Source organism: Streptomyces sp. NPDC001634, from assembly GCF_040298185.1.
Lineage (GTDB): Bacteria > Actinomycetota > Actinomycetes > Streptomycetales > Streptomycetaceae > Streptomyces.
In genome coordinates, this window is the sequence record NZ_JBEOZU010000020.1 from 55,397 (window position 1) to 113,067 (window position 57,671).

Annotated in this window: 51 protein-coding genes and 1 riboswitch (1 of these 52 cut by a window edge); of the genes, 17 read left to right on the plus strand and 34 right to left on the minus strand. The window is 70.1% G+C overall.

Going from position 1 to position 57,671, the window contains the following annotated elements:
* The 6 genes from ABT186_RS15635 to ABT186_RS15660 all read left to right on the plus strand — a co-directional run.
* Positions 1-767: the 3' portion of a tetrahydrofolate dehydrogenase/cyclohydrolase catalytic domain-containing protein gene (locus ABT186_RS15635; RefSeq protein ID WP_351925424.1), read on the plus strand. It extends 367 nt beyond the left edge of the window; the window shows 767 of its 1,134 coding nt (coding positions 368-1,134); its start codon lies beyond the left edge, outside the window; the stop codon is at positions 765-767.
* Between the two features lie 19 nt (positions 768-786).
* Positions 787-1,971, plus strand: a complete 1,185-nt coding sequence (locus tag ABT186_RS15640) for an amidase (protein WP_351925426.1) — start codon at positions 787-789, stop codon at positions 1,969-1,971.
* A gap of 134 nt (positions 1,972-2,105) precedes the next feature.
* On the plus strand, positions 2,106-3,236 hold the full coding sequence (locus ABT186_RS15645) for a hypothetical protein (protein WP_351223777.1): 1,131 nt from the start codon (positions 2,106-2,108) through the stop codon (positions 3,234-3,236).
* 13 nt (positions 3,237-3,249) lie between these two features.
* The gene (locus ABT186_RS15650) at positions 3,250-4,830 is read left to right on the plus strand and encodes a glycosyltransferase family 4 protein (RefSeq protein WP_351925428.1); all 1,581 of its coding nucleotides are present in this window, start codon (positions 3,250-3,252) and stop codon (positions 4,828-4,830) included.
* A gap of 10 nt (positions 4,831-4,840) precedes the next feature.
* Positions 4,841-5,377 carry an NUDIX hydrolase gene (locus tag ABT186_RS15655; protein WP_351925430.1) on the plus strand — a complete coding sequence of 179 codons (537 nt, stop codon included), beginning with the start codon at positions 4,841-4,843 and terminating at the stop codon, positions 5,375-5,377.
* 79 nt (positions 5,378-5,456) lie between these two features.
* Positions 5,457-6,788, plus strand: coding sequence for a hypothetical protein (locus ABT186_RS15660; RefSeq protein ID WP_351925432.1), 1,332 nt, complete (start codon positions 5,457-5,459; stop codon positions 6,786-6,788).
* Between the two features lie 72 nt (positions 6,789-6,860).
* Here the strand turns inward: ABT186_RS15660 and ABT186_RS15665 are convergent, their stop codons facing one another.
* The 5 genes from ABT186_RS15665 to ABT186_RS15685 all read right to left on the minus strand — a co-directional run bounded on the left by ABT186_RS15665 (position 6,861) and on the right by ABT186_RS15685 (position 12,554).
* Positions 6,861-7,751 carry an ABC transporter permease gene (locus ABT186_RS15665; protein WP_351925434.1) on the minus strand — a complete coding sequence of 297 codons (891 nt, stop codon included), beginning with the start codon at positions 7,749-7,751 and terminating at the stop codon, positions 6,861-6,863.
* On the minus strand, positions 7,738-8,793 hold the full coding sequence (locus ABT186_RS15670; RefSeq protein WP_351925435.1) for an ABC transporter ATP-binding protein: 1,056 nt from the start codon (positions 8,791-8,793) through the stop codon (positions 7,738-7,740). The genes ABT186_RS15665 and ABT186_RS15670 overlap by 14 nt, the downstream gene beginning before the upstream one ends.
* Before the next feature lie 31 nt (positions 8,794-8,824).
* Positions 8,825-10,045 (minus strand): LolA family protein, encoded by a 1,221-nt coding sequence (locus ABT186_RS15675; protein WP_351925437.1) that lies wholly within the window; start codon positions 10,043-10,045, stop codon positions 8,825-8,827.
* A gap of 281 nt (positions 10,046-10,326) precedes the next feature.
* Positions 10,327-11,352: a CHRD domain-containing protein gene (locus ABT186_RS15680; protein ID WP_351925439.1), complete on the minus strand. Its 1,026-nt coding sequence runs from the start codon at positions 11,350-11,352 to the stop codon at positions 10,327-10,329.
* Between the two features lie 191 nt (positions 11,353-11,543).
* A complete protein-coding gene (locus ABT186_RS15685; protein WP_351223790.1) occupies positions 11,544-12,554 on the minus strand; it encodes a polyprenyl synthetase family protein in 1,011 nt (336 codons plus the stop codon).
* Between the two features lie 358 nt (positions 12,555-12,912).
* Between ABT186_RS15685 and ABT186_RS15690 the strand changes: the two genes are divergently transcribed.
* Both ABT186_RS15690 and ABT186_RS15695 read left to right on the plus strand, forming a co-directional pair.
* The gene (locus ABT186_RS15690; RefSeq protein ID WP_351925441.1) at positions 12,913-14,907 is read left to right on the plus strand and encodes a CocE/NonD family hydrolase; all 1,995 of its coding nucleotides are present in this window, start codon (positions 12,913-12,915) and stop codon (positions 14,905-14,907) included.
* A 341-nt stretch (positions 14,908-15,248) separates the two neighbouring features.
* Positions 15,249-15,449: riboswitch (cyclic di-AMP (ydaO/yuaA leader) on the plus strand.
* Positions 15,450-15,453: 4 nt separating this feature from the next.
* Entirely contained in the window at positions 15,454-15,954 is a 501-nt protein-coding gene (locus ABT186_RS15695) for a transglycosylase SLT domain-containing protein (protein WP_351223794.1), read from the plus strand.
* Between the two features lie 18 nt (positions 15,955-15,972).
* Here ABT186_RS15695 and ABT186_RS15700 read toward each other — a convergent pair whose 3' ends face one another.
* From ABT186_RS15700 to ABT186_RS15710, 3 genes are all read right to left on the minus strand, one after another.
* The gene (locus ABT186_RS15700) at positions 15,973-16,785 is read right to left on the minus strand and encodes an HAD family hydrolase (protein WP_351223796.1); all 813 of its coding nucleotides are present in this window, start codon (positions 16,783-16,785) and stop codon (positions 15,973-15,975) included.
* 249 nt (positions 16,786-17,034) lie between these two features.
* A complete protein-coding gene (locus tag ABT186_RS15705; protein WP_351223798.1) occupies positions 17,035-18,237 on the minus strand; it encodes an FAD-dependent oxidoreductase in 1,203 nt (400 codons plus the stop codon).
* Between the two features lie 57 nt (positions 18,238-18,294).
* Complete coding sequence (locus ABT186_RS15710) at positions 18,295-19,542, minus strand: carboxylate--amine ligase (protein ID WP_502973217.1); 1,248 nt, start codon at positions 19,540-19,542, stop codon at positions 18,295-18,297.
* 244 nt (positions 19,543-19,786) lie between these two features.
* Here ABT186_RS15710 and fahA point away from each other — a divergent pair, with 244 nt between their 5' ends.
* Positions 19,787-21,001, plus strand: coding sequence for a fumarylacetoacetase (gene fahA, locus ABT186_RS15715; RefSeq protein ID WP_351925443.1), 1,215 nt, complete (start codon positions 19,787-19,789; stop codon positions 20,999-21,001).
* Positions 21,002-21,095: 94 nt separating this feature from the next.
* Here fahA and recQ read toward each other — a convergent pair whose 3' ends face one another.
* A complete protein-coding gene (gene recQ, locus ABT186_RS15720) occupies positions 21,096-23,075 on the minus strand; it encodes a DNA helicase RecQ (RefSeq protein ID WP_351223804.1) in 1,980 nt (659 codons plus the stop codon).
* 200 nt (positions 23,076-23,275) lie between these two features.
* On the opposite strand from recQ, the gene ABT186_RS15725 reads away from it, so the two are divergent.
* A complete protein-coding gene (locus tag ABT186_RS15725) occupies positions 23,276-23,878 on the plus strand; it encodes a Uma2 family endonuclease (RefSeq protein WP_351223806.1) in 603 nt (200 codons plus the stop codon).
* A 67-nt stretch (positions 23,879-23,945) separates the two neighbouring features.
* Here the strand turns inward: ABT186_RS15725 and nuoN are convergent, their stop codons facing one another.
* Genes nuoN through ABT186_RS15795 form a run of 14 tightly spaced genes read right to left on the minus strand, consistent with a single transcriptional unit; the run spans position 23,946 to position 39,995 of the window.
* Entirely contained in the window at positions 23,946-25,595 is a 1,650-nt protein-coding gene (gene nuoN / locus ABT186_RS15730) for an NADH-quinone oxidoreductase subunit NuoN (RefSeq protein ID WP_351223808.1), read from the minus strand.
* Entirely contained in the window at positions 25,592-27,163 is a 1,572-nt protein-coding gene (locus ABT186_RS15735; protein WP_351223810.1) for an NADH-quinone oxidoreductase subunit M, read from the minus strand. The genes nuoN and ABT186_RS15735 overlap by 4 nt, the downstream gene beginning before the upstream one ends.
* 5 nt (positions 27,164-27,168) lie before the next feature.
* Entirely contained in the window at positions 27,169-29,064 is a 1,896-nt protein-coding gene (gene nuoL / locus ABT186_RS15740) for an NADH-quinone oxidoreductase subunit L (RefSeq protein ID WP_351925445.1), read from the minus strand.
* A gap of 14 nt (positions 29,065-29,078) precedes the next feature.
* Complete coding sequence (gene nuoK / locus ABT186_RS15745; protein ID WP_351223814.1) at positions 29,079-29,378, minus strand: NADH-quinone oxidoreductase subunit NuoK; 300 nt, start codon at positions 29,376-29,378, stop codon at positions 29,079-29,081.
* Positions 29,375-30,217 (minus strand): NADH-quinone oxidoreductase subunit J, encoded by an 843-nt coding sequence (locus tag ABT186_RS15750; protein ID WP_351925447.1) that lies wholly within the window; start codon positions 30,215-30,217, stop codon positions 29,375-29,377. The genes nuoK and ABT186_RS15750 overlap by 4 nt, the downstream gene beginning before the upstream one ends.
* Complete coding sequence (nuoI, locus tag ABT186_RS15755; protein ID WP_351223818.1) at positions 30,214-30,825, minus strand: NADH-quinone oxidoreductase subunit NuoI; 612 nt, start codon at positions 30,823-30,825, stop codon at positions 30,214-30,216. Before nuoI ends, ABT186_RS15750 begins: the two co-directional genes overlap by 4 nt.
* A complete protein-coding gene (gene nuoH, locus ABT186_RS15760; RefSeq protein WP_351925449.1) occupies positions 30,818-32,182 on the minus strand; it encodes an NADH-quinone oxidoreductase subunit NuoH in 1,365 nt (454 codons plus the stop codon). The genes nuoI and nuoH overlap by 8 nt, the downstream gene beginning before the upstream one ends.
* Positions 32,179-34,683, minus strand: a complete 2,505-nt coding sequence (locus ABT186_RS15765; RefSeq protein WP_351925451.1) for an NADH-quinone oxidoreductase subunit G — start codon at positions 34,681-34,683, stop codon at positions 32,179-32,181. The genes nuoH and ABT186_RS15765 overlap by 4 nt, the downstream gene beginning before the upstream one ends.
* Positions 34,680-36,065 (minus strand): NADH-quinone oxidoreductase subunit NuoF, encoded by a 1,386-nt coding sequence (gene nuoF, locus ABT186_RS15770; protein ID WP_351223824.1) that lies wholly within the window; start codon positions 36,063-36,065, stop codon positions 34,680-34,682. The genes ABT186_RS15765 and nuoF overlap by 4 nt, the downstream gene beginning before the upstream one ends.
* Positions 36,066-36,067: 2 nt before the next feature.
* Entirely contained in the window at positions 36,068-36,946 is an 879-nt protein-coding gene (nuoE, locus tag ABT186_RS15775) for an NADH-quinone oxidoreductase subunit NuoE (RefSeq protein ID WP_351223826.1), read from the minus strand.
* On the minus strand, positions 36,943-38,274 hold the full coding sequence (locus tag ABT186_RS15780; protein WP_351223828.1) for an NADH-quinone oxidoreductase subunit D: 1,332 nt from the start codon (positions 38,272-38,274) through the stop codon (positions 36,943-36,945). Before ABT186_RS15780 ends, nuoE begins: the two co-directional genes overlap by 4 nt.
* On the minus strand, positions 38,271-39,071 hold the full coding sequence (locus tag ABT186_RS15785) for an NADH-quinone oxidoreductase subunit C (protein WP_351925453.1): 801 nt from the start codon (positions 39,069-39,071) through the stop codon (positions 38,271-38,273). Before ABT186_RS15785 ends, ABT186_RS15780 begins: the two co-directional genes overlap by 4 nt.
* Positions 39,068-39,622, minus strand: coding sequence for a NuoB/complex I 20 kDa subunit family protein (locus tag ABT186_RS15790; protein ID WP_023547484.1), 555 nt, complete (start codon positions 39,620-39,622; stop codon positions 39,068-39,070). Before ABT186_RS15790 ends, ABT186_RS15785 begins: the two co-directional genes overlap by 4 nt.
* Positions 39,623-39,635: 13 nt before the next feature.
* Entirely contained in the window at positions 39,636-39,995 is a 360-nt protein-coding gene (locus ABT186_RS15795) for an NADH-quinone oxidoreductase subunit A (RefSeq protein WP_003992243.1), read from the minus strand.
* A 742-nt stretch (positions 39,996-40,737) separates the two neighbouring features.
* Between ABT186_RS15795 and ABT186_RS15800 the strand changes: the two genes are divergently transcribed.
* A complete protein-coding gene (locus tag ABT186_RS15800; protein WP_351223832.1) occupies positions 40,738-41,538 on the plus strand; it encodes a C40 family peptidase in 801 nt (266 codons plus the stop codon).
* Positions 41,539-41,667: 129 nt separating this feature from the next.
* Here ABT186_RS15800 and ABT186_RS15805 read toward each other — a convergent pair whose 3' ends face one another.
* Together ABT186_RS15805 and ABT186_RS15810 are read right to left on the minus strand one after the other, a co-directional pair.
* Positions 41,668-43,455, minus strand: a complete 1,788-nt coding sequence (locus ABT186_RS15805) for a hydroxysqualene dehydroxylase (protein ID WP_351925455.1) — start codon at positions 43,453-43,455, stop codon at positions 41,668-41,670.
* An 85-nt stretch (positions 43,456-43,540) separates the two neighbouring features.
* On the minus strand, positions 43,541-44,830 hold the full coding sequence (locus tag ABT186_RS15810; protein ID WP_351925457.1) for a geranylgeranyl reductase family protein: 1,290 nt from the start codon (positions 44,828-44,830) through the stop codon (positions 43,541-43,543).
* Between ABT186_RS15810 and ABT186_RS15815 the strand changes: the two genes are divergently transcribed.
* The 3 genes from ABT186_RS15815 (at position 44,801) to ABT186_RS15825 (ending at position 45,946) form a co-directional block, all read left to right on the plus strand.
* Complete coding sequence (locus ABT186_RS15815) at positions 44,801-44,995, plus strand: hypothetical protein (RefSeq protein ID WP_351925459.1); 195 nt, start codon at positions 44,801-44,803, stop codon at positions 44,993-44,995. The genes ABT186_RS15810 and ABT186_RS15815 overlap by 30 nt on opposite strands.
* A 12-nt stretch (positions 44,996-45,007) precedes the next feature.
* Entirely contained in the window at positions 45,008-45,514 is a 507-nt protein-coding gene (locus tag ABT186_RS15820) for a GNAT family N-acetyltransferase (RefSeq protein WP_351223838.1), read from the plus strand.
* A 120-nt stretch (positions 45,515-45,634) separates the two neighbouring features.
* Complete coding sequence (locus tag ABT186_RS15825; protein WP_502973214.1) at positions 45,635-45,946, plus strand: PASTA domain-containing protein; 312 nt, start codon at positions 45,635-45,637, stop codon at positions 45,944-45,946.
* Positions 45,947-45,983: 37 nt separating this feature from the next.
* On the opposite strand, the gene ABT186_RS15830 is transcribed toward ABT186_RS15825, so the two are convergent.
* The 7 genes from ABT186_RS15830 to ABT186_RS15865 all read right to left on the minus strand — a co-directional run bounded on the left by ABT186_RS15830 (position 45,984) and on the right by ABT186_RS15865 (position 54,367).
* Complete coding sequence (locus ABT186_RS15830; protein WP_351925461.1) at positions 45,984-47,945, minus strand: zinc ribbon domain-containing protein; 1,962 nt, start codon at positions 47,943-47,945, stop codon at positions 45,984-45,986.
* Positions 47,946-48,078: 133 nt separating this feature from the next.
* Positions 48,079-48,774, minus strand: coding sequence for a demethylmenaquinone methyltransferase (locus ABT186_RS15835; protein WP_351223844.1), 696 nt, complete (start codon positions 48,772-48,774; stop codon positions 48,079-48,081).
* A gap of 287 nt (positions 48,775-49,061) precedes the next feature.
* A complete protein-coding gene (locus ABT186_RS15845; protein ID WP_351223846.1) occupies positions 49,062-49,661 on the minus strand; it encodes an imidazolonepropionase-like domain-containing protein in 600 nt (199 codons plus the stop codon).
* A gap of 17 nt (positions 49,662-49,678) precedes the next feature.
* Positions 49,679-50,893, minus strand: coding sequence for a cyclic dehypoxanthinyl futalosine synthase (gene mqnC, locus ABT186_RS15850; protein ID WP_351925463.1), 1,215 nt, complete (start codon positions 50,891-50,893; stop codon positions 49,679-49,681).
* Between the two features lie 72 nt (positions 50,894-50,965).
* On the minus strand, positions 50,966-51,718 hold the full coding sequence (locus tag ABT186_RS15855) for a prepilin peptidase (RefSeq protein ID WP_351925465.1): 753 nt from the start codon (positions 51,716-51,718) through the stop codon (positions 50,966-50,968).
* Between the two features lie 23 nt (positions 51,719-51,741).
* Positions 51,742-53,448, minus strand: a complete 1,707-nt coding sequence (locus tag ABT186_RS15860) for a serine/threonine-protein kinase (RefSeq protein WP_351925467.1) — start codon at positions 53,446-53,448, stop codon at positions 51,742-51,744.
* 70 nt (positions 53,449-53,518) lie between these two features.
* Positions 53,519-54,367: a menaquinone biosynthetic enzyme MqnA/MqnD family protein gene (locus ABT186_RS15865; protein WP_351223854.1), complete on the minus strand. Its 849-nt coding sequence runs from the start codon at positions 54,365-54,367 to the stop codon at positions 53,519-53,521.
* Between the two features lie 355 nt (positions 54,368-54,722).
* On the opposite strand from ABT186_RS15865, the gene ABT186_RS15870 reads away from it, so the two are divergent.
* Entirely contained in the window at positions 54,723-54,926 is a 204-nt protein-coding gene (locus tag ABT186_RS15870) for a cold-shock protein (RefSeq protein ID WP_043442843.1), read from the plus strand.
* Positions 54,927-55,107: 181 nt separating this feature from the next.
* On the opposite strand, the gene ABT186_RS15875 is transcribed toward ABT186_RS15870, so the two are convergent.
* On the minus strand, positions 55,108-55,680 hold the full coding sequence (locus ABT186_RS15875) for a helix-turn-helix domain-containing protein (RefSeq protein ID WP_351223857.1): 573 nt from the start codon (positions 55,678-55,680) through the stop codon (positions 55,108-55,110).
* A 69-nt stretch (positions 55,681-55,749) separates the two neighbouring features.
* Here ABT186_RS15875 and ABT186_RS15880 point away from each other — a divergent pair, with 69 nt between their 5' ends.
* On the plus strand, positions 55,750-56,454 hold the full coding sequence (locus tag ABT186_RS15880) for an AzlC family ABC transporter permease (RefSeq protein ID WP_351925469.1): 705 nt from the start codon (positions 55,750-55,752) through the stop codon (positions 56,452-56,454).
* On the plus strand, positions 56,451-56,765 hold the full coding sequence (locus ABT186_RS15885; protein WP_351223861.1) for an AzlD domain-containing protein: 315 nt from the start codon (positions 56,451-56,453) through the stop codon (positions 56,763-56,765). The genes ABT186_RS15880 and ABT186_RS15885 overlap by 4 nt, the downstream gene beginning before the upstream one ends.
* A 24-nt stretch (positions 56,766-56,789) precedes the next feature.
* On the opposite strand, the gene ABT186_RS15890 is transcribed toward ABT186_RS15885, so the two are convergent.
* Positions 56,790-57,560 (minus strand): hypothetical protein, encoded by a 771-nt coding sequence (locus ABT186_RS15890; protein ID WP_351925471.1) that lies wholly within the window; start codon positions 57,558-57,560, stop codon positions 56,790-56,792.
* Between the last annotated feature and the right edge of the window lie 111 nt (positions 57,561-57,671).

Consider the following 57,671-nt stretch of genomic DNA (forward strand, 5'->3'; position numbering starts at 1 on the left):
AGGACATCGACGCCCTCCTCAAGGGCCGCTCCTCCTACCAGGCGTGCGCCACCGCCGAGGGCATCTGCCGTGTGGTGGAACCGTTCGCCCAGGACAATCCGACCATCGCGGTCGTGGGCAGCAAGGGCTTCGTGGGTCAGGGCGTGGTCACCACCCTGCGGGAGCAGGGGCACCGGCTCATGGAACTCGACGTCGGCGACGACCTGAGGCAGGTACGGAACGCCGACATCGTCGTCTCGGTCACCGGTAATCCCGGCATTCTCGGTCCCGAACATCTCCGGCCCCACCACCGGCTGGTCGTCGACTCCGGATTCGTCCCACAGCCGGACGGCAGCGTCCGCGGGGATGTCCAACACGCGGCTTACCACATCCCCCAACACCTCACACCCGTTCCCGGCGGCATCGGCCCGGTCGAGATGGCGACCCTCATGGAGCGGGTGATCCGCAAGGAGGTCGACCCGAACGCACCGTCCTGGAAGGTAGAGCCTCGCCCCTACCTGACCAAGGAACAGATGGCCCAGGGGGTGACGACGCCCGTCGCCGCCTCGGTCACGGCGAATGCACCGTCCGCGCAGCAGCAGGCGCCAGCGGCGCAACAGACGACACCGGCTGCGAACAATCCGGTTGCCCGGGCCGCCAGACTCCGGGGCGCCGGATCCACCGGCACGCCACAGTCGGCGCATACTCCTGCCACGGGCCCCTCGACCCCGGCGCGTTCCCACGGCCCCAAGCCACCGACGCCTCCCGGCGCGAGTCCCGGACGCTGAGCCGCCCCGGAGAGTCCCCATGGAACCGAGCATCTTCCGTCCGTCTCTGACGGCCCAGGACCTCGCCAACGCCGTCCATACCCGCGAGGTGACTGCCGTTGACGCGGTCACGGCGACGCTGGAGCGGATCGGGCGGGTCGACCCGGTCCTGTGCGCCTTCGCCGAGGTCTGGGAGGAAGCAGCACTGCAACGGGCGCGGGAGGTGGACGCTCGAGTCACGGCGGGTGAGCGGCCGCTGCTGGCCGGAGTGCCGATCGGGGTCAAGGGGCGGCACGGGCTGCGTACGGCGGGCCCGCTGATCGCCGCCGGATGTGTGCCCGTGGGGGCCACCGCCGTGCCCGGCTCTGGAACTCCCTGGCAGACCTGGGGACTTGGCCGGTACGGCCGTACCGTCAACCCCTGGCGGGCCGACCGCAGCCCAGGTGGCTCCTCGGCCGGTTCCGCGGCGGCGGTGGCCGCCGGACTCGTCCCGCTGGCGACCGGCAGCGACGGGGCAGGCTCGGTACGGATCCCCGCGGCATGGTGCGGGATCGTCGGGCTGAAGACCACGAACGGCCGACTCCCCTCCGGCGACCGCACGGGACTGGCGGCACCCGGCGTCCTCGCCCGGTGTGCGTCGGACGCGGAGGCGTACTGGCGCGTGATGTCGGGCACGCCCGTGGAGGCAGGAGGAGCGGGCACGGGGGCAGGACGAACCGCTTCGCCGCCCACCGCCGTCTGGTCCCCCGACCTCGGATTCGCCGAGCCCGATCCTGAGCCCGTCTCCCTGGCCCATGCCGCCGCCCGCCGACTCGCGGATGCCGGAACCGTACGGCTCGTACGCCCCGCCGCACCCCTCCGCCTCGAGGACCCCGCCCCCGCCTGGCTCGCCCTCCGCTCCCCCGGAGCCGACGTCCACATGGCGGAGCGCACCCGGGCCGTGAACAACCGACGGCTGGCCCACCTCTTCCGCCATGCCGACCTGCTGCTGACCCCCACGACGCCGAACGCCCCGCACGGTCACGAGGGCCCTGGGGAGAGGTACTCGACTGCGCTGACCTGGGCGTTCAACCTGAGCGGGCATCCAGCGATCAGCATTCCGGCGGGATTCGGTGCCGACGGCTGCCCCGTGGGGCTGCAGATCGTGGCGGCGCACGGCAGGGAGGAACTACTGCTGGCCGTGGCACGCGCTGTCGCCGGGACCGTGCCGACCCTGGACAGGTAGTTGCACAGCAAGGGCATGCGCTTCGACGGCGTGCTGCTCGACCACGGCGGCGCGCCCGGGCCGGGCCGCACAGGTCGGGGTTCTGATAGGACAAGATCCAAGAGCCACGTCCATCGCCTGCCCAGGAGGGACACATGACTGACCATCAGGAGATGGCAGCCGCCTATGAGCAGCTGTACTCGGCGGCGGCCCGGATGTTGTGGTCGCAGGGTTACCCGGCCTGGCGACCGGGATATGAGGACGAGCAAGTCGGCTGGCCGCAGGAGCGCAGCACTCCCTGGCGGGCGCTGGAGGCCTTCATGCTGTCCGGCGACGCCGAAGGGCCGCGGGCCGGGGAACCCTCCGATCCCGCCCGGCACCTGGTCTCGCGCCGTGCGCCGGGCGGCGAGGATCGACCTCTTGGATTCCAGGAGGCCCTCGCGGACTGGACGACCCGCCTGGACGCCGATCCGGGGTACCTGGAGGACTACAACCTGCGGCCGGGAGCCTGCGTCATCATTCCCTCGGCCCGGCACTGGATCGCCGTCTTCGCACTGCGTGAACTCGCCTTCCGGATGGCCCCCGGCCGTCCCCCGGTTACCATCGGTGCCGACGCGGCGCGGCTGAGCGCGCTCGCCCACGAGGCGGCCGACGCCCTACGCGCACCCCTGGCCGCGCCCGCACCCGCTCCGTACCCGCCAGGCGCCGCGCCGTGGATCGCTCCGGCGTCCCGGCGCGTCAGCGACGTACCGGATTTGCGGGCACGGCTGAAAGAGCTGCGCGGGGCCGCGTGGCGGGCCGCCGAGGTCATCCCGTCCCCCGAGGAGCTGAAGGCCAGCACGGACTTCTCCCTGGTGATGGAGACCGCAGTCGCCGCGTCCGACGTCCTCGCCCTGCTGGGCGGCCGCCCGGCGCCGGTCTGGCGCGACGACCCAGAGGGGATCGATCCGTCCCGCCATCTCGCGTGGGGTTCGTCCGTGACCGACGGTCAGGGCCAGCCCAAGTCCTTCGCCGAGGAGGCCGACTACTGGGCCCGGACGTTCACTGAGACGCCGCCGCCCTGGACACCCGCGGAGTACCAGCGTCCGCCCGACCGCGACCGCGGCGAGACCGACGTCGTGCTGTCGACCACCCGGGCGGTGGTCCTCGCCGAACTGCTCGACGAGTTGGCGGCCCGCCTCCGACCTGGGCTGTACAGCGACGTGATCCACTACAGCGCCTATGACCTGGTCCACTTCATTGACCAGCGGTTCCGGCGTGAGCTCGGCGCTCACGTCGGCCTCTGAGCGGGAGCGGCGCGTGCCGGACGAACAGCGTCAGAGAATCCTCGTGCTCTGCGACGAGAGCGGCATGGGGCTGGGCGGCGTTCCCGTGTTCAACGAGCAGATCAGCATGGCCCTCGCGGCCCGCGGGCACGATGTCACCCTCCTGACCGTCAAGCAGGTGCAGGGCGGCCACGAGGGGGTGACACTGCGCACCGTGCAACCGGCACCGGAGAACATCGAGGGGCGCCACTGGTTAGAGCAACAGGTCACTACGCAGCACCCCACGGCCTTCGGACTGCCGGACCCCCGGGAGCAGTCCTTCGACCTGATAATCGGCCACTCCCGGTTCTCGGGCCCGGCGGCGGTGGCCATCCGGGACACCTGGTACACCGAGGCGCGGGTCACCCACTTCCTGCACACCAGCCCGGAACGACTGCCCGGTTTCAAGTACCCCAACAACCCTGCCAGGGCGGCCGAGAAAGCCGCCCGGGACTCCAGCATCGAGCAGGTCATCATGAACCGCGCCGACGTCGTCGTCGGCGTCGGCCCGCTGCTGACGGAGGAGGCCCGGAAACTGGCCTCCACGAACCCGCAGGTACCGACCTCGCACGAACTCGTCCCCGGCACCGCCATCGAGCCCCTCGTCCAGCGCGCGCAGCAACAGAACGGTCCCCTCCAACTGCTGGCCCTGGGGCGCGCGGACGACGCCCTCAAGGGATTCGAGGACGCGGCCCAGGCCGTGAAACTGCTGAACGACCGGGGTGTCGCCGTGCACCTCACAATCCGCGGCGTACCTGACGCCAAGGTGCCGGATCTCCAGCAGAGGTTCAGCCAACTCGGCGGCGGCAACGTAACCGTGCTGTCCTTCTCCACGGAACGCGACGCGATCAGGAACGACATCAGGCGAGCTGACGCCGTCATCATGCCCTCCAAGCACGAGGGCTTCGGACTCGTCGCCACCGAGGCCCTGGGCCACGGCGTGCCCGTGCTCGTCAACGAGGACAGCGGTGCCGCCCGCTTCCTGCAGGACGCAAACCGGATCGCCCCCGAGCTGGGTATCCCCTGCGTCGTCCCCGAGCCCGCCGACCCCAGCCTCCGCGTCGCGAAGTGGGCCACCGCCGTCCACCAAATGAAGGAGCAGCTGCCGGAGCGCATCGCCCAGGCCAGCCAACTGCGGGAGATCCTGAAGTCGTACTCCTGGGAACACGCGGCGACCTCCCTCGTCCAGGCCTCGGTCACCGCCCCAGCGCCCGCCACCGGCGCCTCGGCCGCACAGCAGGCACATGCCACGGTGCAAGGCCCTGAAGGGACGGTCTTACTCTCGGGCAGTCCTCCTGGAATCCCGCCCACGCAGCGGGGCACGGCCACCACTGTCACCCTGACGGTCAATCAGACGATCCAGGTCACCCAACAGATGACCCAGAGCACCCAGGCCTCACAGCCCACCGGCCCCCACCCCCAGCCGCCGATCGCCAAAGCGGCCGCCCTCACCTCACGCGGCCGGAGGGGCACCGCCACCACTGCCCAGGGCACAGGGAGCAACCACCAGGGGTCCGCCTCCCAGGCCCGGCCGCAGATACCACAGCCGCCCAAGCCACAGGGCCCGTCGCACTGAGGAGTTCGCGATGCACTGGACGGTCCACGGGGAACGCACGATCCACGACACCCCCTGGGCGCGGTTGCGTTCGCTTGACGTCGAACAACCCGACGGCACCCGGGTCGACTACCACGTGGTCAGACTGCGGGACGTCGCTGTGACGGCCGCCGTCGACGAGCAGCAGCGTGTCCTGATGATGTGGCGCCACCGCTTCGTCACCGACACCTGGGCCTGGGAGCTGCCCATGGGTCTCGTCGAGGACGGCGAGGAGCCCGCGCAGGCGGCAGCACGGGAACTGGAGGAGGAGACGGGGTGGCGTCCGGGCTCGCTGCGGGAGCTGGTGTACGCGGAGCCCGCGGCCGGCATCACCGACGCCCGCCACTTCGTGTTCCGCACGGACGACGCCCGGCGGATCGGCGCACCGACCGAACGCAACGAGTCGGACCGCCTGGAGTGGATCCCACTCTCCCGGCTCGCCGGAATGATCGCCCGGCGGGAGATCGTCAGCAGTGCCACGCTCGTCGGCGTCATGGCGCTGCTGCTGGACATCAGCCCTACGACCTGACATGCGGAAATCAAACGACCCAGCAGTTACCGGCAAAACGCGGAAAAGCACCGCACGACACTCAGTTGGAGAACATCACATGCGCAGGACGCGGATGACCGTTGCGGCGACGGCCCTGGCCGGGGCGCTGCTCACCGGATGCGGATCCGGCGACGGCGGCGGCACGGGAACCGGCCCGGACCACAAGGGCGGCTCCGGGGCGAGCCGGGGCGCCGCGCCGGTCAAGCTCGCCGTACCTCCCGAATACGACGGCGGCAAGGGCTGGGACCAGGAGATCGACTGGGTCCCGCAGGATGCCGACGTCGACCCGGTGACGACGGACGGCGAAACGGTCGCCTACATCATCCGGTCCGGCAACGGGTACGCGGTCCAGGCGCGTGACGGTGCGACGGGCAAGGTGCGGTGGACCAGTGCGTCGTACCGGACACCGGCGGTGGACTCGCAGGATCGCATTGCCGTCGACACTCCCCGGCTGACCACCGTCCGACAGGGCGGCCGCTCCTACTTCGCTGCCTGGGCAGTTGGAGAGCAGCCCGGGGATGCCCTGACCAAGAACCAGGAGCTAACCCAGATCAACATCTACCCGGCGGATTCCTCCGGCAGTTCGGTCGCGCCGCTGCACCACGTCTCTGTGCCCGTCAGCACACTGCGGTCGGGTCCCGTCAAAGTCCGGGACAGCGGGGCCGGGCTGCTGGTCATGTGGAATTCCACCCCTCCCGGGAGCGCAACGGTCGACGCGGCAACCGGCAAAGTGACAGGCTATGACGAGGAACACCCATTCAACTGCGGCTCTGATTGCTCGTTCGATGGCGTCGTGGCCGTCACCAGGAAGGGGCCCGTAGTGAACGCCACGAGCCAGGGTTTTCTCGTACCGGGCGGCTGGACCAGCAGCGACATCGCTCCGAAGAACGTGAACGACGGCACTTTCTTCGGCGTCGACCACGGAATGTTCGTCGTCCACTGGAGGTCGGCCGACGTCTGGTCTGTGCATGACCTGCAAAGCGGCCGACTGCTGGCGAGTACGGCCTGTGACAACGGTCTCGAGTACAATGAGTACTCCCCCATTACCTCCCCGAACGGCACTTACCTCGCCTTCGGTTCAGTCGTCTTCGACGTCAAGACGGGTAAGGGTCTCTGCCAGGCAGGCGACAAGACCCGCCGCAGCTTCAAGATCGCCGCTCTCGCCGACGACGGGACCGCCTATGGCGTGCCCGACGACGAAACCCGCTATGGCGTCGCCAAGGACACCCCCGGCCCCACACCTGTCGTCGAACTGAACGTGAGCACGGGCTCACCGAAGGCCCTGCCCCAGGGCACCCTGGCTCCCGTCGCGACGCTGAACGGCGGAGCCGTGTTCACCCAGCGCGAGAACGGCGCCGGGCTGCGCCTTTCGGTGCGGCAGAAGCGCTGAGGCGTGCGCAACACGACATCCCGGATCCCTGCGCATGCAGATGATGCATGCGCAGGCCTCCTGGACCGAGCCCTACGCCGTGATGTCCTTCGTAGTGAACCGCGCCCACGCCGCCGAGCCGAAGACCGCCGCGTACAGGGCCTGCAGGCCGAGGTTGTGGAGCAGGTCGTCCCAGTAGACCGGGTCGCGCATGAGGTCCGCGAAGGACAGCCAGTAGTGCGAGAAGAAGTACGGCTGGAGCGCGTGCAACTGGGGGATCTGGTCGAGGATCTGGACCGTGATGACCAGGCCGACCGTCGTCGCCATCGCCGCGATGCCGCTGTTGATCAGGGTGGAGATGAACAGGCCGAGGGCCGCCACGCCGATCAGTGACGCGGCGACGACCAGGGCGATCAGCAGGGCGCGGCCCAGGCCGTCGGCGAAGCTGATGCGGGTGCCCGAGATCGTCGTCAGGTCCCCCAGGGGGAAGAGCAGGGCGCCCACCGCGAGTGCCGAGACGGCGACGACGAGGGTGGCGACGAGGCAGAAGGCCATCGTGGTCGCGTACTTGGTGAGCAGCAGACGCGTACGGCCGGCGGGGGCCACCAGGAGGTAGCGGAGCGTGCCGGAGTTCGCCTCGCCCGCGATCGCGTCGCCGGCGATGACGCCGATCGCCATCGGCAGGAAGAACGGGAGCGTCGCGGCGAGCGCCGTGAAGACCAGGAACAGCCCGTTGTTGGTGATCTGCGTGATGAACGCCGGGCCGCCGTCGCCCCCGCGTCCGTCGCGTCCGGACCCGCCGCCCGTCTGGATCCTGACCGCGATCCCGACCAGGATCGGCACCCCCGCCAGCACGGCGAGCAGCGCAAGCGTCCGCCAGCGCCGGAAGGTCGTCACGAGCTCGCTGCGCAGCAGGCCGAAGGTCCACAGCGGGCTCGGCGCCCGTACGGCATCCGGCGTGCCGATGGTGTCAACCCGCGACATCGAAGCCCTCTCCCGTCAGCGCCACGAACGCGTCCTCCAGGGAGGCGCGTTCGACGCCGAAGCCACGGACGCGGACTCCGGCGGTCACCAGTGCGGCGTTCACATCGGCCGGTTCGCGGTCCGGGGGCTCGCCCGTCACCCGGTCCTCGGCCACGACCACGTCGGCCACGCCCTGTTCCTTCAGGACGCGGGCCGCGTCGGTCACGTCCGGGGTGGTCACGACGAGGCGTCCGCGTGCCCCGGCCGCCAGGTCCGCCACCGCGCCCTGGGTGATCAGCCGGCCCTGGGCCATCACCGCGGCGTGCGTGCAGACCTGTTCGATCTCGTCGAGCAGATGGGAGGAGAGGAAGACGGTCGTGCCGTCGGACGCCAGCTCCCGTACCAGGGTGCGGATCTCGCGCATGCCCTGCGGGTCGAGGCCGTTGGTCGGCTCGTCCAGGACGAGGAGCCGTCGGGGCTGGAGCAGGGCGGCCGCGAGCCCGAGGCGCTGTTTCATGCCCAGGGAGTACGCCTTGGCCTTCTTGCCGGCCGCTGCCGTGAGGCCGACCCGGTCCAGCGCGGCCGCGACGCGTGTGCGCCGGGTGCGCGGGTCGGCGGTGGGGTCGGCGGCGTCGTAGCGCAGAAGGTTGTCGCGGCCGGAGAGGAAGCCGTACAGCGCCGGGCCCTCGATGAGGGCGCCGACGTGCGGGAGCACGGCGCGCGAGGCGCGGGGCATGGGCTGCCCCAGCACGCGCGCCGTGCCCGAGGTGGGCTCGATCAGGCCCATCAGCATGCGGATGGTGGTGGTCTTGCCGGAGCCGTTCGGCCCGAGGAAGCCGAAGACGCTGCCCGCCGGGACGGTCAGATCGAGCCCGTCCACGGCGAGCTGCCCGCCGCGATAGCGCTTGGTGAGGGCGCGGGTGGCGATGACCGGGGCGTCCGGTTCGCTCACCGCCGCCTCCGAGTCCTTCGCCCCGGAGTCCTTCGCCCCGGAGTCCTTCGGCTCCAGGTCCTCGGACTCCGAGGCCTGCGGCTCCGCTTCCGCGGCGGACAGTTCCTCCATGGGCTCTCCTGCTCGTGCCGTCCGTACGGGACTACTTGCCCGCGTTGGCCGCCTTCACCAGCGCGTCCTTGGTGACCGCGCCCGCGTACACCTTGCCGTCGTCCGTCATCAGGGCGTTGACCAGGCGGGTCGAGAAGACCGTGCCCGAGCCGAACTTGCCGCTGACGTGGTCACCGAGGGAGTCCAGGAAGCCGGAGACCGCGCTGTTGTCGGACGACGAGCCCTTGGGCATCCCGCCCTTGCTGCCGGTGTCGATCACGTAGATCGCGTTCCAGCCCTCGCCGATGGTCTTCGGCTCGGTGCCCCTGGCCGACTTCTCCATGCCCTTGGGCTCCGCCTTCGGCTCGCCCTTCACGTGGTCGCCCTGGGTGACCTTGGTGCCCTTGGGCGGCGTGAAGTCGAACGTCGAAGCGGCGGGCTTCGCGAACGAGACCTCGGTGAAGCCCACGTCCACGACGGCCGCGCCGCCCGACGCCGGGGTCAGCGTGAACTTCAGCGGCAGCCCGGTCTTCGAGTCCACCGCGATGCTGATCGCACCGACCGTGGTGCCCGACTGCTTCGGCCGGATGAGCAGCTTGTACGCGTCCCGGCCCGCGACCTGGACCGTGCCGTCGACCGTCACGGAGGTCGTCTTGTCGGCGGCCTTCAGGGCCTCCTGCGCGAAGTCCTTCGGCGTGGCCGGTACGTCCTTGGGCGCAGCCTTCTCGCCCCGGTGGTCGCCCGCGCCGGTCGAGTGGTACGCCTCGTTCGAGGAGCTGTCGTACGCCCACACGTCGTTGCCGTTGCGGATGACGCTGTACTCGGCGGCCTTCTCGAGGAGCGACAGCTTCTGCTTGTCCTGGCCGTCGGCGGCGATCCGCAGGGTGTGCGTACCGGAAGCCAGTTCGAGCAGCTTGGAGCTCGGGTCTGCGGCCGAGCCGTCCTTGCCCTTGGCGCCCTGGGAGAGCGCGCCCGAGGCGAGGCTGTTCTGCAGACCGCCGAGGTTCGGCAGGCCCAGGTCGGTGCTGATCTTCACCGTGCCGGACATCTGCTGGACGTCCGACTTGGCGATCTTCTCGATGAGCTGCTGCGCGCTGATCTTCGGCAGATCGGGGTCGCCGGAACCGGCGAACGCCGGGACGAGCCCGATGGTCGCCGCCGCGACGCCCACCACTGCGACCGGGACGACGTACCGCGCGGCGGTGCGCCGCCCGTCACGTACGTCCTCGACCTCCCCGGCGGGTGCGTTGTCGTCGGATTCGTACGGTGCCATGTGTGCCTTACCTCCGTCGTCGGCGGCGGCCCTACCGTCAGTGCACTTTCCCCCTGGCTCTCGACTTCGCTCGAGCAGGGAGGTGTCCCCACCCCTACGCCGCCATTGTCACCCGAACTCCTATGAGGTGGTGTTGTCCATCTGACCAAATCAGCTCAAGAGAAGCGTCAGACCCCGGGCTCAACTCCACGTAATCCTCGGGTATGACATCGCGGGGGTGACGCCTGCCCCGACCCGTAGGGGTTGTACGGGGAAGGCGCCACCCGGGGTGAACTCCTCGCTCAGCGCTGCACGAAGACGTAGTCGGCCCGGTAGGGCACGCCCACGATCGCGCCGGGCGTGCAGGAGCCGGCGGGTGCGACGCCTCCGACCGTGTTGAGGCGCAGGATCTCGGCGGTGTCCGCGAGCAGGCCGTGGTGCCTGCCGGACTGAGTGGCCTTCAGATCGAGCTCGGGGATGTTCGTGTCGCCGTTCGGGGTCCTGGTCAGGACCGTGCCGGTGACCGCGCTGCGGTCGAGCGCGACCCACTGCGGTGTACCGGAGTTGGGCTTCACGAAGGAGTGCAGAATGCCGCCGCCGAGCAGCGCGGCGACATCGCGCTGGGCGAAGGCGTAGCCGCCGCCGGCGGCCGGCTTGCACTCGTAGATCTGCTTGCCCTTGACCACGGAGGCCTGGAAGTTGTCCAGGGCGTGGCGGAAGTCGATGGCGGTGGTGACGTTGTGGAGCTGGCCGCGGACGGCTCCGCCGGGGAACTCGGCGGTGTGCAGGTTGGCGTAGAAGGCGCCGGGGTCGGTCTTGAGCTGCGAGAGCAGGGCGGCATCCGTGACCTTCACGCTGCCGGAGACGGTGTGGCCCTTGCTGCCCTTCGCCAGCAGCTTGCTGAAGTCGATCTTGACTCCGCCGTTGACGCCCTTGGCGCCCTGGTGGATGTGGAGCATCGTGGGCCGGCCGGTGCCGCGCCAGGTGACGGCGACGGAGACCGTGTCGCCCTTGACCCTGACGAACTCCAGGGCGGCGCCGTCCTTGTCCCCGACGGCGGGGCCGCCGGCGACGGGCACCTCGTTGGCGCCACGGAGGCCGGCGACGAGCGTGGTGCCGCCGGTACCGGCGGGCGTGCCGCTCCGGGTGACACCTCCGACGGCGGCCCGGTCCGCGTTCCCGGCGTGGTCCATGCCGTGGTGCGCGTTCCCGTTGCCGGCGGCGAAGGCCGGGATGACCGCGGCGGCGACTGTGGCGGCGGCGGCCACGGCGACGCCGGTGACGATCAGGCTCTTGCGGCGCTTCGTGGAAGTGACGTCAGTACTCATGATCGGAAATCTCCCCGTATCCGAGCTGACGCCCCCTGCGTCAGCTTCTGGGCATGGGTACGGACCCGATCCGAGCCTGGACTCAATCCAACATTGTGGCCTGCATCACACTTCACCGAAAAGCATGACGAAAAAGTTACGGATGTGGCAGGTGTGTCACGGCAGCGTCCCCGAGCGGTGACACGCCGGGGCTAACCCGCCCGGTGCACCACAGCGTCGCACAGCTGCATCAGGGCCGCCTTCGCGTCGCACTCCCGCAGCGGGGCCAGGGCCGTACGGGCGTCCTCCGCATAGCGGACCGTGTCGCGACGGGCCTGCTCCAGGGACGGGTGGACCCGCAGCCGGGCGAGGGCTTCGGCGTGGCGGGCGTCGTCCGTCAGGTCCGAGTCCAGGAGCTCGCACAGGGCGATGTCCTCGGGCAGCCCCAGTCGTTCCGCGCGCTCACGCAGCCGCAGGACCGGCAGGGTGGGGATGCCCTCGCGCAGGTCCGTCCCGGGGGTCTTCCCGGACTCGTGCGAGTCCGACGCGATGTCCAGCACGTCGTCGGCCAGCTGGAACGCCACGCCCAGCCGCTCGCCGTACTGCGTGAGCACGTCCACGACCGTCTCGTCGGCGCCCGACATCATCGCCCCGAAGCGACACGCCACCGCCACCAGCGAGCCGGTCTTGCCGCCGAGCACGTCCAGATAGTGCTCCACCGGATCGCGGCCGTCCCGCGGGCCGGCGGTCTCCAGGATCTGGCCCGTGACCAGCCGCTCGAACGCCTCCGCCTGAATGCGGACGGCCTCGGGGCCGAGGTCGGCCAGGATGTGCGACGCCCTCGCGAACAGGAAGTCACCGGTGAGGACGGCGACCGAGTTGCCCCAGCGGGTGTTCGCGCTGTCCACCCCGCGCCGCACGTCGGCCTCGTCCATCACGTCGTCGTGGTACAGCGTGGCGAGGTGGGTCAGCTCCACGACCACGGCCGAGGGCACGACCCCGGGCGCGTACGGGTCGCCGAACTGCGCGGCGAGCATCACGAGCAGCGGCCTGAACCGCTTCCCGCCCGCCCGTACGAGATGCTGCGCGGCCTCCGTGATGAAGGGCACCTCGCTCTTGGTGGCGTCGAGCAACCCTTCCTCGACAGCGGCCAATCCGGCCTGGACATCGGCTTCCAGAGCCTGGTCCCGCACGCTCAGCCCGAACGGCCCGACGACGGTCACGTGGGGTCTCCTGTCTGCTGACGTCTGCTGACGATCACACGGTCGGTCTCAAAGACGGTCACTTGGTCGATGACGTCGTCTGTCGACGCGGCTCACACGTTTGTCGATCTGTCGCCGCCATCACTCAAGTCAGCGTATCCGGTCAGGTTTCGATCACCACGAGCGCCCACTGTTCCAGGCCGGGCGGTATCGGATCACGAACGGTATGTTCTTGATCAGGTGATACGAACAGATATCCATCGACATAACCGAAAGAGGCCCCTCGTAGTCGGTGGGCCATCACCGCCGCGCGCCACCGTCACCCGCCCGGACGCACACCCGGCCCGCTGAGGACGCCCAGGAGTCCGAGGTCACGCGCATGCACATCCGTACCTCCTTCCCCTATGAAACGGCTCATGCCGACTTCTGGATCCCGCTCCAGGACGGCACTCGTCTGTACGCACGCGCGTGGCGCCCGCTGACCGGGGAGCCCGTCCCCGTCCTCCTCGAATACCTTCCGTACCGGCTCACCGACTACACCGCGCCCCGCGACCGGCAGCGGCACCCCTGGTACGCGGGCCACGGCTACGCCTCCGTCCGGGTGGACGTGCGCGGGCACGGCAACTCCGACGGCCTGCCCGCCAACGAGGACTCGGCGATCGCGCTGTCCGACGGCGTCGAGGTCGTCGAGTGGCTGGCCGCGCAGCCCTGGTGCGACGGCCGGGTGGGTATGTTCGGCATCTCCTGGGGCGGCTTCGTCTCCCTCCGGATCGCGGCCCTCGCGCCCGAGCCGCTCAAGGCGGTCGTCACGGTCTGCGCCCCGGACGACCGCTATGACAACGACGTGCACTACCTGGGCGGCTCCGTCCTCGCCTGCGGTATGCACACCCGCACGGCGACGCTGCTCGCCTTCGCGGCCCGTCCGCCGGACCCCCGGTATGTGGGCGCGGTGTGGCGGGACGCCTGGCTCGGACGCCTGGCGGCACTGGACCCTCCCGTCCACACCTGGCTGGCCCACCAGACACGGGACGATCACTGGCGGCACGGCAGCGTCCGCGAGGACTACGGCGCGGTCCGGGCCGCCGTCCTGGCGGTGGGCGGCTGGCACGACCCGTACCGGGACTCCGTGCTGCGTCTCGTGGAACATCTTCCGGCCGATCGCGTACGTGGCCTGATCGGGCCGTGGGCGCACCAGTACCCGGACCGCGGCCGGCCGCCCGGGCCGGCGATCGGCTTCCTCCAGGAGACGCTCCGCTGGTGGGATCACTGGCTCAAGGGCAAGGACACGGGGGTCATGGCGGAGCCGTTGCTGCGCGCGTACATCAGCGACTCGCACCCTCCGGCGAGGGTCCACGACGTACTCCCGGGCCGCTGGGTCGGCGAGCCGTCCTGGCCGTCACCGCACGTCACCCCGGTCTCGTACGCGCTCCGGGGCGCCCCCGTGCTCGTACGCTCCCCTCTGCACACCGGCCTCGACGCGGGCGGTGTCGTCCCCCGCGGCGACGACGCCGACCTGCCGCCCGACCAGCGTGAGGAGGACGCGAGGTCGGCCTGCTTCGAGTTCGAGGCGGCCGAGGAGACCTGGGTGCTGGGGCGGCCCCGGGTGCGGCTGCGGCTGACGTCCTCCGTGCCGCGCGGGCAGGTGGTCGCCCGCCTCTGCGACGTGGCACCCGACGGGACGTCGACGCTCGTCACCCGGGGCGCCCTGAACCTGTCGGCGCGCCACGGCCCGGACCGGGCGGTCCCCTGGGCCCCGGGGGCCACCGAGGACGTGGCGTTCGAGCTGAACGGCATCGGCCACGCCTTCCCGCCGGGCCACCGCATCCGGCTCGCCGTCTCCTCCGCGTACTGGCCGTGGCTGTGGCCGCAGCCGGGTTCGGAGACCGGCCTCACACTGGACCCTGCGGGCAGTGCACTCGAACTGCCCGTACGGACAAGGGAGTCGGGCGCGGACATCGCGTTCGGTGAGCCGGAGCACTCCGAGCCGCTGGGCGTCAGCCGGCCGGCCACGCTCGACGAACCGCGCCCGGAGCGCCTGGTGGTGCGGGACGTGGCGAAGGGTGAGTGGCTCCTGGTGGTCGACCCACGCCGCAACGGCACCCGTGTGTATCCCGACGGTCTCGAAGTGACCGAGGACACATTGGAGGCGTACACCATCGAGGACGCGGATCCGCTGACCGCCCGCACCCGCTCCGACCGGTCGATCCGGCTGCACCGCCCGGAGGCGGGGTGGGACGCGAGGGTGGAGACGCACTCCGGGATCACCTGCACCGCAACGGACTTCGTCGTCTCGAACGAGCTCGTCTGCAAGGACGGCGACGAGGTGGTGTTCCACCGCACATGGGAGAAGCGGGTTCCGCGCACGGCGGGTTAGGGCGGCGCGCCCACTGGGCCCAGCTCCGGGCCACCACCACACTCGTGAACTATTTGTCCGAATTTGCCGGAATCAGGGTGAGTGACCCATGTCCACTTCACCCAAGTTGATTCCGGCCCCCGCCCATTGGGCATTGCGGTCGGAGCACGTGAAATAGGTCACGCCCGAATGAGACGGGGCGTTTCGGGCACGTCGCCAACTCCCCCTTTGCTGGTGGCAACTTGAACCCGATTCAACGCTGGGGGTCACCCTCCCTATTCCCCCATTTCAACGCCAATCCGGAAGGACTGTGACTTCCGAGCTTGTTCCCGACATGTGCTCTCGCATACCTTCCATTCGACCCGAGCGGAACGCCGAATCCTGCCGCCGCTCGAGAACCCTTCGACCCACTGAGGCAGGAGCGGGGGAACCAGGTAAGCCGCCGGGCCGGACATCACACCGGAACGGCTTGGGGTGAAGTCGTGCCCTCGACACCGAGGACACGGCCGGGCACCTCCCCGCCCGAACCCGACAGCTCACCTCGCAGGCGCCGGAGAGGAATGCGACATGTCCGTTTTCGCCCTGCCCGCACGCCGTCGGGACCGCGGCTCCAAGGCCGCCCGCCTCACCCGTGCCGTCGCTGTCGCGACGACGGGTGCCGCCCTTCTCGCCGCCCCGGTCATCGGGGCTACCAGCGCTTCCGCCGCCACGCCGGCCACGACGTCCGCCGTGAGCACCGTGGCACGCAAGGGCAACCTCGACACCTGGATCCGTCAGTCGCTGGCCGTCATGGCGCAGCACCGGATACCCGGGACGTACAACGGCATCTACCGCAACGTGATGCGCGAGTCGTCGGGCAACCCCAGGGCCATCAACCTCTGGGACTCGAACGCCGCTAAAGGCATCCCGTCCAAGGGGCTTCTGCAGATCATCGACCCCACGTTCCGGGCGTACCACGTGGCGGGCACGTCCTTCAACCCGTACGACCCGGTCGCGAACATCACGGCCGCGTGCAACTACGCCGCGCACCGGTACGGCTCGATCGACAACGTCCACAGCGCGTACTGATCCGCACGGGCCGGGAAGCTACCGGCCCGTGAGCAGTCTTTCGAGGACGACGGCGATGCCGTCGTCCTCGTTCGACGTGGTGATCTCGTCGGCGACGGCCTTGAGTTCCGGGTGGGCGTTGGCCATGGCGACCCCGTGCGCGGCCCAGTCGAACATCGGGATGTCGTTGGGCATGTCGCCGAAGGCGATGGTCTGCGACCGGCTCAGGCCGAGGTACTCGGCGGCCAGCGCGAGCCCCGTCGCCTTGGTGATGCCGCATGGCTGGAGTTCGACGGTGCCGGGCCCGGACATGGTGACCGTCGCGAGGGAACCGACCGCTCCGCGGGCCGCCTCCGCCAACTCGTCGTCGGACAGGGCGTGATGGCGCAGCAGCACCTTGCTGATGGGCTCGCACCACAGATCGTCGCGCCGCTCGACCTGTACGGCGGGCAGAGTGGGGTGCGGCATCAGATAGCCGGGCTCGATGAGGGTGAGCCCGTCCACCCCGTCCTGGTCGACCGCCGCGTACACCTGCCCCACCTCGGCCTCGATCTTGCCGAGCGCGGTCTCGGCCAACTCCCGGTCCAGGGTGACCGAGAACAGCAGCCGGTCCGCGCCGGCGTCGTACACCTGCGCGCCCTGTCCGCACACCGCGAGCCCCCTGCTGCCGAGGTCGTCGAGCAACGGCCGCACTCTCGGCGCCGGGCGCCCTGTCACCACGAGGTGCTGTGCGCCGGCGACTGCGGCCCGCGTCAGCGCGGCCCTGGACCGGTCGGAGAGCGTGTCGTCACCACGCAGCAGCGTTCCGTCCAGGTCAGTGGCGATGAGTGAATATGCGAGGGGTGCGGCCATGATCAGAGAATACGGATGGAACGCCCCGGCGACTCGGCGCGAACCGGACGTCGTCCGATATCCCGTGCGCCCCAGGACTTACGCGGTAGGGTTCCCCGGAGACCGCCCCATCGCGCCCCAACAACCGTTTGCAGGCGTGCTGTTGAGCATGTTCTCTGCCACGTCGGCCGGCTCCCTTCCCCACGGCGCCGAACGCGTCACGCACCACACTCCGGCCCAAGGGCGCCCTGTCGTAAGGGCGCCCGGTTCTCAGCCGTGCACCGCCGCCAGGTGCTTCGCCAGACGCGGCGACGCGAACTCGGTGCCGCACACGAAGCGCATCACCGGGCCGTACGAGGCCGCGGCCGGAAGGCCCGTGAAGTAAAGGCCCGGGACGGACGACACATACCCCGCGCCGAGCTTCGGTGTGCCGCGGCTCACTCCCAGTTCCGTACGCAGCTCATGGCCCAGGAAGTCCATCGCTGCGATGTTCACGCGGTAGCCGGTCGCGGCGATGACGTGGTCGGCGCTCAGTTCCTCCGTGCGGCCCGCGTGCGTCCGGACCGTCAGCACCGGGCTGCCGTCGGGCGCGGCCGCGCTGACCACACGGTCGACCTCACGCACCCCCACCTTGCCCTCGAAACGGTCACGCAGCCACCACGCACCGAGCGGGCCGAGGACGCGGCGGACCAGATAGTGGCGGGTCTGGGCGGGCAGGAAGCGGTACGGATGCGGGTAGTAGCTCAGCGCCCACAGCGACCAGGCACGCCCGAAGGGCGATTCGGGGCGCAGCTTCGGCTGGTCCCACGGGGCCGCGCCGAAGGCGACACTGCCCCGGCCGCGCGAGACCACGCGCACCCGCGCGCCCGCCTCCGCCGCCAGCACCGCCGTCTCCAGCGCGGACTGGCCCGCGCCGACGACCATCAGCTCCTTGCCGGAGAACCTGGTCAGGTCGTGGTGCTGAGAACTGTGGGAGACCGGGCCCGTTGGAGTGGGTCCGTCCGGCGACGCCCCGGCCAGCTCGGGCGGGAGGTGGGCGAGGCCCGACAGGCCGGTCGCGACCACGACCGCGCGGGCCGTGAACGTCTCGCCCGAGTCCAGCTTCAGCTCGAATCCGCCGCCCTGGCGGCGGTCCACCGAAACGACCCGGACCCGCTCCAGTTCGGGCACCAGCTTCTGCTGGAACCACTCGCCGTATCCGATGAAGGTCTCGACCGGGATGATGTCCTCGTCCGTCACCAGCCTGGGGATACTCGCCGCGTCGCAGTAGTCGACCAGGGTGTGGCCGCGCTGGGGCGCGTCGATGTTGGAGGCCGCCGGGGTGGACTTCAGGAGCATGCCCGCGGGCATGTGGTCGCGCCAGCTCACCATCGGCTCGCCGAAGACGCGTACCGGGATACCGCGCGCCCGTAGATGGGCGGCGGTGGACAGGCCGAATGGCCCGGCACCGATGACTGCTACCGGTTGAATCACGAAGTCCCTCCCCAGGACGCGACGTGCGTACTTCGTGGTGGAGCCGAACGAGCCGGGCTACCTGCCCGGACTCGTGGTGCTGCCGCGGCGATTGGTCCGCCACAGCTGAAACAGGTGCTTCGCGCCCGGCCGCACGAAGCGCGCGAGCATCGTGAAGAACGGCCGCAGGTCGTCACCCGCGAGCCAGGCCAGCTCCGTACCGCTCGCGCGGGCCGGTGCGTGTGGCGTCGTATACCCGCTGCGGCGGTAGGCGAGCAGAGCGGGAAGGTCGATGTTCTCCACGATGTACCGGTGGCCGGCGCGCTGTTCCCCCTCCGGGACGGTGCGGCCGGTCAGGTCCAGATGCATGGCGCGGACGACGTCCACCCCCGACTCGTTCTCGAAGAGCCGGAACTGGGCGCCCATGCGGGGGTTGAAGTCGAGCAGTTTGTACTGACCGTCGCGGCGGTCGAAGCGCAGGTCGAGATCGATGATGCCGGTGAAGCCGATCTGCTTGATGAAACGCGCGGCGAGGTCCGCGAGTTCCGGGTTGTCCACGACGTACGCGTTCGCCGTCATGCCCGCGTGCGGCGGCCAGGAGCGGACCTTGACGCCGGTGAACAGGGCCTGCGGTGTCGAGTCCTGGTCGAAGTACGCGTGCACGATCCAGTCCTCGGCCTCCTCCCGGGGCAAGTACTCCTGGAGGATCACGCCGGGGTGCTCGCCCCAGTCACGGGCGAGCGTGAGGAGCCCCTCGCGGGTGGCGATCTTGGTCGTGCCGCCCACCGCGGGCTGGGCACGGCGCACGAACGCCTCACGGTTCTTGGCGACGAGCGGGAAGCGGGCCTTCTCGGCGAAGCGCACGATGTCGTCGTACGACTGCGGGAAGGCGGCCGCCGGGCTCGGGATGCCGTGTTCCACGCACAGTTCGTGCAGGCCCTGCTTGCTGGCGAGGCGGCGCGGGAGCTTGGCGTCCACCTTCGGGAACAGGAAGGGGCCACCCAGCACGTCCTGGTGCTCCGCGATCAGGACCGCGGCCTCCTCGTCGGTGGGAATGAGGACCGTCGGACGGCCGATGCGCCGCCCGATCCCCAGCAGGCCCTCCACGAGTTGCTCCGGTTCCTCCGTCCCGGTGGTCGGCCACACGAAGGCGCGCCGCAGATAGCGGGAAACCGCCGCCGGTGTGTAACGGTCCTCGGTGATCGCATACATCGGAATGCCGAGCCGGCCCAGGCTTCGGATGGCGCCCACCCCGCCGTGATGCAGCGGGTAGTCGCCGAACTTCACAATGAGCCCCGGTACGTCGCGGTCCGCATCGAACGGCACGCCGACGGTGCTCCTGGCCACGGGTCCCCCCACGTGTCCCCCCTACGGACCGGACCCACCCCGTCCGTGTCCCCCAAAGGACGCTAAGCCGGAATTGACCCCTCCGACAAGGCTTATTCGGACATTGCGAACTCTTTAGACCCTGCCCAAGACAGCCAACTCACCCGTAACGTGTGCGACGACCACATGGAACGCACCCCCATGTACGGCACACCTGAAGTGCACGAAAGCGAGGCAGCATCCCATGCCCCCCTTCGACGTCCCCGAGGGCGATCCCTTCGGCCCGCACAACCTCCCCTATGGCGTTTTCTCGCCCGTCGGCTCCGGCGAACGGACCGTCGGCGTCCGCCTGGGGGACCACGTGCTCGACGCGGGCGCCGCGGCGACGGCCCTCGGCTCCCCCTACGCCTCCCTGCTGGCGCGGCCGTCCCTGGGCCCGCTGCTGGCCGCCGGACGCACCGCCTGGTCGGACGTGCGCCGGGCGCTGACGGCGTGGGTGACGGTGCCCGCGCACCGCGAGACCGTCGAGCCCTTCCTGCACCCGCTCTCCGAGGTGACCCTGCACCTGCCCTTCGAGGTCGCGGACTACGTCGACTTCTACGCCTCCGAGAATCACGCCCGCAATGTCGGGCAGATCTTCCGCCCGGACGCGGCGGACTCCCTGACCCCCAACTGGAAGCACCTGCCGATCGGCTACCACGGCCGGTCGGGGACGGTGGTGGTGTCGGGCACGGACGTCGTACGCCCGAGCGGCCAGCGCAAGGCCCCTGCCGACCCCGCTCCGGTCTTCGGTCCCTCCGTCCGCCTGGACATCGAGGCCGAGGTCGGGTTCGTGGTCGGTGTTCCATCCCAGATGGGCACTCCGGTGGGCCTGTCCGGCTTCCGCGACCATGTCTTCGGCCTCTGCCTGCTCAACGACTGGTCGGCGCGGGACATCCAGGCCTGGGAGTACGTGCCGCTCGGGCCGTTCCTCGGCAAGTCGTTCGCCACGTCCGTCTCGGCGTGGATCACCCCGCTCGACGCGCTGGAGGACGCCCGGGTGGCGCCGCCGGAGCGCACGCATGCGCTGCTGCCGTATCTGGACGACACGGAGGAGGAGCCGACGGGCTACGACCTGCACATCTCCGTCGCGATCAACGGCCATGTGGTCTCCGAGCCGCCGTTCTCGACCATGTACTGGACGGCGGCCCAGCAGCTGGCGCACATGACAGTGAACGGGGCGTCGCTGCGGACGGGCGACCTGTACGGCTCGGGCACGGTGAGCGGCCCTGCGGAGCACGAGCGCGGCTCGCTCCTCGAACTGACCTGGAACGGACGGGACCCGCTCGAACTCCCGGACGGGAAACGGACGTTTCTCGAGGACGGCGACGTGGTGACGCTCACGGCCTGGGCACCGGGGCCGGGCGGCACGCGGGTGGGGCTCGGGGAGGTGACGGGCCGGGTGGTGTCCGGCAGCTGATACGCATCAGCTGCCAGACCTCTCGGTGGTTCGTGACGGGACGCCGGGCCGGGGCGGATGAGAAGCGCTGTGGGGGGTGCCGCCCCGGGCGCACCTATATCCAGTCCTCCGGCTCCGGCGCCTCCTCCGGCTCCGGCTCGGGCTCCGGCTCCGGCCACTCCGGGGCCGGGCCCTCGTCCTGTGCCGAACCGCCGTCCAGGGAAGACAGCACTCCGAGCACCCCCTCCCCGTACGTCGCGAGTTTCTTCTCCCCCACTCCGCTGATCGTGCCGAGCTCCGTCACCGACTTCGGGCGGACCGCCGCGATCTCGCGGAGCGTCGCATCGTGGAAGATCACGTATGCCGGGACGCCCTGTTCCTTCGCCTGGGTCGCTCTCCAGGAGCGCAGGGCCTCGAAGACGGGCTGGAGCTCCGGCGAAAGCTCGGCGGCGGCCTTCGGCGTACGCTCGCCCTTCGGGGCCGCGGACCGCGCGACCGTGGGCTTCGGCGGCTCCTTGCGCAGCGGCACCTCGTGCTCCCGCCGCAGCACCGCCCCGCTCGCCTCGGTCAGCACCAGCGTCCCGTACTCGCCCTCGACCGCGAGCAGGCCCTGTGCCAGCAACTGGCGGATGACACCCCGCCATTCGCCCTCGGTCAGCTCCTCGCCGATGCCGAACACGGACAGCTGGTCGTGGTCGAACTGGATCACCTTGGCCGTGCGCCGCCCCAGCAGGATGTCGACGATCTGCACCGCGCCGAACTTCTGCCGCCGCTCCCGGTCCAGCCGCCACACGGTGGACAGCACCTTCTGCGCGGCGATCGTGCCGTCCCAGGTGTCGGGCGGCACCAGGCACGTGTCGCAGTTGCCGCAACCGGCCGGTTCGGGGTCCTGTCCGAAGTAGGCGAGCAGCCGGCCACGGCGGCACTGCGCCGTCTCGCACAGCGCCAGCATGGCGTCCAGGTGCGCCTGGGCCCGGCGGCGGAACGACTCGTCGCCCTCCCCGGACTGGATCAGCTTGCGCTGCTGTATGACGTCGTTCAGCCCGTAGGCCATCCAGGCCGTGGACGGCAGTCCGTCGCGGCCCGCCCGGCCCGTCTCCTGGTAGTAACCCTCGACCGACTTCGGCAGGTCCAGGTGCGCGACGAACCGTACGTCCGGCTTGTCGATGCCCATTCCGAACGCGATGGTCGCCACCACGACCAGGCCGTCCTCGCGCAGGAAGCGGGACTGGTGCGCAGCGCGCGTGCCCGCGTCCAGGCCCGCGTGGTAGGGCACCGCCTCGATGCCGTTGCGGGTCAGGAACTCCGCCGTCTTCTCCACCGAGTTCCGCGAGAGGCAGTACACGATGCCCGCGTCGCCCGCGTGCTCCTCGCGCAGGAACGACAGCAGCTGCTTCTTGGGGTCGGCCTTCGGCACGATCCGGTACTGGATGTTGGGGCGGTCGAAGTTCGCCACGAAGTGGCGGGCCCGTGGCATGTTCAGCCGCTGGGTGATCTCCTGGTGCGTCGCGTGCGTCGCCGTCGCCGTGAGCGCGATCCGGGGCACGTCCGGCCAGCGCTCGCCGAGCAGCGACAGCGCGAGATAGTCGGGCCGGAAGTCGTGGCCCCACTGCGACACACAGTGCGCCTCGTCGATCGCGAACACCGAGATCTTGCCGCGCGAGAGCAGGTCGAGAGTGGACTCCAGCCGCAGCCGCTCCGGGGCCAGATAGAGCAGGTCCAGCTCACCGGCCAGGAACTCCGCCTCCACCACTCGCCGTTCGTCGAAGTCCTGCGTGGAGTTGACGAACCCGGCGCGGACGCCGAGCGCCCGCAGCGCGTCCACCTGGTCCTGCATCAGTGCGATGAGGGGCGAGACCACCACGCCCGTACCCGGTCTGACGAGGGCCGGAATCTGGTAGCAGAGCGACTTGCCGCCACCGGTCGGCATCAGGACGACGGCGTCACCGCCGGCCACCACATGCTCGACGATCGCCTCCTGGTCGCCGCGGAAGGTCTCGTAGCCGAAGATCCGGTGCAGCGCGGCCTGTGCCTCGCTCCCGCCGCCCGGCGCCGGCATCACGCCCGCCTCGGTCATCACACCCGTCCCGTCCATCGCCCGTCCCCCGTGCGTAGTCCCTCGACCACTGCGTCCACGATAGGGGGCGGCGCCGACAGCGCCGGAGTTATCCACAGGCTGCTCCTGTGCACCCCGGGTCAAGGACACGACAGTCGTTCACACGTACGCGGGAGACCTGCACGTTTGCGCCCGATAGTCTGAATGGACCGGCGAGACTCCGTCCCATGGGAGCACTGATGAGCGTCGCACCGAAGGCGTCCACGCCCACTTGGCCGACTCCGCCGGAGGGCGGCTGGACCGCCGACGACCTGGACCGGCTTCCGAATCTGCCTCCGCACACGGAATTGATCGACGGGAGCCTGGTCTTCGTGAGTCCGCAGACCATCTTTCACGAGCGTGCCATCGATTTCTTCAAATGGCAGCTCCAGTCTCTGGCACCTGCGGACCTTGAGGTCTTCCGCGAGTTCACCATTGATCTCGACAGCCAGAACAGGCCCGAACCTGACGTGGTCGTGGTACAGGGGGACGTAGCGGAGGACCCGGAGCAGACCCGGTTCCCTGCGAACGCCGTCGTCCTGGCCATCGAGGTCGTTTCGGAGGACTCCGTCTCACGAGACCGCGAGACCAAGCCCATGAAGTACGCACGGGCCAAGATCCCCCACTACTGGCGGGTCGAGAACGAGAAGGGCCGCGCCGCGGTGCACGCCTTCGAGTTGGAGCCCACCACCGGCACGTACACCAGCGTAGGGATCTACCGCGAGCGGATGAAGGTGGACGTCCCGTTCCCCGTGGATCTGGATCTCACCCAGATCAAGACGCGCCGCACGCCGAACCCGTAAGCCCGCGCACACGGCGGCCCGGCACCCCCCGAGCGGGCACCGGGCCGTCGTGTGCGGCGGGGAATCGTCAGCGCACGAACACGCCCGCCTGGCTCGCCAGGTCCAGGAAGTACTGCGGCGCCACGCCCAGCACCAGCGTGACCGCCACGCCCACCCCGATCGCCGTCATCGTCAGCGGGGAGGGGACCGCCACCGTCGGGCCCTCCGGGCGCGGTTCGCTGAAGAACATCAGGACGATCACGCGGATGTAGAAGAACGCCGCGATCGCCGACGAGATCACACCGATCACGACCAGCGGGATCGCCCCGCCCTCGGCCGCCGCCTTGAACACCGCGAACTTCCCGGCGAAGCCGGAGGTCAGCGGGATGCCCGCGAAGGCCAGCAGGAACACCGCGAACACGGCCGCCACCAGCGGCGACCTGCGGCCGAGCCCGGCCCACTTGGACAGGTGCGTCGCCTCGCCGCCCGCGTCGCGGACGAGCGTCACCACCGCGAACGCGCCGATCGTCACGAACGAGTACGCGGCCAGGTAGAAGAGGACGGAGGACACGCCGTTGCGTGTCGTCGCGATGACACCCGCGAGGATGAATCCCGCGTGCGCGATCGACGAGTACGCCAGCAGCCGCTTGATGTCGGTCTGCGTGATCGCGACGATCGCACCGCCCAGCATGGTGACGATCGCGACCGCCCACATCACCGGCCGCCAGTCCCAGCGCATGCCCGGCAGAACGACGTACAGCAGTCGCAGCAGCGCGCCGAACGCCGCCACCTTCGTCGCCGCCGCCATGAAGCCGGTCACCGGGGTCGGCGCGCCCTGGTAGACGTCCGGGGTCCACATGTGGAACGGCACCGCGGCCACCTTGAACAGCAGGCCCATCACGATCATCGCGGCGCCGACGAGCAGCAGTGCATCGTTGCCCATGGTGCCCGCGAGCGCCGGGTCGACGTTCGTGACCGTGCCGTCGACGACCTGGGCGATCGTCGCATAAGAGACCGAGCCCGCGTACCCGTACAGCAGCGCGATGCCGAACAGCGTGAACGCCGAGGCGAACGCGCCGAGCAGGAAGTACTTGACCGCGGCCTCCTGCGACATGAGCCGCTTGCGGCGGGCAAGCGCGCACAGCAGGTACAGCGGCAGCGAGAAGACCTCCAGGGCGACGAACAGGGTCAGCAGGTCGTTCGCCGAGGGGAAGACGAGCATGCCGCCTACCGCGAACAGCAGCAGCGGGAACGCCTCCGTCGTCGTAAACCCGGCCTTGACGGCGGCCTTCTCGCTCTCACTGCCCGGCACGGATGCGGCCTGCGCGGCGAACGAGTCCACCCGGTTGCCGTGTGCCGCCGGGTCCAGGCGCCGCTCGGCGAAGGTGAACACGCCGAGCAGACCGGCCAGCAGGATCGTCCCCTGCAGGAACAGGGACGGTCCGTCGACCGCGATCGCGCCCATCGCCGCGATATGCGCCTTCGTGGTGCCGTATCCGTCGGCGGCGAGCGCCACGACCGCGGCGAACGCGGCGGCGAGCGCGACGACCGACACGAACACCTGCGCGTAGTAGCGGGACCTGCGCGGGATGAGCGCCTCGATCAGCACTCCGACGAGCGCCGCACCGATGACGATCAGCGTCGGCGACAACTGCCCGTATTCGATCTTCGGCGCCTCGATCTTCGAGATCGGGTCGGCCGCGGTTGTCCACAGGCTGTGGACGGCTGCTGCGCTCACTTGGCCGCCTCCACCTTGGGCTTGGGATCGGTCTGGTGTACGTCGGACATGGTCTGCTTGACCGCCGGATTGACGATGTCGGTGACCGGCTTCGGGTAGACACCCAGGAAGATCAGCAGAACGATCAGCGGGGCGACGACCAGGAGCTCGCGCAAGCGCAGGTCCGGCATCTGGGCGACCTCCGCCTTCACCGGGCCCGTCATCGTCCGCTGGTAGAGGACGAGGGTGTAGAGCGCGGCGAGGACGATGCCGAAGGTGGCGATGATGCCGATCGCCGGGTGGCGGGCGAATGTGCCGACCAGGACCAGGAATTCACTGATGAAGGGCGCCAGTCCCGGAAGGGAGAGGGTCGCCAGGCCACCGATCAGGAACGTGCCGGCGAGCACGGGCGCGACCTTCTGCACGCCTCCGTAGTCCGCGATCAGGCGCGAGCCGCGGCGCGAGATCAGGAAGCCCGCCACCAGCATCAGGGCGGCGGTCGAGATCCCGTGGTTGACCATGTAGAGCGTCGCACCGGACTGGCCCTGGCTGGTCATCGCGAAGATGCCCATGATGATGAAGCCGAAGTGCGAGATCGACGCGTACGCCACCAGTCGCTTGATGTCCCGCTGGCCGACCGCGAGCAGCGCCCCGTAGATGATGCTGATCAGCGCGAGCACAAGGATGGCGGGCGTCGCCCACTTGCTCGCCTCCGGGAACAGCTGGAGGCAGAAGCGCAGCATCGCAAAGGTGCCCACCTTGTCGACGACCGCCGTGATCAGCACGGCGACCGGGGCGGTGGCCTCCCCCATGGCGTTGGGCAGCCAGGTGTGCAGCGGCCACAGCGGCGCCTTCACCGCGAAGGCGAAGAAGAAGCCGAGGAACAGCCAGCGCTCGGTGCTGGTCGCCATGTGGAGCGAGCCGCTCGCCCGCGCCTGCACGATCTCCGGGAGCGAGAAGTTCCCCGCCTGCACATAGAGACCGATCACCGCGGCAAGCATGATCAGTCCGCCGACCAGGTTGTAGAGGAGGAACTTCACGGCGGCATACGAGCGTTGCGTGGACGCCGCCTTCTCGCCGTGCTCGTGGGCGCGGTCCCCGAAGCCACCGATGAGGAAGTACATCGGGATGAGCATGGCTTCGAAGAAGATGTAGAAGAGGAAGACGTCGGTGGCCTCGAAGGAGAGGATCACCATCGCCTCGACGGCCAGGATCAGGGCGAAGAAGCCCTGTGTCGGCCGCCAGCGCCTGCTTCCGGTCTCCAGCGGATCGGCGTCGTGCCAGCCCGCCAGGATCACGAACGGGATCAGCAGCGCGGTCAGCGCGATGAGCGCCACCGCGATGCCGTCCACCCCCAGCTCGTACCGCACCCCGAAGTCCTTGATCCAGGCATGCGATTCGGTGAGCTGGTAGCGGGCGCCGCCCGGTTCGAAGCGGACCGCGATCACCGCGGCGAGCACGAGCGTGGCGAGCGAGACGAGCAGCGCCAGCCACTTGGCGGCGGTGCGCTGCGCGGCCGGGACCGCTGCAGTGGCGATCGCCCCCACGGCCGGGAGCACCGCCGTCGCTGTCAGCAGAGGAAAGGACATCGCTATCAGACCGCCCTCATCAGCAGGGTCAGGGCGACGAGCACCGCCGCACCGCCGAACATCGAGACCGCGTACGACCGCGCGTAGCCGTTCTGCAGCCTGCGGAGCCGTCCGGAGAGGCCGCCGACCGAGGCCGCCGTGCCGTTGACGACGCCATCGACCAGGGTGTGGTCCACGTACACCAGGGAGCGCGTGAGGTGCTCTCCGCCGCGGACGAGGACGACGTGGTTGAAGTCGTCCTGGAGCAGGTCGCGCCGGGCGGCCCGGGTGAGCAGAGACCCGCGCGGGGCGACGACCGGGACCGGGCGGCGTCCGTACTGGGCGTAGGCGAGGCCGGCACCGACGACGAGGAGCACCATGGTCGCGGCCGTGACCGTCCCGGCGCTGAGGGGCGAGTGGCCCTCCTCGTGTCCGGTGACGGGCTCCAGCCAGTGCAGGAAACGGTCACCGACCGAGAAGAGTCCGCCCGCGAAAACCGACCCGAAGGCCAGCACGATCATCGGGATGGTCATCACCTTGGGCGACTCGTGCGGGTGCGGTTCATGGCCGTGCTCATCGGGCTGCCAGCGCTTCTCGCCGAAGAACGTCATGATCATCACTCGTGTCATGTAGAACGCGGTGATGGCCGCACCGAGCAGGGCCGCACTGCCGAGGATCCAGCCCTCGGTGCCGCCCTTGGCGAAGGCCGCCTCGATGATCTTGTCCTTGGAGAAGAAGCCGGACAGGAACGGGAAGCCGATGATGGCGAGGTAGCCGAGGCCGAAGGTCACGAAAGTGATCGGCATGTACTTCCTCAGGCCGCCGTACTTGCGCATGTCGACCTCGTCGTTCATACCGTGCATGACCGAGCCGGCGCCGAGGAACAGCCCGGCCTTGAAGAAGCCGTGCGTCACCAGGTGCATGATCGCGAAGACATAGCCGATGGGGCCGAGGCCCGCGGCGAGCACCATGTAGCCGATCTGCGACATGGTCGACCCGGCCAGCGCCTTCTTGATGTCGTCCTTGGCGCAACCGACGATCGCACCGAAGAGGAGCGTGACGGCACCGACCACGGTGACGGCCACCTGTGCGTCGGGCGCGGCGTTGAAGATCGCGCCGGAGCGGACGATCAGGTACACGCCCGCGGTCACCATGGTGGCGGCGTGGATGAGGGCCGAGACCGGGGTCGGGCCCTCCATCGCGTCCCCGAGCCAGGACTGCAGCGGAACCTGGGCCGACTTGCCGCATGCGGCGAGCAGCAGCATCAGGGCGATGGCGGTGAGCTTGCCCTCACTGGCCTTGCTCACGTCCGCGAAGACCGGCCCGAAGGTGAAGGTCCCGAACGTCGTGAACATCAGCATGATCGCGATCGACAGGCCCATGTCGCCGACGCGGTTGACCAGGAACGCCTTCTTCGCCGCGGTCGCCGCGCTGGGCTTGTGCTGCCAGAAGCCGATCAGCAGGTACGAGGCGAGACCGACGCCCTCCCAGCCGACGTACAGCAGCAGGTAGTTGTCGGCGAGGACGAGCAGCAGCATCGCCGCGAGGAACAGGTTCAGATAGCCGAAGAAGCGGCGCCGGCGCTCGTCGTGCTCCATGTACCCGACCGAGTACAGATGGATGAGCGAGCCGACGCCGGTGATCAGCAGGACGAACGTCATCGACAGCTGGTCGAGCCGGAAGGTGACGTCGGCCTGGAAGCCGCCCACGGGGACCCAGCTGAACAGGTGCTGCGTGATGGTCCGGTGATCGGCGCTCTTCCCCAGCATGTCGGCGAAGAGGACGGCGCCGAACGCGAAGGAGACGCCGGACAGCAGGGTGCCGACCCATTGGCCGACCGCGTCGAGCCTTCTGCCGCCGCACAGCAGGACGGCCGCTCCGAGCAGGGGCGCCGCGATCAGCAGCGCAATCAGGTTCTCCACGATTCAGCGACCCCTCACAGCTTCATCAGGCTGGCGTCGTCGACCGAGGCCGAATGGCGCGTACGGAACAGCGACACGATGATCGCGAGCCCGACCACGACCTCCGCGGCGGCGACGACCATCGTGAAGAAGGCGAAGATCTGGCCGTCGAGATTGCCGTGCATCCGGGAGAAGGTCACGAACGCGAGGTTGCAGGCGTTGAGCATCAGCTCGATGCACATGAACACCACGATCGCGTTCCGCCGGATCAGCACGCCGGTGGCGCCGATCGTGAACAACAGGGCGGCGAGATACAGGTAGTTGACCGGGTTCACTTCGACGCCTCCTCGGTCCTCTTGAGGGCCGGCCGCTTGTCCTCGGCCCGCTCCAGGCGCTCCGCGGCGCGCTGTTCCAGAGCCTTCAGATCGCTGATCGCCTCTTCGGACACGTCACGGATCTGGCCACGGTCACGCAGCGTCTTGCTGACGGTCAGCTCGGACGGGGTGCCGTCCGGCAGGAGGCCCGCGATGTCCACCGCGTTGTGCCGGGCGTAGACGCCGGGCGCCGGCAGCGGCGGAACGTGCTTGCCCTCCCGTACACGCTGCTCGGACAGCTCGCGCTGGGTCCTGGCCCGCTCGGTGCGCTCGCGGTGGGTGAGCACCATGGCGCCGACCGCGGCCGTGATGAGCAGGGCGCCGGTGATTTCGAAGGCGAACACGTACTTGGTGAAGATGAGGGCCGCCAGGCCTTCCACGTTGCCGTTCGCGTTCGCCTTGGCCAGGCCGTCGAACTCCTTGAGGGACGCGTTGCCGATGCCCCCGAGAAGCAGGATGCCGAAGCCGAGCCCGCAGACAAGGGCCAGCCAGCGCTGGCCCTTGATGGTCTCTTTCAGGGAGTCCGCCGCGGTGACGCCGACCAGCATCACCACGAACAGGAACAGCATCATGATCGCGCCGGTGTAGACGACGATCTGCACGATCCCGAGGAAGTAGGCGCCGTTGGCGAGGTAGAAGACCGCCAGGACGATCATGGTGCCGGCCAGGCAGAGCGCGCTGTGCACGGCCTTCTTCATGAAAACGGTGCACAGGGCGCCGATCACCGCGACGGTGCCCAGAACCCAGAACTGGAAGGCCTCACCCGTGGAAGTGGTGTAGGCGGCGAGTTGGGCGCTCATGCGTCCGCCCCCTGTTCTTCCGGCTTCTCGCCCTTGGAGACGGCGACCTGGCGCACCGTGCCGGGCGCGGCCTCCGTCACCAGGCCCCGGTAGTAGTCCTGCTCGTCCGTCCCCGGGTAGATGGCGTGCGGTGTGTCGACCATGCCCTCTTCGAGGCCGGCGAGCAGCTGCTCCTTGGTGTAGATGAGGTTGGCGCGGCTGGAGTCCGCCAGCTCGAACTGGTTGGTCATCGTCAGCGCGCGCGTGGGGCACGCCTCGATGCACAGGCCGCACAGGATGCAGCGGGCGTAGTTGATCTGGTACACCCGCCCGTACCGCTCGCCCGGGGAGTAGCGCTCCTCGTCCGTGTTGTCCGCGCCCTCCACGTAGATCGCGTCGGCGGGGCAGGCCCAAGCGCACAGCTCGCAGCCGACGCACTTCTCCAGGCCGTCCGGATGGCGGTTGAGCTGGTGCCGGCCGTGGAACCGCGGAGCCGTTGTCTTCTTCTGCTCCGGGTACTGCTCGGTCAGCCGCTTCTTGAACATGGCCTTGAAGGTCACGCCGAAGCCGGCCACGGGGTTCTGGAAGCCAGGCTTCGACTGCCCGGCCTCCTTGGGCTCCTCAGCCATCGGACGCCTCCTTTCCATCCGAAGATCCGTCACTGACAGTGTCCGACCCACCACTGACAATCAGCTCCCGCTCCCGGTGCGAGCGGCGCCGGGGCACCGGCGGCAGCGTCTGTCCCGGCAGCGGCGGTACGGGGAACCCGCCCGCCATCGCGTCGAAGGCGGCGGGCTGCCCGGCGGGCGGCGCGGCCTCCTTCGCCTTGTCGCGGAACATGTCGACGACGAACGACAGCAGCAGCAGCGTGAGGACGCCGCCGGCGACGTACAGGGCGATGTCGCCGAAGCCGTAGTTCTCGTTGCGCAGCGCCCGGACGGTCGCGACGAGCATCAGCCAGACCACGGAGACCGGGATGAGAACCTTCCAGCCGAGCTTCATCAGCTGGTCGTAGCGGACCCGCGGGAGCGTGCCGCGAAGCCAGATGAAGAAGAACAGCAGCAGCTGGACCTTGATGACGAACCAGAGCAGCGGCCACCAGCCGTGGTTCGCACCCTCCCAGGCGGTACTGATCGGCCACGGGGCCCGCCAGCCGCCCAGGAAGAGCGTGGTCGACACAGCCGAGACCGTCACCATGTTCACGTACTCCGCGAGCATGAACATCGCGAACTTGATCGACGAGTACTCGGTGTTGAAGCCGCCGACCAGGTCGCCCTCGGACTCCGGCATGTCGAAGGGGGCGCGGTTGGTCTCGCCGACCATCGTGACGATGTAGATGATGAACGAGACCGGCAGCAGCAGGATGTACCAGCGGTCGTGCTGCTGCTCGACGATCCTCGACGTCGACATCGACCCCGAGTAGAGGAACACGGAGGCGAAGGCGGCGCCCATGGCGATCTCGTACGAGATCATCTGTGCGCAGGAGCGCAGACCGCCGAGCAGCGGGTAGGTCGATCCGGAACTCCAGCCCGCCAGCACGATCCCGTAGATACCGACCGAGGCGATCGCCAGGATGTACAGCATCGCGATCGGCAGGTCGGTGAGCTGCATCGTCGTGCGGTGGCCGAAGATCGAGACCTCGTTGTCGGCCGGACCGAACGGGATCACCGCGATCGCCATGAAGGCCGGGATGGCCGCGACGATCGGCGCGAGGATGTAGACCACCTTGTCCGCGCGCTTGACGATGACGTCTTCCTTGAGCATCAGCTTCACGCCGTCGGCGAGCGACTGGAGCATGCCCCAGGGGCCGTGCCGGTTGGGGCCGATGCGCAGCTGCATCCAGGCGACGACCTTGCGCTCCCAGACGATGGAGAACAGGACGGTCACCATCAGGAAGGCGAAGCAGAAGACCGCCTTGATGACGACCAGCCACCACGGGTCGCGGCCGAACATCGAGAGGTCCTCAACGGCGAGGTACGGGGTCACGCCTCCACCTCCTTGGGGGCTTCGGCGGCGGGCGTCGCCGGGCCGATGCGGACGAGGGTGCCGGGCTGCGCCCCGGTGTCGGAGGGGACGCCGCCGCCGGTGGAGTTCATCGGCAGCCAGACCACGCGGTCGGGCATCTCGGTGATCTGCAGCGGCAGTTCGACGGTTCCGGCCGGGCCGCTGACGGCCAGGATGTCGCCGTCGTCGACGCCCGCCTCGGCGGCGGTCGCGGCCGACACACGCGCGCGTGCCGCGTGCCGCGTGCCGGCGAGCGCGTCGTCGCCGTCCTGCAGGCGCCCCTGGTCGAGCAGCAGCCGGTGACCGGCGAGCACGGCCTCCCCGGCGGCCGGGCGGGGCAGCACTCCCCCGATCTCCAGGGGGTTGCCCGCCCTCGGTCCGTCCCAGGCGCCGAGCCGGTCGAGCTCCACGCGCGCGGTGCGCAGATCCGGCAGCCCCAGGTGGACGTCCATGGCGTCGGCGAGCATCTGGAGCACGCGCGCGTCGGTGGGCGCCAGGGAGCGGGTCATCTGGTCGGGCTTGAGCGCCGCCTCGAAGAAGCGGGCCCGGCCCTCCCAGTTGAGGAATGTGCCGGCCTTCTCCGCGACCGCGGCGACCGGGAGCACCACGTCTGCGTGTTCGGTGACCTCGCTGGGACGCTGTTCCAGCGAGACCAGGAAGCCCACCGCGGAGAGTGCTTCACGCGCGCTTGCCGGGTCGGGCAGGTCGGCGACCTCGACGCCGGCGACCACGAGGGCCCGCAGTTCGCCGGTGGCCGCGGCCTCGACGATCCCGCCCGTGTCGCGGCCGTAGCGGTGCGGGAGTTCGGCGACGCCCCAGACGGTGGCGACCTCCTCTCGTGCGCGCGGGTCGGTGGCCGGACGTCCGCCCGGCAGCAGCGAGGGCATCGCACCCACCTCGATCGCGCCGCGCTCCCCGGCCCGGCGCGGGATCCACACCAGGTCGGCGCCGGTCGCGGCCGCGGTCCGTACGGCGGCGGTGAGCCCGCCCGCGACACCGGCCAGACGCTCGCCGACGACGATCACCGCGCCCTCGGTGCGCAGCGCCTCGGCGGCCCGTACGCCGTCCCCCTCCAGGCCGATCCTGCCTGCCAGCGCGTCCAGCCACTCGGTCTCGGTGCCGGGCGCGGCGGGCAGCAGCGTGCCGCCGGCCTTCGTGAGGCCGCGCGTGGCGTGCGTGGCGACCGAGAAGACCTGCTGGCCGTGCCCCCGCCAGGCCTTGCGCAGCCGCAGGAAGACGCCGGGCGCCTCCTCCTCGGACTCGAACCCGACCAGCAGGACGGCGGGCGCCTTCTCCAGTGAGGTGTAGGTGACGCCGCTGCCGTCGAGGTCGCGGCCGCGTCCGGCGACCCGGGCGGCCAGGAAGTCGGCCTCCTCTGCGCTGTGCACGCGTGCGCGGAAGTCGATGTCGTTGGTGGCGAGCGCCACGCGCGCGAACTTGCTGTAGGCGTAGGCGTCCTCGACGGTCAGCCGGCCGCCGGTCAGCACCCCTGCCAGGCCCCGTGCGGCGAGCAGGCCCTGAGCGGCTGCCTCCAGCGCCTGGGGCCAGGACGCGGGCTCCAATTCACCGGACTCGCCCCGCACCAGCGGAGTGTCGAGCCGGTCCTTGAGCTGCGCGTACCGGAACGCGAACCGCCCCTTGTCGCAGATCCACTCCTCGTTGACCTCGGGGTCGTTGGCCGCAAGACGTCGCATGATCTTGCCGCGCCGGTGGTCCGAGCGGGTCGCGCAGCCGCCGGAGCAGTGCTCGCACACGGACGGCGACGAGACGAGGTCGAAGGGACGGGAGCGGAAGCGGTATGCCGCCGACGTGAGCGCGCCGACCGGGCAGATCTGGATGGTGTTCCCGGAGAAGTACGACTCGAAGGGGTCGCCCTCACCGGTGCCGACCTGCTGGAGCGCGCCCCGTTCCAGCAGCTCGATCATCGGGTCGCCCGCGATCTGGTTGGAGAACCGGGTGCAGCGGGCACACAGCACGCACCGCTCGCGGTCGAGCAGCACCTGGGTGGAGATCGGGACCGGCTTCTCGTACGTGCGCTTGCGGCCCTCGAAGCGGGACTCGGCATTGCCGTGCGACATGGCCTGGTTCTGCAGCGGGCACTCGCCGCCCTTGTCGCAGACCGGGCAGTCCAGCGGGTGGTTGATGAGCAGGAGCTCCATCACACCCTTCTGGGCCTTTTCGGCGACGGGCGAGGTGAGATGAGTCTTCACCACCATCCCGTCCGTGCACGTGATCGTGCAGGATGCCATGGGCTTGCGCTGGCCCTCGACCTCGACGATGCACTGGCGGCAGGCGCCGGCCGGGTCGAGGAGGGGGTGGTCGCAGAAGCGGGGGATCTCGATGCCGAGCTGCTCGGCGGCACGGATGACCAGGGTGCCCTTGGGCACGCTGATCTCCACGCCGTCGATTGTCAGCGTGACGAGATCCTCCGGCGGGACCGCCGCCTGACCGCCCCCGGCGGGAGCGTTGGTCGTCACGGTCATGCGTTCACCTCCGCGGGCTTGTCCGCCCAGGCCGTGGACTTGGCCGGGTCGAAGGGGCAGCCCCGGCCCGTGATGTGATCCTCGTACTCGTCGCGGAAGTACTTGAGGGAGGAGAAGATCGGCGAGGCGGCGCCGTCGCCGAGGGCGCAGAAGGACTTGCCGTTGATGTTGTCGGCGATGTCGTTCAGCTTGTCGAGGTCGGACATCGTGCCCTTGCCCGCCTCGATGTCCCGCAGCAACTGCACGAGCCAGTACGTCCCTTCGCGGCAGGGCGTGCACTTGCCGCAGGACTCATGGGCGTAGAACTCGGTCCAGCGGGTGACGGCGCGGACCACGCAGGTCGTCTCGTCGAAGCACTGCAGGGCCTTGGTGCCGAGCATGGAGCCGGCCGCGCCCACGCCCTCGTAGTCGAGGGGGACGTCGAGGTGTTCGTCGGTGAACATCGGTGTCGAGGAGCCGCCCGGCGTCCAGAACTTCAGCCGGTGACCGGGCCGCATGCCGCCGCTCATGTCGAGCAGCTGGCGGAGCGTGACGCCGAGCGGGGCCTCGTACTGGCCCGGGCTCGCGACATGGCCGCTGAGCGAGTAGAGCGTGAAGCCGGGCGACTTCTCGCTGCCCATCGACCGGAACCATTCCTTGCCCCGGTTCACAATCGCGGGAACCGACGCGATCGACTCGACGTTGTTCACAACAGTCGGGCACGCGTAGAGGCCCGCGACCGCAGGAAAGGGGGGACGGAGCCGCGGTTGACCACGGCGGCCTTCGAGCGAGTCGAGCAGTGCGGTCTCCTCACCGCAGATGTACGCGCCCGCGCCCGCGTGCACGGTGAGTTCGAGGTCGAGTCCACTGCCCAGGATGTTCTCGCCGAGGTAGCCCGCCGCGTAGGCCTCGCGCACGGCCGAGTGCAACCGCCGCAGCACAGGGACGACTTCACCACGCAGATAGATGAAGGCATGCGACGACCTGATGGCATAACACGCGATGACGATGCCCTCGATGAGGCTGTGCGGGTTCGCGAAGAGGAGCGGGATGTCCTTGCAGGTTCCGGGCTCCGATTCGTCGGCGTTGACAACTAGATAGTGAGGCTTGCCATCACCCTGGGGAATGAACTGCCACTTCATTCCCGTCGGGAACCCCGCGCCGCCGCGCCCGCGCAGTCCGGAGTCCTTGACGTACGCGATCACGTCGTCCGGCGACATGGCGAGCGCCTTGCGCAGCCCCTGGTACCCCTCGTGCCTTTGGTAGACGTCCAGCGTCCAGGACTTCTCCTCGTCCCAGAAGGCCGACAGCACGGGTACGAGCAGCTTCTCGGGGCTGGTCTCTCCCCCATCCTCGAATCCGCTCGGGCGGGAGGTGCCCCCGTTCTCGGGTGCCAAGGTCATCACTACCCCTCCTCGGCGGCAGGCCCGGCCGAGTGGTCGGGGTCGGAGGCCGATGTGTCCTGGGTGTCCTGCGGCGTGTCGTGCGAGCTGAGGTGCTCGGCCCGTGTCGGCTCGTGCACCGCTCCGTCCCGTGGCTCGTCGTGCGGCCCGCCGTCCCGCGGGTGCACCACGCGTGCGGCGGGGGGTTCGCCCTTGGCCAGCCGGAGCCCGACCAGTGAGGCCGGACCCGCGCTGCCGGTCGCCTCGACGGCTCCGTCCCGTTCGTCGGGGAAGCCGGCCAGCATCCGGGCCGTGTCCTTGAAGGTGCACAAGGGGGCGCCGCGGGTGGGTGCGACCTGCCGTCCCGCTCGCAGGTCGTCCACGAGGCGCTTGGCGCTTTCGGGGGTCTGGTTGTCGAAGAACTCCCAGTTGACCATCATGACCGGCGCGTAGTCGCAGGCCGCGTTGCACTCGATGTGCTCCAGGGTGACCTTGCCGTCGTCGGTGGTCTCACCGTTGCCCACACCGAGGTGTTCCTGGAGGGCGGAGAAGATCGCGTCGCCGCCCATCACGGCGCACAGGGTGTTGGTGCAGACGCCCACCTGGTAGTCACCGGAGGGCCGCCGCCGGTACATGGTGTAGAAGGTGGCGACCGCGGTGACCTCGGCCGTGGTCAGGTCCAGCATGTCCGCGCAGAACTGCATCCCGGTGCGCGTGACATGCCCCTCCTCCGACTGCACCAGGTGCAGCAACGGCAGAAGGGCGGACCGCGAGTCCGGGTAGCGGCCGATGATCTCGCGTGCGTCCCGCTCGAGCCGGGCTCGAACGTCGTCCGGGTAGTCGGGCGCGGGCAGCTGCGGCATGCCCAGGCCGACGCTCCGCTCCGAGGAACTGGTGGTCACCGGTCGACGCCTCCCATCACGGGGTCGATGGACGCGACGGCGACGATCACGTCGGCGACCTGGCCGCCCTCGCACATCGCCGCCATGGCCTGCAGGTTGGTGAAGGACGGGTCCCGGAAGTGGACCCGGTAGGGGCGGGTGCCGCCGTCGGACACGACGTGCACCCCGAGTTCGCCCTTGGGTGACTCGACCGCCGCGTACGCCTGTCCCGGCGGGACGCGGAAGCCCTCGGTCACCAGCTTGAAGTGGTGGATCAGGGCCTCCATGGAGGTGCCCATGATCTTCTTGATGTGGTCGAGGGAGTTGCCGAGCCCGTCCGGTCCCAGGGCGAGCTGGGCGGGCCAGGCGATCTTCTTGTCGGCGACCATGACCGGTCCGGGCCCCAGCCGGTCCAGGCACTGCTCGATGATCCTGAGCGACTGGCGCATCTCCTCGAGACGGATGAGGAAGCGGCCGTAGGCGTCACAGGTGTCGGCGGTCGGCACGTCGAAGTCGTACGTCTCGTAGCCGCAGTAGGGCTGCGTCTTGCGCAGGTCGTGCGGCAGGCCCGCAGCACGCAGGATCGGGCCGGTGGCGCCGAGGGCCATACAGCCGGCCAGATCCAGATAGCCGATGTCCTGCATACGGGCCTTGAAGATGGGGTTCCCGGTGGCGAGCTTGTCGTACTCCGGAAGGTTCTTCTTCATCTTCTTCACGAACTCGCGGATCTGGTCCACCGCTCCCGGCGGCAGGTCCTGGGCGAGTCCGCCGGGGCGGATGTAGGCGTGGTTCATCCGCAGACCGGTGATCAGCTCGTAGATGTCGAGGATCATCTCCCGGTCGCGGAAGCCGTAGATCATGATTGTGGTGGCGCCGAGTTCCATGCCTCCGGTGGCGATGCACACCAGATGGGAGGACATGCGGTTCAGCTCCATCAGGAGCACGCGGATGATCGTGGCGCGGTCCGGGACCTGGTCCTCGATGCCGAGGAGCTTCTCGACGGCGAGGCAGTACGCCGTCTCGTTGAAGAACGGCGTCAGGTAGTCCATGCGCGTCACGAACGTGGTGCCCTGCGTCCACGTGCGGTACTCGAGGTTCTTCTCGATGCCGGTGTGGAGATAGCCGATGCCGCAGCGGGCCTCGGTGACCGTCTCGCCCTCGATCTCCAGGATGAGCCGGAGCACACCATGGGTGGAGGGGTGCTGGGGCCCCATGTTGACGATGAGGCGCTCGTCGTCGGCCCTGGCCGCGGACTGGACGACCTCGTCCCAGTCGCCGCCGGTGACGGTGTAGACGGTGCCCTCGGTGGTCTCGCGCGGCGAGGCGGAGGACGGAGTCTGTGTGCTCATGAGTACGACCTCCGCTGGTCCGGAGCCGGGATCTGGGCGCCCTTGTACTCGACGGGGATGCCGCCGAGGGGGTAGTCCTTGCGCTGCGGGAAGCCCTGCCAGTCGTCGGGCATCATGATCCGCGTCAGCGCCGGGTGGCCGTCGAAGATCAGGCCGAAGAAGTCGTACGTCTCGCGCTCGTGCCAGTCGTTCGTGGGATAGACCGAGACGAGCGACGGGATGTGCGGGTCGGCGTCGGGCGCGCTGACCTCCAGGCGGATCAGCCGGTTGTGGGTGATCGAGCGCAGGTGGTAGACGGCGTGCAGCTCGCGGCCCTTGTCACCGGGGTAGTGCACTCCGCTCACGCCCGTGCACAGTTCGAAGCGGAGCGCGGGGTCGTCGCGCAGGGTCCGGGCGACGGCGAGGAGGTACTCGCGTTCGATGTGGAAGGTCAGCTCGCCGCGGTCGACGACGGTCTTGTCGATGGCGTTCTCGGGGACGAGGCCCTGTTCCTCCAGGGCGCCCTCGAGTTCGTCGGCGACCTCGTCGAACCAGCCGCCGTAGGGGCGGGTGGCCGGACCCGGGAGCCGGATGGAGCGGACCAGGCCGCCGTAGCCGGAGGTGTCGCCGCCGTTGTTGGCGCCGAACATGCCGCGCTGGACGCGGATCTGCTCGCCGTGGTCGCCGCGCATGCCGGGCAGGTTGGCGGCACCGAGGTCCTTCTCGGGGTTGACGCCGTTGCCTGCAGCGCCGTTCGCAGCGGCACCGTTCGCGCCGTCGCCCGGCGTGTTCACGCCGTTGCTCTTCGCGTCGCTCATCGCAGCAGCCCCTTCATCTCGATCGTCGGGAGGGCCTTGAGCGCCGCTTCCTCCGCCTCGCGGGCCGCCTCCTCGGCGTTCACGCCGAGCTTCGAGGTCTGGATCTTGTGGTGGAGCTTGAGGATCGCGTCCATCAGCATCTCGGGCCGCGGCGGACAGCCGGGCAGATAGATATCGACGGGAACGATGTGATCGACGCCCTGGACGATCGCGTAGTTGTTGAACATGCCGCCCGAGGAGGCGCAGACCCCCATGGAGATCACCCACTTGGGGTTCGGCATCTGGTCGTAGACCTGCCTGAGGACCGGTGCCATCTTCTGGCTGACCCGGCCGGCCACGATCATCAGGTCCGCCTGGCGGGGCGATCCGCGGAAGACCTCCATGCCGAAGCGCGCCAGGTCGTAGCGTCCGGCGCCGGTGGTCATCATCTCGATGGCACAGCAGGCGAGGCCGAAGGTGGCGGGGAAGACGGACGCCTTGCGCACCCAGCCCGCGGCCTGCTCGACGGTGGTCAGAAGGAAACCGCTCGGCAGCTTTTCTTCGAGTCCCATGACGTAAGGCCCCTCAGTCCCATTCCAGGCCGCCGCGCCGCCATACGTACGCGTACGCGACGAAGACGGTGAGCACGAAGAGCAACATCTCCACGAGCCCGAAAATCCCGAGGGCGTCGAAGGTGACGGCCCAGGGGTAGAGGAAGACGATCTCGATGTCGAAGACGATGAAGAGCATCGCCGTCAGGTAGTACTTGATCGGGAAGCGCCCGCCGCCCGCCGGCGTGGGGGTCGGCTCGATACCGCACTCGTAGGCCTCGAGCTTGGCGCGGTTGTACCGCTTCGGACCGATCAGCGTGGCCATGACCACGGAGAAGATCGCAAAGCCTGCCCCGAGGGCTCCCAGTACGAGGATGGGCGCATACGCGTTCACCGCTCCTCGCTCCTCTCAGTCGGCACTGACTGCTGGCGGTTGCGCTGGGCTCACAGCCGTCCCACCTGTCCCACGAGCCCCGCTCGTCCCGGCGAAGATCGCGTACATGTGAAGCAGGTCACAAGCCCAACTGCCCCGCATCTTATGCCCGGCGGTATGTGATCTGCGACACGGGGGTCACCACGTACTTTGTGATCTCCACCACCCGGCGAAGGATCATGAAGTCGGATGAGCGGTGATCTACACACCCGAAGCAGCCAAGTGATCACCAAGAGGTGACATTTTCGCTCGTTGTCGCAGGTAGAGGCCATCTTGCAGTATCAAAGCAAGACCGCTCAACGCAAATTGGCGCTGGACTGGATCTCTTGATAGTGGACCTCGTTCACACATCAGGGGGAGGAGCGGGGACGGAAGTGGACGCGTGCACGCGTTCACGAGCCCCGGGGGCCCGATCCGCGCGCGAGACGCCGTCGTGTCGGTGACCGTTCCGTGACCTGTGCCACACCTGGGTGAGACCAAATCAAGCGGGCTTGGCCATCCGACCTATTCGGTGGTAGGCGCGGAGCAATTGGTGCGTAACGACGAAACCCCATGATCACAGGCTTGATCACCACTGTCCGCAATGTCCGTTACGGCGTCAATAAAGAGTGACGCGCGTGGGATTCGGGGTCTCGATTGAACAACTGTGGCGCAGCACACGTTTCTTGAAGGTATGGAGGAGCCCCTGATACCGGTTGTACCCATGTCCCACACCGCTCACATACGCAGCCACCGGAAGCCCCGGAACCGCACCGCGTCGACGATCGCGATGCGGGCCGGAGTTGCCGGCGGTGTCCTCAGCCTGGCCGCAGCCGGCGCCTCGGCTTCGGCCGACGCCGCCGAGCCGGTGACGCAGACGCTCGAACTGCCCACCCTGACGGCCGATCTGGCTCAGCAGGTTGCGCAGTCCGCCGAGGCCACCCAGCAGGCTGCGGCCAACTACCAGCTGCAGGCCGAGCGTGACGCGGCCGCCGCAAAGGCCGCGAAGCAGGCCAAGGCGGACCTCGCGGAGGCCAAGAAGAAGGAAGCGGAGGCCCAGCGGAAGGCCGAGGCCGCCCGCAAGACCGCTGAGACCGCCTCGCGCAGCACGGAGCGGACCGTCCTCTCCGCCGCGGCGACCAGCACCTCGACGAGCACGTCCACGGCCACCGGTTCGGCCGCGGCGGTCATCGCCTTCGCCAAGGCGCAGATCGGTAAGTCCTACGTCCTGGGCGCTTCCGGCCCCAGCGCCTACGACTGCTCCGGTCTCATGCAGGCGGCCTTCAAGCAGGTCGGCGTCAGCCTGCCGCGTGTGTCGCAGGACCAGTCGACGTTCGGCACCCAGGTGTCGCTGAGCAACCTGCAGCCGGGCGACATCCTGTACTGGGGCAGTGCGGGCAGCGCGTACCACGTGGCTCTGTACGTCGGTGACGGCATGTTCGTCGGCGCGCAGAACCCCTCCACCGGCATCGTCGAGAAGCCGCTGTCGTACGACCCGCCGACCGGCGCGGTGCGGGTGCTCTGAGCCGCACCCACAAATCGGGTTTCACGGATCGAGGGCCGCCGCTGCCAAAGCACGGCGGCCCCTCCGGCCATCCCGGGGCCCGTCTCACCCCGCCCCGTCTCACACCACCCCGTCTCACCCCACCCCGTCTCACCCCACGTCGAAGGTGTTCGGCAGCCCGAGCCGGTAGCGCACCTCGTCGACCCGTTTCAGGGGTTCCAGCTCCGGCGGGCGGTACAGCTCCCAGATCCGGCATCGCTCGGCGCCCGAATCGTCCGCATCCAGCAGCGCGTTGACGGCCCGTCGCGCCGATTCGTTGGCGCCCTCCATCGTCGCCAGGTCCACATCCGTGCGGACGTAGTCGCCCGCGAGGAAGAAGTTCGGGACCGCGGTCCTCGCCGACGGCCGGTTGTAGAGCGTGCCCGTGGGATGGATCAGGAGCGGCTCGCGGTTCTGCGGATCGGGGCCGCCGAGCCCCGTCACCGCCGGGTCCATGAACCAGCCGAGCCGGTCCTCGTCCCTGAGCGTGGTCTTGCCCGCGTCGTTCAGCCCGTCCTTCAGCTGGGCCCAGAGCTCGGCGACGATCTCGTCCTTGGTGCACTCTCGGGCCGTCTTGCCGTACAGGATGCCGGGCTTGTTCCACTCGGAGATGATCGCGGACAGGCAGTCGCGGGCCCGGCCGTCCCCGTAGTCGCGCGAGAAATCCCGTACGTCCCAGAACTGCGCCTGCCCGATCCCCGTCACCGACCACGGTGAGTCGAGGCAGTTGATGTGCCCGTGGACGACGGGCGTGGGCGTGCGCAGATAGAACTGCACGCCGGTCATCCAGTCCGTCTGCAGCGCGTCGCACCTGGCGAGCTGCGGATCGGCGGCGCGCAGGGCCGCGCCCCAGGTGCGGCGGGCGTGCTCGACCGGCATGGCCGAGACATAGTGGTCGGCGGTGACGGTGCCTTCCCGGCTCCCGTCGCGTGCCGAGACCCGAACGCCGGTGACGCGCCCGCCCTCGTACAGCACCTCGCGCACCTCGGTGCCGAGCACGAACTCCACCCCGAGGGAGCGCAGGTGTGCGGTCCAGGGGTCGATCCAGGCCTCGTTCGTCGGGGCGTTGAGCACCCGGTCGATGTCCGCGTCACCGTCCATGCCGCGGCCGAGCAGCCCCCACAGCAGCAGCGCCTCGATGATGACGCGGCCGACCGTACGGGTGGAGGCGACCTCCGCGCGGGTGGCCACGAGATTGCGGGTCTGTCCGATGCCGAGGAGCGTGCGGTACTCCTCGCTCATCTGCTCGGCACGGATGAAGTCCCACCAGGAGGTCTTCTCCCACTGGTCCTCGCGGCGGGCGTCGCAGCTCGTGAGGTGGACGAGAAGACGGTCGGCGAAGTACGCGGCCTCGTACGCGGGCAGCCGGGTACCCAGATCGAGGACGGACAGGATCTGGTCGCGGATCCAGGACGCGGTGATGTCGCCGGGCGCGGGCGGGGTGGTGAGGCGGCGCAGCGGGAAGTGGAGGTCCGGACGGCCGCCGGCCCGGGCGAAGAGGGCCTCGGTGCCGCTGCGGAGGTTGTCGTGGACGCCGCCCGGATTGCCGGGGAAGGGGATACGGCGCATGGTGTCCGGCAGGTTCCGGTAGAAGCCGGGGAAGAAGCGGAAGCCGTGCTCGCCGGGCAGGGGCCCCCGGCCGCCGGTGCCGGTCCCCGGGACGTCCATCGAGCGGGCCTTGCCGCCGAGGACGTCGTAGTACTCGTAGACGGTGACGGCGTAGCCGCGTTCGACGAGTTCGTGGGCGGCGCTGAGCCCGGAGACACCGCCGCCGAGGACGGCGACGCGCTTGCCGGCCGCGGCGGCGGCCATGGCGGGCCATAAGGCGAGGGCGCCGACCGCACCCCCCGCACCGGCGAGGAAGCGTCTGCGCGTGGGGCCCTGAAGGTCGATTGTCATGGGCACGAGAGGGTACGGAGGGTCACGCCACGACGGAAGGTCGCAGACCGGTCACCCACAGTACCCTCACGCGCCGGTCACCGGATCACGCCTTCGGCGCCACCTTCGACAGACCGTTGATCACCCGGTCCATCGCGTCGCCGCCCGTCGGGTCCGTCAGATTGGCCAGGAGCTTCAGCGTGAACTTCATCAGCAGCGGGTGCGTCAGGCCCCGCTGCGTCGCGATCTTCATCACCTTCGGGTTGCCGATCAGCTTCACGAAGGCGCGGCCCAGCGTGTAGTAGCCGCCGTAGGTGTCCTTGAGGATCTTCGGGTAGTTGTGCAGGGCCATCTCCCGCTGGGCGGGGGTCGCGCGGGCCAGGGCCTGGACGATGACGTCCGCCGCGATCTGGCCCGACTCCATGGCGTACGCGATGCCCTCGCCGTTGAAGGGGTTGACCAGGCCGCCCGCGTCACCGACGAGCAGCAGGCCCTTCGTGTAGTGCGGCTGACGGTTGAAGGCCATGGGGAGGGCGGCGCCGCGGATCGGGCCGGTCATGTTCTCGGGGGTGTAGCCCCAGTCCTCCGGCATGGAGGCGCACCAGGCCTTCAGCACCTCGCGCCAGTCCAGCTCCTTGAAGGAGGCCGAGGTGTTCAGGACGCCCAGGCCGACGTTCGATGTGCCGTCACCCATGCCGAAGATCCAGCCGTAGCCCGGCAGCAGCCGCTCCTGGCCGTCGCGCCGGTCCCACAGTTCCAGCCAGGACTCCAGGTAGTCGTCCTCATGGCGCGGGGAGGTGAAGTACGTACGGACCGCGACGCCCATCGGGCGGTCCTCGCGGCGGTGCAGTCCCATCGCCAGCGACAGCCGCGAGGAGTTGCCGTCCGCGGCCACCACCAGCGGCGCGTGGAAGCTGACTTCGCGCTTCTCGTCGCCGAGCCTGGCGTGCACGCCGGTGATGCGGCCGGTGCGGTCGTCGATGATGGGCGCGCCCACGTTGCAGCGCTCGTACAGGCGGGCGCCCGCCTTCTGTGCCTGCCGCGCCAACTGCTCGTCGAAGTCGTCGCGCTTGCGGACGAGGCCGTAGTCCGGGTACGAGGCGAGATCCGGCCAGTCCAGCTGGAGCCGCACCCCGCCGCCGATGATGCGCAGGCCCTTGTTGCGCAGCCAGCCGGCCTCCTCTGAGATGTCGATGCCCATCGCCACGAGCTGCTTGGTGGCGCGGGGCGTCAGACCGTCGCCGCAGACCTTCTCGCGCGGAAAGGCGGTCTTCTCCAGGAGCAGGACGTCGAGCCCGGACTTCGCCAGGTAGTACGCGGTGGTGGAACCGGCTGGCCCGGCCCCGACGACGATCACATCGGCGGTGTGTTCGGTAAGGGGCTGGGGCTCGGTCACGGCGGGTTCTCCCCAAGACTCGGCGACGACAACGACGGCAACGACTACAACGACGACACCAGTGCCGGCGGCGGCAGCGGCACCGACGAAAACATCGGCGAAAACGGCGTGCTGACGGGCACTGGACATGGGCAGTCTATTCAGCGGTACCGATCTCCCGGCTGAAGGGCTGCCCCCGTGAACCGAGCTCTCCCCGACGTACGACTGCGCGTTCCCACCGACGAGGACGCCGTCGCCTGGCACCGGGTCTTCGACGACCCCGAGGTCATGGAGTTCTTCGGAGGCAAGGCCGCCGAGCTGTCGGCATACGAGGAGCTCACCGCACGCCAGCGCAGGCACGACGCCGAGCACGGCTTCTGCCTGTGGAGCATGCTCGACGCGTCGGACGGGGTCATGGGCTTCACGGGCGCGCAGCCGTGGCCGCGCGAGTGGGGCCCGGTGGGCGAGATCGAGATCGGCTGGCGGCTCGGACGGGCGTACTGGGGCAAGGGGTACGTCACCGCGGCCGCGCTCACCACGCTGGAGCGGCTGCGGGCGGCGGGCGTGTCCCGGGTCGTGGCCATGGTCATGCCCGCCAATGAGCGGTCGGTCGCCGTGACGCGGCGCCTCGGCATGGAACTGGCCGAGGTCTTCACCCACCCCACCCTGGGAGCGCCGGCGCACTGCTACCGGCTCGATCTATGACACTGAGTAACCGACTGCTACAGAAAGACACTTGACGCTTCCGGGTGACACCCTCGGCCGGTTACCCTTCCTGTACCGCTGGGGGTGACATCTGTGCCTATAACACCCAAAACACCCGAAGTGCGCGTGCCACGGCTGATCGGTCTGATGGCGGTGGACGCCCGCGAGGCCGCCGCGAGGCAGGGCGTGCTGCTCGCCGCGCCCGACCGGCCGGACTTCCACCGCACCGTCGTCGACTACGTCGTACGCCAATATCCTCTGCCCGGCACCGAGGTGCCGCGCGGTGCCGTGATCACCGTGTGGTTCGACCTCAGTGAGGGCGAGGGCGGCGGCGGGGCCGGAGTCCGCGAGCCACGGCTGCCCATCCCGCCACCGGGCGGGCTGCGCCGCGAACTCGACGAACCGGGGGACGCCTTCGAGGTGATCAGGTGAGCCCTGGCCGGACAGCCGCTGCCCGGTCGTGACCTGCCTAGTGGTGGCCCTGCCAGAACAGCAGACCGGCCGCCGCACCACCGCCGATCACGCATGCGCCGACAACCGTGACCACCCAGACGAGGACGCGACTGCGACGCTTCGGTACGGGGACGCCGGGCGCAGGAGCGCCACTCCCGACGGCCTGGATTTGGTGGTACGACGCGGTCGGCGCCGGCAACTCGGCAGGGGCCGGCGGCGGCTGGACGAGGGCCGGTGGCACGGCGGTCGCGTCGCCGTGCGCCGGAGGCGTCCCGGTGCCGTACCCCGCCGGAGCGCTCGGCGTGGGCGGGATCGGCGGAATCGGCGGGCCGACGACCGTCGTACGGCGGCCGCCGGTCATCCGCGCCAGATGGGGCGCCACGAACACCGCCCCGAAGACCCACAGCGCGCCGAAGAGCAGCCCCTCCGGCAGACTCACGCCCGCCTCCACCGTGCCGCCGAACGTGCCTGCCGAGCCGGAGCCTGAACCGAAGCCGTAGCCGTAGCCGTAGCCGGAGTCGTACCCCGACGATGAGCCGGCCGACAGCTGCCAGCCGAAGCTGCCGATCCAGGCCAGCAGAAGGAACAGGGCGACGAAGATGCCTGCGGACAGCAGTTGCTCGCGCCGGTCCGCCGAGCGGCGCGCGGCGATCACGCCCAGTGTGAGGGCGCACACCAGGCCGAGGGCCAGCGCCCCCACCACCGCCCAGCCGCTCACCTGGTCCCCGAGTTCGGAAAGGCCGAAGCCCTGGTGCCGGTACCCCCCGCCGTAGGGCGAACTCCCGCTCGCCTCCACATCGACCGAGGCGCCCCAGGACAGGCCGAGCGCCAGGACCGCGAGGTTGGGCAGCAGAAGCAGAGCGAAGAGAACCGAGGACCCGGCGGAGCTGCCCGAGCTGTCGTCGAACTGCGTGACGCAGACGACGAACGCGACGACACAGCACAGGACGAGCACGACGGCGAAGGCGCGCAGCGCGGTGCCGGTCGCCCGCAGAACCGTCCGCGCGCCCGGTCGCACCGCGAGCCACTGTGTGAGGTCGTCACGGTGCAGGACGCCGCCCGCGACGGCGAGCCCGAGCAACAGGGCGCCGAGCGCGGCGAGCCAGGGCGAGGTGGAGATCTCCACGGCGTCCGCGAGGGTCGGCCGCGCGCAGAGACCGAGGACGAGGGTGGCAGCGGCCACGAGCAGCGCGACGCGTACGGCGGCTTCGAGCCCCGCGGTGGCGCCGCGGGGGCCACGGGGGCTGGGGGTCCCCCCGCTCGAGCGAAGCCGAGAGTGGGGGCGGGTGCGCAGGATGCGCACGCCGATGCAGAGCGCGCCGATCCACAGGGCGGTCGCGGTGAGCGGGATCAGCGAGAGCGAGCCGCCGCCCTCGATGCCGGAGAGGAGACCACCGGACGCGTCGCCGAGCAGGGACCCGGACGCGTCCTTCACCTCCAACCCCCCACCGAGCGCCTGGAGCAGCACGGCGAGCGCGATCTGCAGCCGGTCCCCGAACCCGACGACCACGACGTCTCGCTGCCCGTACGAGGGGATCGCCAGCGCCAGGGCGGCGAGGAGCACCAGTCCGACGGGCCATGCGGCGGCCCGGGCGGCCCCACCCCAGTCCCCGCGCAATGCCCGCCCGAAGAAGGCGCCGAGGGGGGACGGGGGCGCGGAGGCGGGGGCGTACGGCGGGGGCGGCGGGCCCAAGGGCGGCGCGGCGGGCGGCGCGGCGGGCGTGGCGGGCGCGGGCGTGGCGGGCGCGGTGGGCGCGGCGGAGGGCCCCGGCGGCACGGTCGCGGGCCCCGGCGGTACGGCCGTCGGCCGCGGGGGCGCACCCGACGGTCTCGGCGGCGCACCCGGCTGTTCAGGCGCCACCGGGACAGCTTGCTCCCCCGCGCCCCGGTGGCCTTGCACCCTCTCCCGCCCGCACCTCATGCAGTAGCGGGCCTCTTCCGGGACCTGGGCCCCGCAGTGCGGGCAGTACGACGTCATGGGAACGCTCCGTCATCCGAAGAACTCGTGCCGTGATGAGACGTCATCAACGGACGTGGTTTTTCATTGACCGGTTCCCGTCAATCCCCCGATCGTGCGGACCAGTTGACGGTCCGCACGCGCCAAAAGGGCGTCAGTCCGTCTTGAACCCGCGATGCAGCGCCACGATCCCGCCCGTGAGGTTCCGCCACGCCACCCTCGACCAGCCCGCCTTGCGCAGCCGCTCGGCGAGGGCCGGCTGGTCGGGCCAGGCGCGGATGGACTCGGCGAGGTAGACGTACGCCTCGGGGTTGGACGACACCGCGCGGGCCACCGGCGGCAGCGCGCGCATCAGGTACTCGGTGTAGACCGTCCGGAAGGGCGCCCAGGTCGGATGTGAGAACTCGCAGATCACGACCCGCCCGCCGCGCTTCGTCACCCGGTACAGCTCGCGCAGGGCCGCGTCCGTGTCCTGCACGTTCCGCAGCCCGAAGGAGATCGTCACCGCGTCGAAGCTGTCGTCCTTGAAGGGCAGCTTCGTCGCGTCGCCCGCCGTGAACGGCATCCAGGGGTGGCGCTTCTTGCCGACCTGGAGCATCCCGATCGAGAAGTCGCAGGGGACGACGTACGCACCGGAGCGTGTGAAGGGGAGCGACGAGGTCGCCGTACCCGCCGCGAGGTCCAGGATCTTCTGCGCGGGGCGCGCGTCGACGGCCTTGGCGACCTCCTTGCGCCACACCCGGTCCTGGCCGAGTGACAGCAGGTCGTTCGTCAGGTCGTACCGTTCCGCCACGTCGTCGAACATCGAGGCGACTTCGTGCGGCTGCTTGTCCAGGGATGCGCGGGTCACGTGCCCATTGTGGCAGTACGGGCCGGGCGGGACTCAGCCGCCCGGCCTGATGGGTGAAGGCGTACCAGCCGCCGTACGCGATCGCCGAGAGGGAGAGGAGCACGACGGGGGCCCGTTTCGGCCGCCGCAGGACGCCCTCGCGGCGGGCGAAGCCGAGCAGCCGGCAGAAGAGGAAGTACGTGTGGTCGCCCCCACGATGACACCGCCTCCGACGACGCCGCCACCGACTGCAGCGGTGTGAAACAGAGTTCGGGGGCCTTCGGGGAGAGGTTCTCCGGCTGAACCGGTCAGCGGCCGCGGTACACCAGCCGTCCGCCGATCACGGTCGCCACGCAGGTCCCCGCGCCGCGCCGGACCAGTTCGGCGCGGTCCGCGACATCGAACACGGCGAATCGGGCGGGACCGCCCGGCACCAGCCTCGGCAGCAGGATCAGCGGGGCCGGGGAGAGCGCCGCCGGGCCTGGGAGACGGTCCGGCCGCTGTCCCATCGCGAGCCCGGCCCTGCGCACCGCGTCGACCACGGCCCGCGACCGCAGCTCCCCGGCCACCGCCACCGTGCCGTGCGCCAGCATCCGCTGCACCCCGCGCCGCGCGCTCGCGCCGAGGCGGGCGGGGTCGGTGCGGAGGATCTCCCGCGCCCGTTCCCCGCCGATGGGCTCGGTACCGAGGGCATCGGCCTCGCGCGGGTCGGGATGGTACGTGGCCTCCAGCAGCTCCGGGCCGTACGGGTTCAGCAGTCCCGGCGTCAGGATGCCGGGCCAGCGCCGCACCCTTGCCCGCGGGTGGGCGGCGGCCAGTTCCTGGTACGGGCCGACGGCGGCGACGGACGCCCCGTCGACCAGAACCGCCGCCTCGGGCGACTGCTCGGCGACGTGAAGTGTCAGCACGGATCCCCTGGTCGGCTCTAGTTGGACGTGAGCAGCTTCAGCTCGGGGTGGGCCGTGCCGCCCTCGATCGCCGTCGACGAGATGTGGGACATGACCCGCTCGTCGACGGGGTCGTTCGCCGGGTCGTCGTGGACGACGAGGTGCTCGTACGTCGTGGACCGCTGGGCCGGGACCCGCCCCGCCTTGCGGATCAGGTCGATGATCTCCAGGCGGTTGGAGCGGTGCTTGGCGCCGGCGGACGAGACCACGTTCTCCTCGAGCATGATCGAGCCGAGGTCGTCCGCGCCGTAGTGCAGCGACAGCTGGCCGACCTCCTTGCCCGTGGTCAGCCAGGAGCCCTGGATGTGCTGCACGTTGTCGAGGAAGATGCGGGCGATCGCGATCATCCGCAGATACTCGAAGATGGTCGCCTGGGTGCGGCCCTTCAGGTGGTTGTTCTCGGGCTGGTAGGTGTACGGGATGAACGCCCGGAAACCGCCCGTGCGGTCCTGGACGTCACGGATCATCCGCAGGTGCTCGATGCGCTCGGCGTTGGTCTCACCCGTGCCCATGAGCATCGTGGACGTCGACTCGACGCCGAGGTTGTGCGCGGCCTCCATGATCTCCAGCCAGCGCTCGCCGCTCTCCTTCAGCGGCGCGATCGCCTTGCGCGGCCGCTCGGGCAGCAGCTCGGCACCGGCACCGGCGAAGGAGTCGAGCCCGGCGGCGTGGATGCGCGTGATGGCCTCTTCCACCGTGACGCCCGAGATCCGCGCCATGTGCTCGACCTCGGACGCCCCCAGGCTGTGGATGACCAGCTGCGGGAAGGCCTCCTTGATGGCGCGGAAGTGCTTCTCGTAGTACTCGACACCGTAATCGGGGTGGTGGCCGCCCTGGAACATGATCTGGGTGCCGCCCAGTTCGACGGTCTCCGCGCACCGGCGCAGGATGTCGTCGAGGTCGCGCGTCCAGCCCTTCGCGGTGTCCTTGGGGGCCGCGTAGAACGCGCAGAACTTGCACGCCGTGACGCACACGTTCGTGTAGTTGATGTTGCGCTCGATGATGTACGTCGCGATGTGCTCGGTACCGGCGTACTTGCGTCGGCGTACGGCGTCGGCGGCGGCGCCCAGCGCGTGCAGCGAGGCGTCGCGGTAGAGGACGAGCGCTTCTTCGGGGGTGATCCGCCCACCGGCGGCGGCACGGTCGAGGACGGCTGTGACATCAATCGACGTGAGGTCGGCCTTCTCGGTCACCGGGGCGTCCCTTTCATCAAGGGTTGTGGACGGACCGAACCAGCCTACGCCAGCGGTTTTGCCGGGCCGACGTCAGGCGGCGTACGCGCCGATCAGCAGCCCGACGAAGGCACCCGCGATGAGGAACGGCCCGAACGGGATCGCGGTCCGGCGCCCGGCGCGGCGCGCGAGGACGAGCCCGAGGCCGTACAGCCCGCCGAAGAGGAACCCGGCGAAGGTCCCGAGCACCACGGTCGGCCAGCCGTACCAGCCGAGGACCGCCCCGAGCCCCAGCGCGAGCTTGACGTCGCCGAAGCCCATGCCGTTCGGGTTGATGAGGAAGAGGAGGAAGTACGCGCCGCCGAGCACGAGTGCCCCGAGCAGCGCGGTGAGCCACTCCCCGGCGTGATCCGGCAGGGCCGCGACGACGGCGAGCAGGACCAGGGCGAGGGCGGCGAGCGGCAGGGTGAGCACATCCGGCAGCCGTTGCACCCGGAAGTCCACGATGGTCAGCAGAACGCCGACAGGGGCGAGCAGCAGCCAGACACCCAACTCGGGGCGGGTGCCGGTGGCGAGGGCGAGGGCGGCGCAGACCAGGGCGGTGACAGCGCATACGAGCACCGTCCCGGGACCGTACGACCGCCCCTCGGCGCACCGCGCCCACCCGACCCATCCGCCGATGGGATGCCCGTCCGGACACCGGTCCCGCCACGGCTGCCCGGGTTCGACGGAGAGCCGGTGGGCGGCCCGGGGCACCAGCGCGCCGGCCACCGCACCCCACATCGCGGCAGCCACGGCCGACCAGAGGTCCAGATCCACCCGGACAGAGTAAGTGCCGGTGTCCATGACCGACTCGGCCGAGCCGTCCGCTACTTGACTTTCCCCATCCGCGAAGTCGGGTTCCCGGCGTCGGGATTGTCCGTCTCGAACTTGAGGTCGGCACCGACGGGTGTCAGCCGTACCTCGTGTCTCCCGGTCGTGCAGGTCGACGGGTTGGACTTCCTGGCCACGCTGGTGGCGACGAGCTGCTTTGCCGAGGCCCGCTTCAGAAGCAGTACGTCCTCGCAGATGCCGCCGAGCGGGTCGGTGGACCGGAAGGTGCCGATCTGCTCGCCGACCCCCGCCTGCCGGATGGTGACGCGGAACGTGCCCGCGGGCAGCGTGCCGCCGAGCGCGAGCGCGTCGCCCTCCCAGGTGCCCAGGTAGGCGGCGGGCACGGCGGCCTCCCCCGCTCCCGGATTGTCCGAACTCTGCGCGGATGCCGGGGTGGAAGGAGGGCCGGCGGACGCACTGTTCTTGTCCGAATCGCCCTTGTCGAACAGGCCGAACACGAACGCCGATCCGACCGTCACCGCGGCCAGCGCACCCGCGACCGCCAGCGAGACCGTGCAGCTCAGGCGCCGGCCACGACCGCCCGTCCCCGGTACGGAGGTCGCGGCGACGCTCACGGAGAGCTTCCCGGGGCCACCGGCAGCGGGGGGTACGGTGTCCTGCGGTGCGGAGGCGAGAGGTGCCGGAGCGGCTGTCATGTCGGGCGGCGGGCCGAATACCCCGGCGGGCGCGGTGGACGGCGGCCCGAACTGCGGGAGGCTCGTGGCCACTTGCGGTCCCCCACCGGCCGCCGGCGACTCGCCCACCGACGCCTTGCTGAAGCCCACCGGACCCGACGGTGCCTCCTCCCCCGCCTCCAGGTTCAGCAGCTGTACGGCCTTGCGGCTGACCTGTTCCACCAGCGGGCCCGGCAGCCAGCCGCCCGTCACCAGGCGGGCGGCGCCCTGCGGGGCGAGCCGTCGGGCCACCTCCTCGGGCGCGGGGCGCCGCTCCGGGTCCTTGGCCAGGCACTCGGCCACCAGTTCCCGCAACTCGCCCGACAGCGAGCCGAGTTCCGGCTCCTCGTGGACGACCTTGTACAGAAGTGCCGCGGAGGAGTCACCGGGGAAGGGGGACCGCCCTGTCGCCGCGTACGCCAGTACGGCGCCCAGCGAGAAGACGTCCGCCGCGCCGGTGACGCCCTTGCCGAGGATCTGCTCGGGGGACATGTAGCCGGGGGAGCCGACGGAGACGCCCGTGGAGGTCAGCGACGCCGTGCCGTCGGTGGCGCGCGCGATGCCGAAGTCGATGAGGATCGGGCCGTCGAGGGTCAGCAGGACGTTGGACGGTTTCACGTCCCGGTGGACCAGGCCCAGTCCGTGTACCGCCGCCAGCGCCTCCGCGAGGCCGGCTCCCAGCGCCCGTACCGAATGCGGGGGCAGCGGGCCCCCGTCCGTCACCGCCGCGGCCAGGGACGGCCCGGCCGCGTAACCGGTCGCGACCCATGGCACCGACGCCTCCGGGTCCGCGTCCAGGACGGGCGCGGTCCAGGCGCCCCCCACGCGGCGCGCGGCCTCGACCTCGCGGCGGAAGCGGGCGCGGAACTCCTCGTCCAGCGCGAAGTGCGGATGCACGACCTTGACCGCGACGGTGCGCCCGCCCGCGCTGCGCCCCAGGTAGACGCGGCCCATTCCGCCGGAGCCGAGCCTGCCGAGCACCCGGTAGGGCCCCACGACGGTGGGTTCACCGGCGTCCAGCGGCTGCATGGCTTCCACCCCCTCCCCCGTACCCCTCAAGTCCCCAGCAGGGTAGTGCCCGCCGCCCGCCGGAACTCCCCTACGGCTCCAGGAGCTTCACCTTCACATCCGCCGGGAAGCCGGTCGTCGGGCCGACCCGCCGGGCGAACTCGGCGACCGCCGCCAACTGCGGGCCCCCGAAGCGGAAGTCGAGCGTCGTGAAGTACTGCTCCAGGATCTGCTCGTCGAAGGCCTCCCAGCGCGCCGCCTGCTCGGCGACCTTGCCGACCTCCTCCAGGGACAGGTTGCGGGAGGCCAGGAAGGCCTCGTGCACCTTGCGGGTGATGAACGGCTCGCGCTCCAGGTAGTCGCGCCGTGCCGCCCACACCGCGAAGACGAACGGCAGGCCGGTCCACTCCTTCCACAGCGTGCCGAGGTCGTGCACGGCGAGGCCGTAGCGCGGCCCGTCGAGCAGGTTGGCGCGCAGGGCGGCGTCGCCGATCAGGACCGCGGCCTCGGCCTCCTGCATCATCAGGCTGAGGTCGGGCGGGCAGGTGTAGTAGTCCGGCGTCACCCCGTACCGCTCGGCGAGCAGCAGTTGGGCGAGGCGTACGGAGGTCCGCGAGGTGGAGCCGAGGGCGATCCGGGCGCCGTCCAGCCGGTCCAGCGGTACCTGGGAGACGATCACACAGGACATCACCGGACCGTCGCAGCCGACCGCGATGTCGGGGAAGGCGACCAGTTCGTCGGCGTGCTTGAGGAACTCGACCAGGGTGATCGGCCCGATGTCGAGGTCGCCCTGGACCAGCTGCTCGCTGAGCTTCTCGGGAGTGTCCTTGGTCAGCTCGAAATCGAGGAGGGTGCCGGTTCTCGCTAGCCCCCAGTAAAGGGGCAGGCAGTTGAGGAACTGGATGTGGCCGACGCGCGGCCGGGTGCGAGAATTGTCCACATCGCGAGACTAGCCCCCATGCGGTACGGTGCTGGCCCCAGGGTCCGCAAGCGCCTTTGGAAACCCCCCGTACCCCTTGTGTCAACCCCGGCGACTATGCTCCGACACGGGGACGTCAACCCGGCTCACCACCCGCTCAAACATTTGGGTGACGTGATCTTGACCTCTATTGCTTTCGGCTGCCCACGTGCTAGGCTCGCCGCAAGTTGCAGTTTGGTTTCCTTGCAGTACAGAGCCTGCGGAGCATGTAACCGCGGGCTCTCGTCGTTTTCAGACATATGCAGTTGTGCGGCTGTTCAGTTTTCACACTTGCAGGTTCTGGAGCAGGGCAACCCTTTGGGCCCAAGGAGGGCTTATGGCTACCGGAACCGTGAAGTGGTTCAACGCCGAAAAGGGCTTTGGCTTCATCGCCCAGGAAGGCGGCGGCCCCGACGTCTTCGTCCACTACTCCGCGATCAACGCGAACGGCTTCCGTTCGCTTGAGGAGAACCAGCAGGTCTCCTTCGACGTCACGCAGGGCCCGAAGGGCCCGCAGGCGGAGAACGTCACGGCCATCTGAGGCCTCGGTCTCGGAGTTTCGGTCTTCGGTTCCAGGCCTTCGGCTCACAGGGGCCTTCAGCTCCTGAGCCCGATGCTTTGATCCGGAACGGAATGCAGTACCCAAGGAGCCCCGCGCGCCACCCGGCGCAAGGGGCTCCTGCTTTTTCACACCTGGTGTCACACGTGTTTCACACCTGTTGTCATACGTGCTGCATGACCAGAACGAACGTGGTCCCGGGCGCCAGCGCCTCATACGAATGCGGTACGTCCCCGCGACAGGCCATGTAGTCGCCGGGACCGAGTTCCACCTCCTCGCCGCGCGGCCCCGACAGAACCCGCCCCGAACTCACCACCAGATGCTCCACCGTGCCCGGAATGTGCGGCTCCGAGGCGCGCACCGATCCCGGCTCCAGCCGGACGTGGTAGATGTCCCGGCGCGCGCCCGGCGGGCTGGCGGAGAGCAGGGTCGCCGCATAACTGGAGTGCTCGGAGTGCACGGCCGCCCCCTCGCCCGCGCGGATCACCTGCACCGCCGGGGCCGGGGGTTCGACCAGCGTGCTGAACGGCACCCCGAGCGCGACGCCGAGCGCCCACAGGGTCTCCATACTGGGGTTTCCGCTCGCCGCCTCCAGCTGGGACAGCGTGGACTTCGCGATGCCGGCACGCTTGGCCAGCTCGGAGAGGGACAGCCCGGCACGGGTGCGTTCGCGACGCAGGGCGGCGGCGATCCAGTCGATGGGGAGCCGGGCCGGTGGGGTGGCGTCGTCGGTCATGGTCGTTCGCTCCGTCGGTACGTTCGTTCATCTTGACGAACAGAAGGGGTACTGTTCATTGTAGAAAACATGCGTTCGCCACTTCGAACACGCGGGCCGCTCCGGAGTCCCCTCCCGGCCGCCGACCGTGCGCTGCTCAGGGACGTCTCCCTCGTCTGTCTCGCCAGTGGCGTGGTCGGCGTGTCGTTCGGTGCGATCGCGGTGGCGGGCGGGCTGCCCGTGTGGGTGCCGGTGGTGATGTCGCTGGTGGTCTACGCGGGATCGGCGCAGTTCAGCGCGGTGGGCATCCTGCTGGCCGGCGGCGGCCCGGTGGCCGCGGCGGCGACGGGCCTGCTGCTGAACACGCGCACGGCGGCGTTCAGCCTGGCGGTTGCGGACGTGCTGGGCGAGCGGGGGCGCCTCGCCCGGTTCGTGGGGGCCCATCTGGTGACCGACGAGACGGTGGCGTTCGCCCTGGCCCAGCGGGACCCGGCGCGGCGCCGGGCGGCGTTCTGGATCTCCGGGCTCGGGCTGTACGCGGTGTGGAACCTGTGCGTGCTGGGCGGGGCGCTGGCCGGGAGCACGATCGGCGACACGGACGCGTTCGGTCTGGACGCCGCCTTCCCCGCCGTCCTGGTCGCCCTGGTGCTGCCGGCGGTACGGGAGGACGCGCGCGCACGACGGGCCGCGCTGACCGGTGGTGCGGTGGCCCTGGCGGTGACGCCGTTCGTACCGGCGGGGGTGCCGGTACTGCTGTCGCTCGCGGGACTGCTCGCACTGGGCAGGACGGCATGACGGCGACCGTTGCCGCGATCGTCGCGCTGGCCGTGGGGACGTACGCCTTCCGGCTGGCGGGCCCCGTGCTGCACGGCCGAATCGAACTTCCCGACCGCGTCCAGCGGTTGCTCTCGGCGGGCGCGGTGGTGCTGCTGGTCGCCCTGCCGGCGACGGGCGCCCTCACGGAGCCGGGCGGCTTCGCGGGGTGGGCGCGGCCGGCGGGGGTGCTGGTGGGCGGAGTGCTGGCGTGGCGGCGGGCGCCGTTCGTCGTCGTGGTCCTGGGCGCGGCGGCGACAACGGCGTTGCTGCGGGCCGCCGGGGCGGGCTGATCCGTACTCTCACGCCAGGCAGGCTCAGCGGGACCGCGCCCCCCGCGCCAGCGTCTCCAGCACCTGCCGGGTCTTCGGGTCCTCCCCCGGCCCCGGCTCCAGCCCCTGTCTCCTGAGCAGCGCCCTGAGCGACGCCTGGACGACCTCCGCGCCCTGCGGCGCCACCCGTTCGGAGACCTCCAGCCAGTGCAGCGGCCGCGGTCCCGGAAGGGTCCAGCTCTCCACGGTCACCTCGTGGTGGTCGATGCGTACGCCGTCCCAGCGGACGGAGTGGACGGGACCGAGCACCTCCAGCGGACCGGAGGCCACGACCACGTCCGCGCAGTCGGACAGGAACGCCCGCTGCCTCTCCGACAGGGCCCAGCATGGCGGCTGCGCACCGGACGCCACGGCCTCGACCGCGCCACTGCCGCAGTCGGTCGTGAACGACGCCGACAGCGTCCGGCGCTCCCCCGACCAGTCGCCCGTCAGACCGAAGGAGTCCGGCCCCTGCTGCCGGAAGCCCAGCCACCGTTCGGTGAGCCGGGACCGGCGGCAGGGTCGCAGCCTGGCCGTGACGTCCCCGCCTCGCCCGCCCCCGTCCCGTAGCCGCAGGATCACCCCCGCGTCCGTCAGCGGCAGTTCACCGGGTGCCCGGGAGCGGGCGAGGGCCTCACAGAAGTAGACGAGGCGCCGGGCTCCCCCGTGGTCCGGCGCCAGCGTCCTGATCGCGTCGGCCGCGCCGGCGTCCGAGAACGTCACCTTGATCTCGACCGAGTCGAGCCTCGGTTCCGCTCCCGCTGATGCCGTCGGCATCGGCCGCTCCCCCGTTCCGCGATCCGCTTGTGTTCGCCTGTCTTCCGAACCCCCATTCAAGTCCGCTGCGTCATCGCCCGCTTCGGGGAAGTCCCTGCACCTGTGTCCGCG

Coding starts and splice junctions, on each gene's coding strand:
- ABT186_RS15640 (WP_351925426.1), top strand. CDS start 787: ATGGAACCGAGCATCTTCCGTCCGTCTCTGACGGCCCAGGACCTCGCC.
- ABT186_RS15645 (WP_351223777.1), top strand. CDS start 2,106: ATGACTGACCATCAGGAGATGGCAGCCGCCTATGAGCAGCTGTACTCG.
- ABT186_RS15655 (WP_351925430.1), top strand. CDS start 4,841: ATGCACTGGACGGTCCACGGGGAACGCACGATCCACGACACCCCCTGG.
- ABT186_RS15660 (WP_351925432.1), top strand. CDS start 5,457: ATGCGCAGGACGCGGATGACCGTTGCGGCGACGGCCCTGGCCGGGGCG.
- ABT186_RS15665 (WP_351925434.1), bottom strand. CDS start 7,751: ATGTCGCGGGTTGACACCATCGGCACGCCGGATGCCGTACGGGCGCCG.
- ABT186_RS15670 (WP_351925435.1), bottom strand. CDS start 8,793: ATGGAGGAACTGTCCGCCGCGGAAGCGGAGCCGCAGGCCTCGGAGTCC.
- ABT186_RS15675 (WP_351925437.1), bottom strand. CDS start 10,045: ATGGCACCGTACGAATCCGACGACAACGCACCCGCCGGGGAGGTCGAG.
- ABT186_RS15680 (WP_351925439.1), bottom strand. CDS start 11,352: ATGAGTACTGACGTCACTTCCACGAAGCGCCGCAAGAGCCTGATCGTC.
- ABT186_RS15690 (WP_351925441.1), top strand. CDS start 12,913: ATGCACATCCGTACCTCCTTCCCCTATGAAACGGCTCATGCCGACTTC.
- ABT186_RS15695 (WP_351223794.1), top strand. CDS start 15,454: ATGTCCGTTTTCGCCCTGCCCGCACGCCGTCGGGACCGCGGCTCCAAG.
- ABT186_RS15700 (WP_351223796.1), bottom strand. CDS start 16,785: ATGGCCGCACCCCTCGCATATTCACTCATCGCCACTGACCTGGACGGA.
- fahA (WP_351925443.1), top strand. CDS start 19,787: ATGCCCCCCTTCGACGTCCCCGAGGGCGATCCCTTCGGCCCGCACAAC.
- recQ (WP_351223804.1), bottom strand. CDS start 23,075: ATGGACGGGACGGGTGTGATGACCGAGGCGGGCGTGATGCCGGCGCCG.
- ABT186_RS15725 (WP_351223806.1), top strand. CDS start 23,276: ATGAGCGTCGCACCGAAGGCGTCCACGCCCACTTGGCCGACTCCGCCG.
- ABT186_RS15735 (WP_351223810.1), bottom strand. CDS start 27,163: ATGTCCTTTCCTCTGCTGACAGCGACGGCGGTGCTCCCGGCCGTGGGG.
- ABT186_RS15750 (WP_351925447.1), bottom strand. CDS start 30,217: ATGAGCGCCCAACTCGCCGCCTACACCACTTCCACGGGTGAGGCCTTC.
- nuoI (WP_351223818.1), bottom strand. CDS start 30,825: ATGGCTGAGGAGCCCAAGGAGGCCGGGCAGTCGAAGCCTGGCTTCCAG.
- ABT186_RS15765 (WP_351925451.1), bottom strand. CDS start 34,683: ATGACCGTGACGACCAACGCTCCCGCCGGGGGCGGTCAGGCGGCGGTC.
- nuoF (WP_351223824.1), bottom strand. CDS start 36,065: ATGACCTTGGCACCCGAGAACGGGGGCACCTCCCGCCCGAGCGGATTC.
- ABT186_RS15780 (WP_351223828.1), bottom strand. CDS start 38,274: ATGAGCACACAGACTCCGTCCTCCGCCTCGCCGCGCGAGACCACCGAG.
- ABT186_RS15785 (WP_351925453.1), bottom strand. CDS start 39,071: ATGAGCGACGCGAAGAGCAACGGCGTGAACACGCCGGGCGACGGCGCG.
- ABT186_RS15790 (WP_023547484.1), bottom strand. CDS start 39,622: ATGGGACTCGAAGAAAAGCTGCCGAGCGGTTTCCTTCTGACCACCGTC.
- ABT186_RS15800 (WP_351223832.1), top strand. CDS start 40,738: ATGTCCCACACCGCTCACATACGCAGCCACCGGAAGCCCCGGAACCGC.
- ABT186_RS15805 (WP_351925455.1), bottom strand. CDS start 43,455: ATGACAATCGACCTTCAGGGCCCCACGCGCAGACGCTTCCTCGCCGGT.
- ABT186_RS15830 (WP_351925461.1), bottom strand. CDS start 47,945: ATGACGTCGTACTGCCCGCACTGCGGGGCCCAGGTCCCGGAAGAGGCC.
- ABT186_RS15855 (WP_351925465.1), bottom strand. CDS start 51,718: ATGGACACCGGCACTTACTCTGTCCGGGTGGATCTGGACCTCTGGTCG.
- ABT186_RS15860 (WP_351925467.1), bottom strand. CDS start 53,448: ATGCAGCCGCTGGACGCCGGTGAACCCACCGTCGTGGGGCCCTACCGG.
- ABT186_RS15870 (WP_043442843.1), top strand. CDS start 54,723: ATGGCTACCGGAACCGTGAAGTGGTTCAACGCCGAAAAGGGCTTTGGC.
- ABT186_RS15875 (WP_351223857.1), bottom strand. CDS start 55,680: ATGACCGACGACGCCACCCCACCGGCCCGGCTCCCCATCGACTGGATC.
- ABT186_RS15880 (WP_351925469.1), top strand. CDS start 55,750: ATGCGTTCGCCACTTCGAACACGCGGGCCGCTCCGGAGTCCCCTCCCG.
- ABT186_RS15885 (WP_351223861.1), top strand. CDS start 56,451: ATGACGGCGACCGTTGCCGCGATCGTCGCGCTGGCCGTGGGGACGTAC.
- ABT186_RS15890 (WP_351925471.1), bottom strand. CDS start 57,560: ATGCCGACGGCATCAGCGGGAGCGGAACCGAGGCTCGACTCGGTCGAG.